The organism is Mesorhizobium sp. M0119 (genome assembly GCF_040322615.1).
Classification (GTDB): domain Bacteria; phylum Pseudomonadota; class Alphaproteobacteria; order Rhizobiales; family Rhizobiaceae; genus Mesorhizobium.
The window spans coordinates 1-47709 of the sequence record NZ_JAMYTU010000039.1 but is presented as its reverse complement, the minus strand read 5'-3'; the positions used below and the strand labels follow the sequence as shown (position 1 = coordinate 47709).

General features: G+C 61.0%; 44 protein-coding genes and 7 pseudogenes. 13 read left to right on the top strand and 38 right to left on the bottom strand.

Annotated elements, in window-relative coordinates:
- Window positions 1-153: pseudogene (locus NKJ40_RS25945) on the top strand (integrase); the annotation flags it as partial.
- Between the two features lie 241 nt (window positions 154-394).
- On the opposite strand, the gene NKJ40_RS25940 reads toward NKJ40_RS25945, so the two are convergent.
- On the bottom strand, window positions 395-2002 hold the full coding sequence (locus NKJ40_RS25940) for a tannase/feruloyl esterase family alpha/beta hydrolase (protein WP_352468514.1): 1608 nt from the start codon (window positions 2000-2002) through the stop codon (window positions 395-397).
- Between the two features lie 245 nt (window positions 2003-2247).
- Here NKJ40_RS25940 and NKJ40_RS25935 point away from each other — a divergent pair.
- Window positions 2248-2566 (top strand): annotated as a pseudogene (locus NKJ40_RS25935) (integrase); the annotation flags it as partial.
- Between the two features lie 2 nt (window positions 2567-2568).
- On the opposite strand, the gene NKJ40_RS25930 reads toward NKJ40_RS25935, so the two are convergent.
- From NKJ40_RS25930 to nadE, 4 genes and pseudogenes are all read right to left on the bottom strand, one after another.
- Complete coding sequence (locus tag NKJ40_RS25930; RefSeq protein ID WP_352453904.1) at window positions 2569-2826, bottom strand: aminopeptidase; 258 nt, start codon at window positions 2824-2826, stop codon at window positions 2569-2571.
- A gap of 56 nt (window positions 2827-2882) precedes the next feature.
- The gene (locus tag NKJ40_RS25925) at window positions 2883-3035 is read right to left on the bottom strand and encodes an aminopeptidase (protein ID WP_352453905.1); all 153 of its coding nucleotides are present in this window, start codon (window positions 3033-3035) and stop codon (window positions 2883-2885) included.
- 452 nt (window positions 3036-3487) lie between these two features.
- Complete coding sequence (locus NKJ40_RS25920; RefSeq protein WP_352468512.1) at window positions 3488-4570, bottom strand: sensor histidine kinase; 1083 nt, start codon at window positions 4568-4570, stop codon at window positions 3488-3490.
- A 404-nt stretch (window positions 4571-4974) separates the two neighbouring features.
- A pseudogene (gene nadE / locus NKJ40_RS25915) lies at window positions 4975-5306 on the bottom strand (NAD(+) synthase); the annotation flags it as partial.
- 1013 nt (window positions 5307-6319) lie between these two features.
- On the opposite strand from nadE, the gene NKJ40_RS25910 reads away from it, so the two are divergent.
- Window positions 6320-8386, top strand: coding sequence for a carbamoyltransferase family protein (locus NKJ40_RS25910; RefSeq protein WP_352468511.1), 2067 nt, complete (start codon window positions 6320-6322; stop codon window positions 8384-8386).
- 85 nt (window positions 8387-8471) lie between these two features.
- Here NKJ40_RS25910 and NKJ40_RS25905 read toward each other — a convergent pair whose 3' ends face one another.
- The gene (locus NKJ40_RS25905) at window positions 8472-8648 is read right to left on the bottom strand and encodes a hypothetical protein (RefSeq protein WP_352457364.1); all 177 of its coding nucleotides are present in this window, start codon (window positions 8646-8648) and stop codon (window positions 8472-8474) included.
- A 320-nt stretch (window positions 8649-8968) separates the two neighbouring features.
- On the opposite strand from NKJ40_RS25905, the gene NKJ40_RS25900 reads away from it, so the two are divergent.
- The 4 genes from NKJ40_RS25900 (at window position 8969) to NKJ40_RS25885 (ending at window position 12112) form a co-directional block, all read left to right on the top strand.
- Window positions 8969-10153: a glycosyltransferase family 9 protein gene (locus NKJ40_RS25900; protein ID WP_352453586.1), complete on the top strand. Its 1185-nt coding sequence runs from the start codon at window positions 8969-8971 to the stop codon at window positions 10151-10153.
- 539 nt (window positions 10154-10692) lie between these two features.
- On the top strand, window positions 10693-10977 hold the full coding sequence (locus tag NKJ40_RS25895) for a type II toxin-antitoxin system TacA family antitoxin (protein ID WP_352468510.1): 285 nt from the start codon (window positions 10693-10695) through the stop codon (window positions 10975-10977).
- Window positions 10978-11487 (top strand): GNAT family N-acetyltransferase, encoded by a 510-nt coding sequence (locus NKJ40_RS25890; RefSeq protein ID WP_352453588.1) that lies wholly within the window; start codon window positions 10978-10980, stop codon window positions 11485-11487.
- A gap of 190 nt (window positions 11488-11677) precedes the next feature.
- On the top strand, window positions 11678-12112 hold the full coding sequence (locus NKJ40_RS25885) for a hypothetical protein (protein ID WP_352468509.1): 435 nt from the start codon (window positions 11678-11680) through the stop codon (window positions 12110-12112).
- Window positions 12113-12762: 650 nt separating this feature from the next.
- On the opposite strand, the gene NKJ40_RS25880 is transcribed toward NKJ40_RS25885, so the two are convergent.
- From NKJ40_RS25880 to NKJ40_RS25870, 3 genes and pseudogenes are all read right to left on the bottom strand, one after another.
- Window positions 12763-13005 carry an FMN-binding negative transcriptional regulator gene (locus NKJ40_RS25880; RefSeq protein WP_352468508.1) on the bottom strand — a complete coding sequence of 81 codons (243 nt, stop codon included), beginning with the start codon at window positions 13003-13005 and terminating at the stop codon, window positions 12763-12765.
- Entirely contained in the window at window positions 12933-13106 is a 174-nt protein-coding gene (locus NKJ40_RS25875; RefSeq protein WP_352468507.1) for an FMN-binding negative transcriptional regulator, read from the bottom strand. The genes NKJ40_RS25880 and NKJ40_RS25875 overlap by 73 nt, the downstream gene beginning before the upstream one ends.
- Before the next feature lie 89 nt (window positions 13107-13195).
- A pseudogene (locus NKJ40_RS25870) lies at window positions 13196-14079 on the bottom strand (class I tRNA ligase family protein); the annotation flags it as partial.
- Window positions 14080-14555: 476 nt separating this feature from the next.
- Here NKJ40_RS25870 and NKJ40_RS25865 point away from each other — a divergent pair.
- Both NKJ40_RS25865 and NKJ40_RS25860 read left to right on the top strand, forming a co-directional pair.
- Window positions 14556-16202 carry an MFS transporter gene (locus tag NKJ40_RS25865; protein WP_352468506.1) on the top strand — a complete coding sequence of 549 codons (1647 nt, stop codon included), beginning with the start codon at window positions 14556-14558 and terminating at the stop codon, window positions 16200-16202.
- A 701-nt stretch (window positions 16203-16903) separates the two neighbouring features.
- Window positions 16904-17146, top strand: a pseudogene (locus NKJ40_RS25860) (hypothetical protein); the annotation flags it as partial.
- Window positions 17147-17344: 198 nt separating this feature from the next.
- Here the strand turns inward: NKJ40_RS25860 and NKJ40_RS25855 are convergent.
- From NKJ40_RS25855 to NKJ40_RS25790, 14 genes and pseudogenes are all read right to left on the bottom strand, one after another.
- On the bottom strand, window positions 17345-17524 hold the full coding sequence (locus tag NKJ40_RS25855; RefSeq protein ID WP_352468505.1) for a hypothetical protein: 180 nt from the start codon (window positions 17522-17524) through the stop codon (window positions 17345-17347).
- Between the two features lie 387 nt (window positions 17525-17911).
- Window positions 17912-18025: pseudogene (locus NKJ40_RS25850) on the bottom strand (SMC-Scp complex subunit ScpB); the annotation flags it as partial.
- A 982-nt stretch (window positions 18026-19007) separates the two neighbouring features.
- Window positions 19008-20978 (bottom strand): relaxase/mobilization nuclease RlxS, encoded by a 1971-nt coding sequence (gene rlxS, locus NKJ40_RS25845; protein WP_352468504.1) that lies wholly within the window; start codon window positions 20976-20978, stop codon window positions 19008-19010.
- A 193-nt stretch (window positions 20979-21171) separates the two neighbouring features.
- Window positions 21172-21858: a lytic transglycosylase domain-containing protein gene (locus tag NKJ40_RS25840; RefSeq protein ID WP_352468503.1), complete on the bottom strand. Its 687-nt coding sequence runs from the start codon at window positions 21856-21858 to the stop codon at window positions 21172-21174.
- Complete coding sequence (gene lepB, locus NKJ40_RS25835; RefSeq protein WP_352468502.1) at window positions 21846-22394, bottom strand: signal peptidase I; 549 nt, start codon at window positions 22392-22394, stop codon at window positions 21846-21848. Before lepB ends, NKJ40_RS25840 begins: the two co-directional genes overlap by 13 nt.
- Entirely contained in the window at window positions 22391-22660 is a 270-nt protein-coding gene (locus tag NKJ40_RS25830; protein ID WP_352468501.1) for a helix-turn-helix transcriptional regulator, read from the bottom strand. Before NKJ40_RS25830 ends, lepB begins: the two co-directional genes overlap by 4 nt.
- Window positions 22661-22811: 151 nt before the next feature.
- Window positions 22812-23135 (bottom strand): DUF736 domain-containing protein, encoded by a 324-nt coding sequence (locus NKJ40_RS25825; protein WP_023672372.1) that lies wholly within the window; start codon window positions 23133-23135, stop codon window positions 22812-22814.
- Window positions 23136-23681: 546 nt separating this feature from the next.
- The gene (locus NKJ40_RS25820; protein ID WP_352468500.1) at window positions 23682-25394 is read right to left on the bottom strand and encodes a ParB/RepB/Spo0J family partition protein; all 1713 of its coding nucleotides are present in this window, start codon (window positions 25392-25394) and stop codon (window positions 23682-23684) included.
- Between the two features lie 89 nt (window positions 25395-25483).
- A pseudogene (locus NKJ40_RS25815) lies at window positions 25484-25891 on the bottom strand (DUF2958 domain-containing protein); the annotation flags it as partial.
- Window positions 25892-25905: 14 nt separating this feature from the next.
- Window positions 25906-26109: a hypothetical protein gene (locus tag NKJ40_RS25810; protein WP_352468499.1), complete on the bottom strand. Its 204-nt coding sequence runs from the start codon at window positions 26107-26109 to the stop codon at window positions 25906-25908.
- The gene (locus NKJ40_RS25805; RefSeq protein ID WP_352468498.1) at window positions 26106-27068 is read right to left on the bottom strand and encodes an ArdC family protein; all 963 of its coding nucleotides are present in this window, start codon (window positions 27066-27068) and stop codon (window positions 26106-26108) included. The genes NKJ40_RS25810 and NKJ40_RS25805 overlap by 4 nt, the downstream gene beginning before the upstream one ends.
- Window positions 27069-27555: 487 nt before the next feature.
- Window positions 27556-27876: a sunset domain-containing protein gene (locus NKJ40_RS25800; protein WP_352468497.1), complete on the bottom strand. Its 321-nt coding sequence runs from the start codon at window positions 27874-27876 to the stop codon at window positions 27556-27558.
- A 58-nt stretch (window positions 27877-27934) separates the two neighbouring features.
- Entirely contained in the window at window positions 27935-28162 is a 228-nt protein-coding gene (locus NKJ40_RS25795; RefSeq protein ID WP_352453620.1) for a hypothetical protein, read from the bottom strand.
- Between the two features lie 135 nt (window positions 28163-28297).
- Window positions 28298-28549 carry a helix-turn-helix domain-containing protein gene (locus NKJ40_RS25790; RefSeq protein WP_023722035.1) on the bottom strand — a complete coding sequence of 84 codons (252 nt, stop codon included), beginning with the start codon at window positions 28547-28549 and terminating at the stop codon, window positions 28298-28300.
- A gap of 117 nt (window positions 28550-28666) precedes the next feature.
- Here NKJ40_RS25790 and NKJ40_RS25785 point away from each other — a divergent pair, with 117 nt between their 5' ends.
- Window positions 28667-28936, top strand: a complete 270-nt coding sequence (locus NKJ40_RS25785; RefSeq protein ID WP_023722036.1) for a DNA -binding domain-containing protein — start codon at window positions 28667-28669, stop codon at window positions 28934-28936.
- A gap of 95 nt (window positions 28937-29031) precedes the next feature.
- On the opposite strand, the gene NKJ40_RS25780 is transcribed toward NKJ40_RS25785, so the two are convergent.
- The 12 genes from NKJ40_RS25780 to NKJ40_RS25725 form a co-directional block, all read right to left on the bottom strand.
- Window positions 29032-30939 (bottom strand): putative bifunctional diguanylate cyclase/phosphodiesterase, encoded by a 1908-nt coding sequence (locus tag NKJ40_RS25780; protein ID WP_352468496.1) that lies wholly within the window; start codon window positions 30937-30939, stop codon window positions 29032-29034.
- A gap of 261 nt (window positions 30940-31200) precedes the next feature.
- Window positions 31201-32382, bottom strand: a complete 1182-nt coding sequence (gene ubiM / locus NKJ40_RS25775) for a 5-demethoxyubiquinol-8 5-hydroxylase UbiM (protein WP_352468515.1) — start codon at window positions 32380-32382, stop codon at window positions 31201-31203.
- A 423-nt stretch (window positions 32383-32805) separates the two neighbouring features.
- The gene (gene ccoS, locus NKJ40_RS25770) at window positions 32806-32958 is read right to left on the bottom strand and encodes a cbb3-type cytochrome oxidase assembly protein CcoS (RefSeq protein WP_023679633.1); all 153 of its coding nucleotides are present in this window, start codon (window positions 32956-32958) and stop codon (window positions 32806-32808) included.
- Window positions 32955-35243, bottom strand: coding sequence for a cation-translocating P-type ATPase (locus NKJ40_RS25765; protein ID WP_352468495.1), 2289 nt, complete (start codon window positions 35241-35243; stop codon window positions 32955-32957). The genes ccoS and NKJ40_RS25765 overlap by 4 nt, the downstream gene beginning before the upstream one ends.
- Window positions 35240-35737: a FixH family protein gene (locus tag NKJ40_RS25760; RefSeq protein ID WP_352468494.1), complete on the bottom strand. Its 498-nt coding sequence runs from the start codon at window positions 35735-35737 to the stop codon at window positions 35240-35242. Before NKJ40_RS25760 ends, NKJ40_RS25765 begins: the two co-directional genes overlap by 4 nt.
- Entirely contained in the window at window positions 35734-37293 is a 1560-nt protein-coding gene (gene ccoG, locus NKJ40_RS25755; protein WP_352468493.1) for a cytochrome c oxidase accessory protein CcoG, read from the bottom strand. Before ccoG ends, NKJ40_RS25760 begins: the two co-directional genes overlap by 4 nt.
- Window positions 37294-37425: 132 nt before the next feature.
- Window positions 37426-38289 carry a cytochrome-c oxidase, cbb3-type subunit III gene (ccoP, locus tag NKJ40_RS25750; RefSeq protein WP_352468492.1) on the bottom strand — a complete coding sequence of 288 codons (864 nt, stop codon included), beginning with the start codon at window positions 38287-38289 and terminating at the stop codon, window positions 37426-37428.
- Window positions 38290-38291: 2 nt separating this feature from the next.
- Entirely contained in the window at window positions 38292-38441 is a 150-nt protein-coding gene (locus NKJ40_RS25745) for a cbb3-type cytochrome c oxidase subunit 3 (protein ID WP_352457387.1), read from the bottom strand.
- Window positions 38442-38452: 11 nt separating this feature from the next.
- A complete protein-coding gene (ccoO, locus tag NKJ40_RS25740) occupies window positions 38453-39184 on the bottom strand; it encodes a cytochrome-c oxidase, cbb3-type subunit II (RefSeq protein WP_352468491.1) in 732 nt (243 codons plus the stop codon).
- Window positions 39175-40806 carry a cytochrome-c oxidase, cbb3-type subunit I gene (ccoN, locus tag NKJ40_RS25735; RefSeq protein ID WP_352468490.1) on the bottom strand — a complete coding sequence of 544 codons (1632 nt, stop codon included), beginning with the start codon at window positions 40804-40806 and terminating at the stop codon, window positions 39175-39177. The genes ccoO and ccoN overlap by 10 nt, the downstream gene beginning before the upstream one ends.
- A gap of 45 nt (window positions 40807-40851) precedes the next feature.
- A complete protein-coding gene (locus NKJ40_RS25730; RefSeq protein ID WP_352468489.1) occupies window positions 40852-41154 on the bottom strand; it encodes a hypothetical protein in 303 nt (100 codons plus the stop codon).
- Window positions 41155-41410: 256 nt separating this feature from the next.
- Complete coding sequence (locus tag NKJ40_RS25725; protein WP_352468488.1) at window positions 41411-42157, bottom strand: Crp/Fnr family transcriptional regulator; 747 nt, start codon at window positions 42155-42157, stop codon at window positions 41411-41413.
- 154 nt (window positions 42158-42311) lie between these two features.
- Between NKJ40_RS25725 and hemN the strand changes: the two genes are divergently transcribed.
- Window positions 42312-43661: an oxygen-independent coproporphyrinogen III oxidase gene (gene hemN / locus NKJ40_RS25720; protein WP_352468487.1), complete on the top strand. Its 1350-nt coding sequence runs from the start codon at window positions 42312-42314 to the stop codon at window positions 43659-43661.
- A gap of 559 nt (window positions 43662-44220) precedes the next feature.
- On the opposite strand, the gene queE is transcribed toward hemN, so the two are convergent.
- The 3 genes from queE to queC are packed head-to-tail and all read right to left on the bottom strand — an operon-like array spanning window position 44221 to window position 46006.
- Complete coding sequence (gene queE / locus NKJ40_RS25715) at window positions 44221-44955, bottom strand: 7-carboxy-7-deazaguanine synthase QueE (protein ID WP_352468486.1); 735 nt, start codon at window positions 44953-44955, stop codon at window positions 44221-44223.
- Entirely contained in the window at window positions 44952-45308 is a 357-nt protein-coding gene (gene queD / locus NKJ40_RS25710; protein WP_023679623.1) for a 6-carboxytetrahydropterin synthase QueD, read from the bottom strand. Before queD ends, queE begins: the two co-directional genes overlap by 4 nt.
- Window positions 45308-46006 (bottom strand): 7-cyano-7-deazaguanine synthase QueC, encoded by a 699-nt coding sequence (gene queC, locus NKJ40_RS25705; RefSeq protein WP_352468485.1) that lies wholly within the window; start codon window positions 46004-46006, stop codon window positions 45308-45310. Before queC ends, queD begins: the two co-directional genes overlap by 1 nt.
- Before the next feature lie 611 nt (window positions 46007-46617).
- Between queC and NKJ40_RS25700 the strand changes: the two genes are divergently transcribed.
- Window positions 46618-47007 (top strand): hypothetical protein, encoded by a 390-nt coding sequence (locus tag NKJ40_RS25700; RefSeq protein WP_023722055.1) that lies wholly within the window; start codon window positions 46618-46620, stop codon window positions 47005-47007.
- Window positions 47008-47039: 32 nt separating this feature from the next.
- Window positions 47040-47168: a hypothetical protein gene (locus NKJ40_RS25695; RefSeq protein ID WP_023722056.1), complete on the top strand. Its 129-nt coding sequence runs from the start codon at window positions 47040-47042 to the stop codon at window positions 47166-47168.
- Window positions 47169-47709: the final 541 nt, after the last annotated feature.

Below are 47709 nucleotides of genomic sequence, written 5' to 3'. Positions count from 1 at the left end.
CACTCACTGCGCGCCGGCCTCGCCTCGTCGGCCGAGGTCGACGAACGCTATGTGCAAAAACAGCTCGGCCATGCCTCCGCGGAGATGACGCGAAATTATCAGCGCCGGCGCGATCGTTTCCGCGTAAATCTCACCAAGGCGTCCGGGCTCTGATGCCCCCGTTTTGTCCGCTGGGATGAGGCGGTCAGATCCCAGGCGATAACAATACCTCATCGAGCACAGCGAGCGCTGTATCCAGACTATCGGCGGCCGACGCTTCGTAGTCAGGCATGATCATCAACTGCGTTATGGCACGGCCCACAAATTCCGGGTTTAGCTTTTCCAACCGATCCTTGGTCCGGGAGACCTGTTCCGGGAATGCGCGCAGATTGAAGCGAACAAATGACGAGGTCTCTTATCCCCGACACGAATAGCTCGCGATCTCATCGGGATTTCCTTTACCGCCATAGGCAGCTTGAGTGGGATAAGCGCAGATCGGCTGGTGCTTGCCGGGGAATGCCTTGCTGCCAGCCGCGAGAGAATCCGGAGCCTTGTCTTGGTTTATCCAGCCCTCGATGGCGGCCAAAGGATCAAAGTCGTCGAAGGCTTGGCCATCGCCGCAGTGGGTCATCCCCGGGATTATGAACATGCGCACGAAACGGCGAGTCGCTTCCAAATCGCCGCCGCTTGTGACCTCGACGACTTGCTTGTACCAGCGCACCAGATCGTTGGGTGAGAAGACCGGATCGGAAAGTCCCTGAAACAAGAGCAGCTTTCCACCGTGGGCACCGAAGCTGGCGAGATACGTGCCGGTCGCATCATTGAGCTTGGCCGTATCCGCAACGCGTGCCGGATCCTTGTCGAAGTCGAACTTCAGGGGGTCAAAATTCGGCGCCGGGGGCGTCATGAAGTAGTATTGAAGCGAGCGGGCTCCCAGAACGATGTTATTTGCATCCGACTGGGAAGTGGGGGAATTGCCCAGCTTCCACATTCTCCAGTCCGCGCCCGCAACGCCCGTATCATATGGCCAATCGCTGTAAAGCTTTTCGCCATCGGAGCTTTCCGGACCCGCGAACGCGCGGCTCATGGCCTGCACTTGACCAGCCGTGAGGCAGCTGTCCGTCTTATCGCCTTGGCAGGACAGGACCTTTGGGTCGAACCGGCACTGCTGCCAGGCGTTGATGACGCCATCCTCAATGCCATCGCGAGCATCACAGGCAGCGAGAACCGCCTTGGCGACGATGTTCAGATCCTGCTGGGAGAAGGCGCGGGATAGAATGGGATGGCCGGCCTCATCCTTGGGAGCGATGCTCATGTACTGGCGAGTATCCCAGGCTTCGGCAATGTTGGCGGCACTGAGACGAAAACCCGGGCTACCTGCAACAATGCCGTCGAACTCGAGCGGATATCGCTGAGCCGCTATCAACGCCTCACGACCGCCATTCGAGCATCCCATGAACACCGACTTTTTCGGAGCCGCCCCATAGAACTTTGCAATCACCTGCTTCGAGACCGAAGTGACTTTGCCAATGGAGGCGTACGCAAAATCAATGCGTGCGGCTTGATCGACCCCGAAAGCCGGATCGGGGCTTGGGTGCCCGCCATCCATGCTTACAACAGCGTAGCCGCGCAAGAGCCCGGGAGCCGCGGTCGAGTTCCGGCAAGGAATGGTCCCGACGGCCGGCGCCAGGAAGCCGTCAACTGCGCCGCCGCCCTGGAAAAGGAACATGTCGTTCCAGGTCGTCGGAAGACGCACCTCAAACCGGGTGCCATATGATTGACCATCGACCCCCTGGCGTTTCCCGATAACACCTCGGACAAGGCAGTGCCCGCCCACTTTTACCGCCTGAGGCGAGGCGCCGGTGAATGCAGTGAAGGGATCTGCGGGGATCTCCTGCGGCTTTTGAAGGCTAGCCTCGGTAAAGATCACGCTTGGAATTTTGAGCTTGGCGATGGACCGGCACGCCTGATCCGACGCGTTTGCCGCCAGTGCAGGCGCACATACAAATATGATCGCCAACATCAGTGCCAGCGTGCACCCGCGGTCCCGCAGCTTGAGCCCGTTAGCCAAGAACATACCCATCCTCCCTGGATGCGCCCGATAGCCCGAAAGCTGATCGCATTGGTAGCTAGTTGTGAGCTTTCAGTAGCTTGTCCATCCGGTCCGAACCGGGAAAGCTGAGATTGTCGAAGCTTCAGTGACTCCAGGGGGACCGGATGAACATCCATAAGAATACCGGTCTGACGCCGCTCGGTCGAGAGCGGATTTTTTGCGCCTGGGCGCGCCGGCAGCACCTCGGAGGTGTTGCCGCCTGATCCGCAGACCGTCGGCCTCTACATCACGGCCTGTGCATCCAGAAAGGTTACAGGAGACAAGAAACCAAACTCTGTGGCGACGATCGAGCGCCGTCTCTCCTCCCTGGCGTGGAATTATACGCAGCGTGGCGAGCCGCTCGATCGAAAGGACCGCCATATCGCCACCGTGCCCGCCGGCATCCGTAACAGCCACGCAAAACCGTCTGTGCAGAATGAGGCCATACTTCCCGAAGACCTGATCGCCATGCTGGAGACGGTGCTCCGCAAGACCCATCAGGTCGCCCCAGGCCAGAGCAACCGGCTCGTCCCCGGGGAGGACGAAACGGTCGACCACTCCGCTTGTTCGACTTGTGTTCGGGCGACTATCCCGGCTTCTATGCATCGCGCTTCGGCGCGGCGAGCTTTGTCCAACGCGCCAAGCCTTTGAACCGAATCGCTGTAGACGGAAGTCGCGGCGAGCTTCGCGTTGTTGATCGGAGCATCGAACCAGGCGTCGTATCCGCGGTATCCACCCCATCGTCTGTCGCGCAATCTGTTGGCGAGCGCGTCCTCAGCCGTTCGATCGCGGCCGTCTTTGCCGCAAACTATTATATGGCGGCCGCCGATGCCATTCGGGCGCGCAATATCTCAGGGGTTGAAGGATCGTCGATCAGTTTTCCGATGTCTTGGCGGGCCGCGATGATCTGCACATGACCCTGCAAAGATTGCGCGTAGTAGGAAATACTGGTGCAACTGGTCACCCCAGGCGTCAGGATAATCGTAGAACCAATCGAACGAATGCACGCATCGCGGTTTGCCTATAGCACTGCTCTCCTGTCCCGATAGCGCAAATTCGCGGTTACCTCCGGCCACGAACAGTCGGACCAATTTTATTTGTAGGTTAGACCTTCGTCCTCGGCAAGATTGGCCAAGCGATGACTCGCTGCTGAATTGCCGGCCCGCGCGTGATGAGCGCGAAGGCGTCAGGTGCCCCCGCCGTCAAGACTCAAGCCGCAACGTAATCAGGCGGGAGTGCCTTCCGCTAGGTGGGGATGGACTGGCCGCCGAAGTCAGAAGCAGCAAGCCTGGAGCATAATGGAAGACCTCGACCATGTGAAGCAGGCCGTGAAGGGCGACCTAGCCTATTTGCAGCCACCTGCTCAAAGCCGCGACATGAAGCCAGCCGCCAGCCTGCTAGTTCGACAGCAACCGTTCAGCTTGCTGCCGCCGACCGCTTGAAAACGATGGTCACCTTCGTCCCTTTGTTGGCGCTGGACTCGACGGCTAGCTGCGCCTTGGCGTTCTCGGTCAGCGATCGCGCGATCAGCGCTCCGAGCTTGCCTGGTTTGGGCCACACCTCGCCTTCCGGCAGGCCGATTCCGTCGTCCGCCACTATAACCCGGCAGCCGTCGCCATCGACGACGCTGTGCAGTGTTATCGTGCCGCCATCGCGGCCCCGGAACGCATGCTTTAGTGAATTGGTCAGCAATTCGTTTACGACCAGCCCGGCCGGCATGGCGACGTTTATTGACACGGGATATGTATCCACCTTCATATCCAGCCGGATCCCCTCGACTGCATGCGAGCTCATCACCGCGGACGCGATCTGGCTGAGATAGACGCCAAGATCGACCTCCTCCTTCGGCTCGTCGGCCGTTAGCGTCTGGTAGAGGATCGCCAGAGCGTCGACGCGACCGGCGAGCCGCTCAAACCGTCTCCGGTCGGCCTCGGTCGCGTTGCGGCTTTCCAGCCGGATCAGCGCGGTGATCATCTGCAGGTTGTTCTTCACCCGGTGCTGCAGTTCGCGCAGCAGCGTGTCTTTCTCGCTGACACGCTCCTCGGCCGAGCGCTGATCTCCCGCCTCGCCGTGAGCCGATACGTCGACCAGGGCCACCAGTCGGAAGCAAACCTTGCCGTTGTCGTCTTCGATCACGTTGGAATAAACGTCGACGATCGCGGGTTTGTCCTCGCGGCGCTCCAGCCTGAAGGTGCCGACCAAATCGGTTCCCTCGACCACCGCCTCGGCTAGCGGCCTGTCCTTTTGCTGATGGAGGCCCGTGCCTAAAAGGGCCGCCCAGTTTTCTTGGGTGAGCCTGGCGGCCATCAGGCCTGAGAGTTTCTCGAATTCCGGATTGGCGTAGACCACGCGCTCTTCACCGGCAAGGTCCGAAACGGCTATGGCGATCGGCACCTGGTCGAGGAATTTCTTGAACTGTTCGCTTTCCAGTGCGGTTGCAAGGTCAGGTGTATCAAGTAACTGCTCGACCGCCTCAGCCTTCTCTGAATCCGATGTCATTTGCGCGCCTGTTCTGTGCGGATGATATCAACAATGCGGCGAGCCCGCCATCGCCAAAACTGGAGCTGCATCTCACGTTTCGCATCACGCATCTGACAACCAGCTCTGCATCGCGTAACGGCCGCACGTCCAGCATTGCGACCGGCCGAAGGAGAGCGGCAAGGATCGGCTAGAATCCAGGTGCCTGGAATGTCGAAGCGACCGGTCAAGTGGGTACGCTGCGGAAGATCGATAGAGCAGGCATTCAGGGAGAATGAGTTCGCGTGCCGGCCTCGGCGATACGTGCCGACACTGTCAACCTCATGACCGCATGCGGGCTGAAAGAGCAGCGCTTCGCTCCAGCGGTAATTCAGGCCGCTAGCTGCCTAACTGCGGCAAGCCCATCGATCGTGTATGTTGAGACGCTATTGCCGATGCCTAAATATCGAACCCGTCATGGCAATCGTTGTGACGGGAAGCGCTCGCTTATGGGCTGTGCCGGAATGCGCATGAAGTATACGCCTGTGCGCCGCTTCGTTGATCTCTTCGCCTTCGAGGAAGTCGTCAATCTCATCGTATGTGAGACCGGGACGAGGTTCTCCAGGTCGGCGGTCGGGATCTTTTCAACAAGATCAGACGGAGCGCCCAGATACACTGCCAAGGCGCGAACTCTGCGCTTGTTCAGCCCGGAAAGAGGAAGAATGTCTGCGGCACCATCGCCGAACTTGGTCAAGAAGCCCATCAAGGCCTCGGCTGCTTCGAAGCGACTTCTGAAAAAGAAGTGTGGGTTTGCTCTCATACCCTTTGCTGAAAAATGTTGTCATAGAGCGCATGGAATGCCACGCGCTTCGAATCGGAGTAGCCATCCGGGAAGCCTGAAGCCCCTTTGAAGCGCATGTCCGGCAGCTATTCATAGCGTGGATGACTTTGATCGAAACAAACGATTTCATAACTCTTCGGAAATCTTGCATGGACAAAAGCACGTCCGCACCGGTCACCCATCCAAAGGAGAAAATCTTCCATGCGCCCTGACGTGCAGTGGAGGTCGTGCCGAGAAGTGAGTTGCAACTGGCCGATCATGTCGGCGGTTCGACGCTAGTCGTCCCCAATGTTCCTGAGCTGCGAAGTCTTGCAGGCGAGCCAGCTGCCCAGCGCGATTCTGCTTGTGGCGGGCTTTTTGCCGCAGGCAGTCCGCTCGTTTGGGCAGCGGATTGGAGACCCGGCCGGCAGCGCTACCATACAACATCAGCGCACTTTACATCTACGCGGTATTGCCGGGCTTCCAGTCGGTGCCATGTTTGGCCGACGAATGACGCGATGCGGCCTCCTGCACAAGCGAAGGCGTTATCGGATGTGCGACCGGGAAGCAGGCGGACAGTGCAGCACATGTCAGTCGCCTATGCGACGGTCTTTCGGGGAATGAAATCGGGCCAGTTCACGGCGCGGCATTATTCGTCAACAGCCGCCCCTTCGCAAGGATATAGGCAGCCCGCGTCACAAGTTCGTGCTGCAGATGAAAACGGCATCGCCGGCATGCAAGTCAGCAGCCGCTCAAGATTCGATGATCCAGCCAAGCTCTCGGCGTCATGGAATGGCAGGCGCCACGATCGAAGCATCTCATGTTGATTCAGGCGGACCCTTATGAGGCGTTCTTTGATGCCGGTGATGCCTGACAGGCGGTTGCAGCTGCAAGCGACAACGCGGCCTATTTAGTTGGAAACGGTCTGAGGCAGGCCAATTTGGCTTGCCCGTCACTATGTGGAGAAAGAAATGCTGTGTCTAGGAATTAGCGGCGGACTTGACCAAGTCCATGAAAACCGATTCGAGCTTCGGAACGCCTTTATGCACGATGGCGCCGCGGTGCTCGTCCGAGACGGACGGGTGATAGCAGCCGTCGAAGAGGAACGCCTCAATCGGATGAAACACTCCAACAAGCTCCCAATTCGTTCGATTCAATACTGTCTGTCAGCGGCGGGGGTTCAGCTCAACGACATTGATCGTGTCGCGCTCTACGCCAGCGAGCCCTATGCCAACGCCATGCTTGAAGGTATGTCCGCATCCCACCCGGACATTCTCTCCATTCCGTTGGATGCTAAAACGTTGGTGCAGGATCTGTTAACGCGTGAGTTCGGCACTAAGTTGGACAGTTCGCGTATTTCATTCGTAAGTCATCATCAGGCGCACGCCGTGAGCGCCTTTGCAATGTCGGGCTTCGAACAAAGTCTCATTCTAGCGATTGATGGCTCTGGTGATTTCCTATCGGGCCTCTTGGCGGTAGGGTCTGGCACAGAAATTACGCAACTCGAGGCTTTCCCCGAGAACAATTCTCTTGGGCTGTTTTATCTCGAGACGATCCGCTATCTCGGCTACGGCTTGTTCGACGAGTATAAGGTAATGGGACTCGCGCCCTACGGCGACCCCGCTCCCTATCGCGAGCTCTTCGAGCAGTTCTACGAGCTCTCCGCCAACGGCGGTGGCTACCGTGTTCACCTCGACCGCATCGGTCCGGCGTTGCTCCGCAATATCGAGGTCAGGCGAAAGGGAATGCCCTTCACCCAGCAGCATCGAGATGTGAGTGCGTCACTGCAGGAAGCGCTTGAGCGGATCGTGTTCCACATTCTCCGGCATCACCGTGAGGCCACCGGCATGAAGCGGTTGTGCCTGGCGGGGGGGGTGGCCCACAACTGCACGATGAACGGTAAGCTGCTGTATTCAGGGCTTTTCGAAGACATTTTCGTGCAACCCGCGTCTCACGACGCTGGCTGCGCATTGGGAGCTGCGCTGATAGTCTCTAACGAGATGGGCCGCCCCGCGCCGTGTGAGCGACTGCAGGGGGTCTATTGGGGTCCTGATCTCGGGAGCGAGCGCGCCGTGCAACAGGAACTGAATGCATGGGCCGGACATCTCGAGGTTGAACGCTCTGATGACGTGGCAAGCAGTGCAGCCGACTGGATCGCCAACGGCGCCGTGATCGGCTGGGTGCAGGGTCGTTCGGAGTTTGGGCCACGTGCGCTGGGCAACCGCAGCATTCTTGCCGACCCTCGGCCCGCCGCAAACAAGGACCGGATCAATGCGATGGTCAAGAAGCGCGAAGGCTATCGGCCCTTCGCGCCATCTGTGCTGGAGGAGGATGCGAGCGAATTTTTCGACCTCCCGGACGGTAGGCACGAATTTCCATTCATGAATTTCGTCGTTCGCGTGCGTGACTCAAAGCGCGCCTTGCTCGGTGCCATCACGCACGTCGACGGTACCGCTCGCCTGCAAACAGTATCGCGCAACGCCAATCCCGCGTACTGGGAGGTCATCAATGCGTTCAAGAAGCGCACAGGCACTCCAATTCTGCTCAATACGTCCTTTAACAACAATGCCGAACCGATCGTGGATTCGGTTGCAGACGCGATTGCCACCTTTCTGACGACAGAGCTGGATGGACTTGTGGTCGGGCCCTTCCTGGTAAAAAAGCGGGCTGCAACAATGCAGGATTGGACTACGCTTGCGGTTTCGTTGCCGCCCTATGTGTCCCTCCATCAAACCCGCGCTTACAAAGCGCCAGATCGTCGGGAGACTCACTGCGAGATCAGCACGACCCACTTCAGCAGTGACAGTGTACGAATTTCACACGACTTGTTTAATCTGCTGATGCGGATTGAGGGCGAAGCCGTGTTGGGAGATCTCCTCAATACAATTGCGCCGGATCAGGCTAAGCGTGAAGCTCTGATGGAGGGCCTGCGACGGCTGTGGGAGCAGCGCCTCGTTCGATTGCATCCCTCACAAGCTGCTCGCATGGATCAAGACTGCGATCAAACGCTGGACCAGCATAACAGGCTCTCAGCGTGATAGAGGTGCCGCTATCCAAGCTCGGCGAATAATGGTGTTCATCGATGCCGCCTGCCACCTCACCGCTGGCAGGCAGTCGACTTCATCACAGGGTTGATTCGTCCACTTCACCTTGGACGACCGGACGCGCAGAAAAAAGCGGCTGCGGCGGGTCCTTGCTAGCGACCGTGATGCGGGACCACAGCGACAGGGCGTGCCCGAGACGGTCAATGCGGCCGGCGGTGTCGTCGCCGGCGGCGACGGTCGCATTCAGGATCAGCATCGACCAAAGAGCGAGGCCACTGCCGTTATGCTCCGAGATCTGGGGACGGCGGCTTGGCGATCACCGTCTACTCGGCGTTGCCGAACTCACTGCATGCGAGACCGTGACGAAGCCCTTCACATTGCGGGTCGGGACATAGCTGGCTTTCTTGGCGCGCTACCATCGCTAGAGATGCAGACTTCGCCCAACAGCTCCTGCTGGAGCGCGGCTTGGATCTGATGGCAGAATTCTTGCGGAGACGCGGACAAAGTGGGGAGCACTCCAACCTACACACGCGTCACTGGGCTATCAGTGTTGACCGTATAATTTTCGGAATGGCAATGGCATATTTTACAAAGCACGACGGCAATCAAATTATATACCGCAGCTGGGAAGAGCCGGAACAGTCAAGCGCAAGGATGAGAATTTTGGTCCTCAAGCTTGATCATGTCGGCGACTTTTGGATGTCTCTAGGGCCTCTAAAGGACCTTCGTCAGCGTTTTGCGCATGCCCACATTACGCTGGTGGTGGGAAGCTGGAACATCGCTACTGCAAAACAGTTCGACCTCGCCGACGATCACGTTGCTTTTGACTTTTTTCCTCGCAACCCAAAAGTCAAAACGCGCAAAGAAGCCGCGGACATAAGGCCGCTGCTGACCGGCGAGTTTGATCTTGCCATTGATATGCGTGTTCCGGAAGAAACAAGGCCGATCTTGCTTGAAGTTCCCGCCAGGCACCGTGCGGCGATAGTTGATCCGTACAGCATGCATCAGATCGATATTGCGATAGCGCCATTCAATCTGAAACTGCGCAGAACCATTTTCTACAAGCTGGTCCAAAAAATAGGGCTTGCTAACAAAATCCCCCGTAGATGGCTTGATTGGTTCATTGACCGTAAGCAGGTGCGTCTCCAGCATGTGTCAGAAATCCTCCTCTTTCTGGTCGCAAAGGCAGCTGCCTATTTCGAAAGCGGAGCGGGTCACCCACAGAATTCGACTACAGGCAATGCCCCGATTGTCGTGGCTCCGTTCTCCAATTCCAGCCTGCGAGATTGGCCGATTGAAAGTTTTGGCAAAGTTGTCGCTGCTCTTTCGACCCGTGGTGAGGTGGTCCTCGTTGGCCGTGGCGAATGCCTGGAAGCGCTTGAGGAGGTTGCGAAGATAGCTAGGGAACGTGGGGCCGCGAACATTCGGACGGCTGTCGACTTGTCAGAATTGGAATTCAATTGTCTCGTGAATTCGGCCGCGCTCGTCGTTTCGAACAATTCAGGCACCGGCCATGTCGCTGCCCAGCTTGGCCGCCCTACTATCGGCATTTTCACGGCGTCACATCTACCGGAGATTTGGGGGTTTCGAGGTCCCTTGGTCAGCATGCTTATGAGTGTTATTGAATGTCGCGGATGTGGTCTGGACCAAGTGCGGCATTGTCCGGTCAAAGTCCGATGCAAGTTCGACATCACGCCGGATCTCGTGATTGCCGAGGTAAACGCCTTGATGAATCATTGTAAGGGTACGGCACAAGCTTAGTGGCTCGCGGTCACCACAACCGCGATTGCCCAGCCCTTGTCGCTGATTCAATCGCTACAATCATCTAAAGGCCGAAATTCAGAATCGAATCGACTTGTTCGAAGGACCGCAGTGGCGATGTCACATTGGCCGACAGGTGGCATAGAGCGGCGCCTGAGAATGAAAGTGCCGCCGCCCAGCCTTCATAGCCGTTCCTCCTTTGTGGCGTGACGGCCCGAAAGTCGCCATCGCGTCAGATGTTCATCAGGTTCGGGATAGCCGGGGCTCGTCCGGCGACAGTCATGGCAGCGACTTCGCTTCTGGACCCGCTCATCCGGCCGCCAAAAACAAATGCACTTCCTAAAGCCGTAATTGATCCGCCGGAGCTGACCAAAGCCACCTTGCTCTGGATTGCGGCAATGGCGACTGGGGCGAGAAGCCGAGAAGAACCGATCCGGCGAGAAATCCTAAGACCATCCGCCACGAAACGTCGCCAGGGAACGTAGTATTGCGTTCCGCGTTACACTAACGTATATACGTTCGCAGCACAGGAGCGCGCCATGGCCACCACACCCACCAGGAAGGAAGCACCCGTCTCGATGCGGTTTCGCGACGATGATCTCACCATCATCGACCGCGGCGCGGAGCTGCTCGGCCTGTCGCGCACGGAGTTCATGCGGCGCGCCGCGCTGCACGAGGCGCAGGCGGCCATCCTCAACGAAACCGTCATCCGCGTGTCCCCGGAAGCCTATGACGCCTTCATGCAGGCGATCTCAGCCCCGGCCGCTGCGCCCCCGACGAAGGCGGCCGAGCGGCTGCGTCGGTCCCCGCCCTGGGACAGCTAGGTGGCGCTTTCAGGCATCGAACTCCTCGACCACGCACACCGCCTCGACAGCTTCGATTGCGGCAAGCCGGCGCTCAATGCTTGGCTGGCCGGCTTCGCGCGAACGAACCAGGCCCGCGGGTTTACCCGCGTCCTGGTCGTTCACGACGAGGGAACAGTCGTCGGGTATTACGGCCTCGCGCCGGGCGTGATCCAGCCAAATAGCGCACCGCGCGCCATCCGCACCGGACGCCCGCCCGATCCGATCCCCTGCCTGCTGATCGGACAACTCGCCGTCGACCACCGCTATGCCGGACAAGGCGTCGGTAGCGGCTTGGTCAAGGACGCGCTGTATCGCTGCGTCGCCGGCGCCGACATCGTCGGCGGCCGCGCGGTGGTGGTGCGGGCGATCGACGCCGAGGCAGAGCGCTACTGGCAGAGCTGGGGCTTCATTCCCGCGCGGGACAATCCGTCGGTGCTCATGCGCTCGATCCAGGACGTGAGCCTCTGGCTGGCCGACAAAGGCCACTAGCTCCGCGCGCGTAGCGCCTCCGGAAGCGGCAGGTCTGCGCGCCGGCCTGCCGCCGACCGGGCTCTAGTTGCGGCGTCCCGCCGCTCCCCGAGCCGGCTTCGCCGTCTCGGCGTTCGGGTGACCCCTCACGCAGGGCCAGAGGGAGACGGCGGTCAGAGCGAGGGAGCCCTGGAGAGAAGGGAAAGTCATGATGTCGATGATATTCATAGGGGGTTCACGCGAGATATTTGAGCTGCCGGAACCTGCCATCGCTCGGATCCGCCCAATCGTTGTTGCCGTGCACGGCGTGCTGATTGGCGACGCGTCTGGAGCCGATGCCGAGGCGCAGGGCCTGCTCGCGGGCTACGGCTACAAACATGTCGGGGTCTTCCATGCGGCCAAGGAACCCCGCAATGATCTGGGCGACTGGGCTGCCTACCGGGTCCCGTCTCCTGAAGGCGCTAGAGGATACTGGATCTACGCCGCCAAAGACCGGGAGATGGCGCGCGCCGATTTTGGGATGATAGTCTGGGACGGCGCATCACCCGGCACGGCCGTCAACGTGCTTCGGCTCGCCATGGAGAACAAGCCGAGGTCATCTACGATCTGGCCAGGGGCAGCATGGCGACTACGCACCATGTCGTAGACTGGTGCGCCATTGCTCCGCGATGCCGGTCCAGACATTCGGCGCGCCAAGCCGAAGCCCGCATGACGCCAGGCGAGCGCCTGGCGTTGCCGGGATGATGTACGCGCGGTCCCGGCGGGTCCAACGCGATAGGCTTGATCCGGCCCCGCGCCCCCAACTCCACTTGTATGAACGGCCGGGGCCGGCCCTTTTCGAAACCGGCTCACCGCCGCGTGGCGTTGTGCAGGATGATTGTCTTGACCCGTCTCGCATCTGAAGCGGGTGCAAGCCTGCCGCACATGCCGCTGCTTGGTCATCCAACCTGGCTGCGAGGCATCGCTACCGTGGGGCGTGGCGTTCGCTGCCAGTCGGCTCCGATCTCCAAACCGCTGTGCCGCCATACCGAACACGCAAGGCGGTTTAACCGCCAGGCTGCTGTTCAAGGTATTAACGACGCAGGCGGCATGACCGGAGAGGCTGGCGGGGTAAGCAGCTTCCATCGATCCGGCGGCATTGCGGATGTGGCTGGCGATGGCGGCCTGAGTTCTTGTCCATCTGCCGCATAGCGGGTGGTCAGATGCTGGTCGCGTTTCCGGCGAGCCGAAGCATTTGTCTCTCAAGGTCACCCGTTGGAAATCCAGCACCAGCGGCTTGTCGGGACAAGATAGTTGCTATTGGGATTTGGCCGCCGCAGCCGCGAGCATCGCTTCTCCCATCCCATTGACGCCTCGGGCATTCAGCATTTCACCAGCGTTCTGAATGTCGCGCACCTCTTTGTTCTGGCTGAGTTTTGATTTACCAATCGGGGTGGTGATCTCGATTTCCAGGGCGACGATCGCCTTCACCATCGTGTCAATGAAGTCCTTCGGCGCGTCGCCCATCTTCCACGGGGCAGGCTGCGAGGCTTCATGCATGTGAGTGAGCTTCGCCACGTTACGGCGCACACATAGCGCTCATCATCCCGGACAGTGATGCGTCCGTGGGCGTGGACGACGAGATAGTTCCACGTCGGCACCTGGTTATGGAATTCATGCTTGCTTGGATACCAGTTCGGCGAGATGTAAGCGTCAGACCGTCGAGCTCGTCCCGGACCGCATGGCGCTACGGCGTCACCTCCAGCCCGGCGAGAAAGTCGTCATTGTCCGTGAGGGTGACCGCCGCCTCTATGGTGAGAATATTGATCGCCGGCAACTTATGGCGCCTGCCGACCTCAAATTCGTTGAAGTCGTGCGCCGGCGTGATCTTGACCGCGCCGCTGCCTTTCTCCGGATCAGAATACTCGTCCGCCACCACCGCGATCCTGCGGCCGACGATCGGCAGAGGATGAGGTTCTTGCCGACAAGATGCCGGAAACGCTCGTCGTCGGGATGCACCGCCGACCGCCATATCGCCCAGCATCGTCTCCGGGCGGGTCGTCGCCACGGTGATGAAGGGTTTTAGGATTTTCCGGATCCAAAACCTCGCCCTCGACGGGGTAGCGGAAATGCCAGAGATTACCGTTGACCTCCTGCTGTTCGACCTCAAGGTCGGAAATCGCAGTCAAGAGCTTCCGTCCCAGTTCACAAGGCGCTTGTCCTTGTAGATCAGGCCTTCCTTGTAGAGGGTGACAAACACTTCGAGCACCGCCCTGGACAGGCCCTCGTCCATGGTGAAACGCTCCCGGCTCCAGTCGGCGGAGGCGCCCAGCCGCTTCAACTGGTTGAGGATCGCGCCGCCGGTCTCGATGAGCTCATCGCGCGTCAGGTCGCGGCGGTGGATCTGCTTCTCCATCAACTGGCGCTCGACCACCATCTGTGTGGCGATCCCGGCATGATCCATGCCCGGCTGCCAAAGGACATTCTTGCCCGCATGCGCTCGAAGCGCACCAGAATGTCCTGCAGCGTGTTGTTGAGCCCATGGCCCATATGCAGCGAGCCGGTGACGTTCGGTGGCGGGATGACGATGGTGAAGGCTTCCGCGCCCTCCTCGGCGCCTGCGCCGGCACGAAACGTCTTTTACAAGCGTATTATGTTTTTTTGCGCATAGACCAACGAGTTGAACGGCGGCCCCATGAATCGCCGATGTGTAGGTCGGGCAAAGGCGCCCACCAGCTCGTACTTGTCAAGACGACGCCACCCTTGATCTTGCACCCGCCTCCGATACCAGCGATGCACTGCGTCGTATGCTCATGCCTGTCAGGATGGGATGGGCGCTGCTAGCACTGTGGCAGTTTGACAACCCGCCCATCGGGGCGGTAGCACCGTCCAAGGCCAAGAGTCGCAGGGCAGACCGCACCCCATCGGGCTGCGCGACCCAGACCAGCTGACGCCCAACTGGCACACTCATCGCGCATCAGCACCGTGGATGCGACATCTACTTTGTTGCGAGCGCGATATCGGAACTTGGTTGTGACGCAGCTGTGCGTAAGCGCACCGCTGTCAGCAAGTGAGTGAGTGAAAGAACTACGTGGTGGAGGTGAGAAGTCATGCGGCGTCAAGATTCCCCGCCCTTTGCGGCAACCACACTGATCCCTCTTCAGAATCCGGTCTTTCGTTCGATCTGGACAGCCACGCAGATATCCAGCCTTGGCTGGCTGGTGCAGAGCGTGGCTATAAGCTGGCTTATGGCAACGATTTCAGCCTCCGATCTGATGGTTGCGCTCGTGCAGGCTGCATCGACACTGCCCGCCTTCTTCTTGTCGATCCTTGCTGGAGCGATTGCAGACAGCTTCAGCCGCCGCGGCGTGATGCTTGCCGGACATTGCCTGATCGCACTGGCATCCACGGCGCTGGCTCTCTCTGTTGGACTGGGCTTTGTCAGTCCATGGCTGATCTTGGGACTGAGTTTCTTGGCGGGATGCGGCTTTGCCTTGAATGATCCAGCCTGGCACGCCTCGGTCGGCGACATCCTGGAAAAGCGCGACATACCCGCTGCAGTGACGCTGATGTCGGTGGGGTACAACGTGGTTCGGAGTATAGGACCGGCGCTGGGCGGTGTAATTTTGGCTTTGCTGGGCCCCCTTACGGCTTTCGCCTTCGCTGCGCTGACCGACCTGGTCCCGTTGAGCGCTGTGCTGCGCTCCAAGTGGCAAGTTCGCTCTTCGCCTCTTCCGCGCGAGCGGATGACGACGGCCATTCATGATGGCATGCGCTTCACGGCAATCTCATCGGAGATCAGAGTGGCGATCGTGCGCGCAACCCTGTTCGGGCTGTCAAGCATCTCGATCCTTGCTCTGCTCCCCCTCGTGGTTCGCGACCAACTGGCGGGGGGGCCAATTGTTTACGGCGTCCTGTTAGCCGGCTTCGGCACAGGCGCCTTCATCGCCGGCATTGGCAATAGCTACTTGCGACGCATCACGTCCCAAAATCGATTGATCACGCTCGCATCCGTTGCTTGCGCAACGTGTTGCCTTTTACTGGCTCTCACATCATCGGTGGCTGTAGCAGCGATCGCGCTTGCAATCGCTGGCGCAGGCTGGGTTGTCACCTGGACCGGAACCGACGTGTGTGTGCAGTTGGCAAGCCCAAGGTGGGTCGTTGGTCGCACCCTGTCGATCTATTACGCCCTGACCTACGGCGGCATGGCAGCGGGCAGCTGGATCTGGGGTGCTGTCGCGCAGTACTATTCCCTGACGTGGGCTTTGGAAGGTGCTGCAGCGGCGCTGTTGCTGGTTGCAGCCGTGGGAAAGCTATTGCCGGTACGGCTATGGGAGGAATCGGATCAAGGGGCCTTCGACTTCAGGCCACCAGAACTGGCCCTCGATTTGAAGCCTAGGAGCGGCCCGATCGTGATCAAGGTGGAGTACTCGATACCCGAGGAGAATATCGAGGAATTTCTGAGCTGCATGCGCGAAAGGCGGCGCGTTCAGAGCCGTGCCGGTGCGCGGGACTGGACTCTCCAGCGCGATCTTCAGAACTCGACTCTTTGGACCGAGACATTCCGCACGCCGACATGGACGGACTATCTTCGTCTAAACCATCGGCTAACGGTGACTGACAGGGAGGTAGGCGAGCGCCTTGCCGCTCTGCAGGTCGGTGATTCTCCTCCTCGTCTCTCACTTTCGATCGAGCGGTCGACAAGCCCCGCCCCCGGCAGCCAAGTCCAGCCTGTGCCCTTTGTATCGCGCCCGTAAGGAAACCAGTAACTTTTCTGGGTTCGGACACGGGAATGGCCGAGACCTACTCCATCTTTCGTCGGGACTTCCCGGATTGCCATACGTTGCGGCCGGTTAGGCGAGCATGAGGATTTGTGTGGCACGTACTCCCACCACGGGCAATGTCCAGCCCCACCGCCTCTGCCATCAGATCGGCTTGGGCACGGGTTCAGGTCGCCTGTCCCCCTGCATCGTGGCGAGCAGCGGCGAGCAAGGGGGCGGAGGGATCTCCCCGGTCTGCACGGAGCGAAGCGGGCAGACGGAGGAATCCGCCATCGGCGGCTTGCAGGGAGAGGGCCGCGCGCCTCTTTCCCTCCCTCACAAAACGTGCCGCCAAGCACGTTCACGTCGGCGCAGCCGTGCCGCAGAGCCGGCCGCAACAAAGAAGGCCTACAAGGCGGAAGCATCGAAATGTCCGCCAGCGGGACCAATTCAGTTCGGTGCTGGAGAAAGCGGTTCAACAGGGCGGCCGTAGGAGCACCAGCATAGCGCCGCCGTCAGGCGCGACGCGGACCGACAGCCCCGAGAAGGGCGCTGATTGATCGATCGAAATTGAATCGGCTCATTTTTATCAGCTGAAATATTCCATGAGTTTTTCACGATGCTTCAGCGCGCGCGTGGATTTGATGCAGCCATCCAGGACTGCTGCATTGCCATAGCAATGGTCACAACCTGCTAGCGGGCTTCTGGAGATGGACGCGACGATCGGTCAGACGCGCTTCTATTGGCTGCCGTCGGCGCCAGACGGTCGCGGAGCTTCAAATCTGATCGGGCTCCCGAGCGAATTGCCGTCCTACGAGCATTCGGGACCGATCCCGGCCTACAGGCACGCCTTACTTCGGGCGGCGGATCAAGTGATCCGTGAGGGGAATGCCACGCCGGCATGGCTCGCCAATGACTTCAATGCCAACTGTCGGCAGTCACATCATAAATTAAGCATAGCTCCGCGACACATATCCAAGGTGGCGCACAATCCTGCGAATTGTCATCGCTGTGACAGCAATCGCCAAACCAAGCAAAGTGGCGAACTCGATTCTGCTCGCGAGACCTGCTGCGGCCCTCATCCTCTCCATTACCGGCGGAGCCTGATCTAAAGCGTCACCCACCCGACGGACAACATCTCACGACGCGCCGAGCAGCTTGGCCAAGAATCCGCACTGGCCGATCTCGCGCTGCGTGCGATCGCCTCCTCGATAGCATTGGAGCAACACCTTCTTGAAATCGGCCTGTGCGGCAATTTTGTCGTAAAGCTCATGGTGGCGACTCCCGCACGCGCGCAGGACAGCCGGCAGATCGCGCATCTTGGCGATCCACCCTGCCATTCGGCCCGTCGTTCTTCTTTATTCCAATGGAGATCGTAATCAGGTCCGGACGGTCACGCAGTGAAGTGTTCTCCCTTCGAGCAGCCACGTCGGCGCCGCTCAGAATCTTCGACGAGCGCGCCAGGACAGCATCGATCTCCGCAAATTCTTGCCAGCAGATCGTCCTCACATCATCATGCCCTTGGCTTCAACCGGGCTGGTGCCCTCCCCTTCCCGGCTTTTTGTCCCGACGCTCGGGTCGCGCCGCCCGGCCCGGTCAAGGCCAAAAAAATCGTCGCGGGTGAGCGCCCACTCCGGCTTCTGCCAAATATTCGCCGGCGGGTTCGCAGCACCGCGGGCGCACGGGTGAGCTCGTGGGTAGGAGTGCGGATGGAAGTAGGCGATGCACATCGTCACCAGCACCTCAGATTGTGTGAGGTCCACGGCTCGCTCGTTTCCGCCGACGGCGGCGCGGATGGCGTCGGTATACGCAGGGCGGGTCCGTCGCCTTGGCCTCAGTTTCGGGGCAATGGCAAGCCCCGGTCCGCGCGGCGCCGAGTTGGGCGGAAAGATCGACGGCGCGCAACGCGGGGCTCCTACGCGACGAGCAGTTTTTCCCCCGGTCTGACCCGGCCTCGACTCCAGATGCCGCAATGACCGTCGCGGCCCGGCGCGATTGATCGGGTCTCATGCCCAAAGCTGCCTCGGTGCCCAGTAGCGGCACCGCATTGCCCCTCCCAGGCGCTGCGCCAGTAAAGCGTCGGCGAGCCAGCATCCGACGGTGCGTTCGAAGCGATCTCATTCGGCGGCCATGATCGCGCCGGTCACCATGCCGCAGCGGAAAGCTGCCGAGCTCGTCTGGCCAGGTCGCTGACCGCCTCGTCGTCGCGGGCGACGACCGAAATCTTCCCCACCGCAGCGAGGTTTCTCCCGTTAGAAGATCCTCAGCGGGATGGGCTGCCAGTTCACGCCCGGTCAACAGCATCCGGCCCGCGGGGTCGACCTTGTCTCCCGGTCGTGTGAGCAGAAGAACATCGCGAAGTGCGGCTTCATCCTCGACGCCGCGAGCCTGCTTCGCCGTACCACGGCCGCCGAAAGCCCTAGGCGCTGTCACCAGGCGCCAGCCCACCTCTCTAGCTGGCGGACCATCTCATCGAGCGCGCCGATGGCCGCACCGTCAGTGATTGCAATGTCCTCAATGCGCCGCAACTGTTTGGGTCGGGGGCAGCCCTGCGCAACCAGGCCGGCACCGCCGCGTCGGCGCGGCTTCCGTGGCACCGGGAAGAGTGTGGCGCAGGAGGGTTTTGGCTCAGAATCATGGAACACGATGAATCATCGCGGCGCTTTTTGTAGAGCGAACGATAAGTCTTGCACGACCAGCCATTTATCCCTCGCGAGATCAATGCCGCGGGCAATTAGCAGGCGAACTCCGTCCGGACTGAGTACCTGTTTCAACGCGGGCAAAAGAAGTTGTGTAGCCATGTCACGAAATGCTTGGTCCGCTTCTCTGCCGGCCGATGGTCCATGAAATCCCCTCTGCACGCACGACGCCGGAAACCTCCTTGCCGATATGATGCTCAAGCACCGGCCGCCATGGCACCAGCGTGAACTCGCGCGATTTCTCGATGACAGCGTATTTTCCGCCGGCGAGCTCGACGGAGCGGCGGAGCGTGCCTTCTATTCGATCTCCACTCTGGGCTTCAGAATAGGGCAGACCGAGTTCGTTCGACAACTGGCCGGCCACGCGGTTCAACTCGCGTTGGCGCAGCATCGAAAGCATGTTCGCGCGATAGATGACCCGATCCTGGGCTTCATGCGCGAGACCTTGCGCGATCAGCCACTGCTGTCGACGGGCCTGGACCTGACGTACTTCGCGACCGAAGCCAGAGTCGCGCAAGGGCTCAGGATGAGCTGATACGAGCTCCTGGTCGATCCAGGTGGCGCCGTCGAAGCTGACTTGGCTCTCCAGCAGCATTGATGAGAGCTTGTCGACGACAACAGGCTCGGCCCTCGCTCGCTGACGCTCGTAGCCCGCGACGCGGTCGAGATGGTCCGGCGCGATAGTCCATGTGCCGTCCGGCTCGCGCTCGACACCACCGGTCGCCCGGCGGATCGCCTCCAGTCGCCGCACGTGCGTTTCGGCAAAGCGTTCGGTGGCCGACGGGTCATGCTTGAGATGGATATCGATGCTGTAGCGCCCGTCATGGGCTGTGGCGATCTCGGCAATTGTGCGGTCGATTTGCCTTGGCCCGGTGTCTCTCGGCGTGACCCGCACTATGCAGCCCTCTGGCGTTGGTTCGGTGGCCTCGCCTTTGCCGATATCAACATAGTGGCTTTTGCCGTCCACGCCGTCGACGACGAGGTAATGGCGGTCAGTGATTTCGTCGGTCAGGCCGCGCGCAACGATGCGGCCGACGACAGGCGGCATCTGCTCTGCAGATCGATCATGGACAACATAGTCGGCGGCACTGCGGGCGAGCCCCTTGCCGGTCAGTTCCCGGTGCATTGTCTTGATGATGTCGCCCCGCTCGCCGATGCGGCGCAGCGTCGCTTCAAGCTCGCCATCAAGGCGCCAGCGGCCCGAGCCGACTTCCTCAGCCAGACCCATCCGCTCGAGCTTGCGCAGGCGCCCCTGGTGCAGCGTCTGGCGAAACGTGTCTCGGCTGGCCGGTGAGACATGCCCCTCATGGTCGCGTATGCGGAGCAGCTGCCGATCGATGCTGGTGAAGCGTTCCCGCTCCATTTCCTGGCGCAGGCGTTGCTCGATCTCCCGGTCCGTTCTCGGGCCAAGGTCGAGGCTGACCAGCTCGGCCGCCCGTTCACGGATTCCAGACGAGATGTAGTCTCGCGCGATGACAAGATTTTCGCCGCGGTCGTCCCTGCCGCGGACGATAATATGGGTATGCTGATGACCAGTGTTGAAATGATCGACGGCCACCCAGTCGAGCTTGGTGCCGAGGTCTTCTTCCATCTGCGCCATGAGGCGCCGCGTGAGCGGCTTCAGGTCATCATACTCGATGCCGTCTTCAGGGGCGACGATGAAGCGAAACTGATGCCGGTCGCCATCGGCACGATCGATGAAGGCCTTGCCATCGACGCGGTCGCTGTCGGCGCTATAGAGCTCGCCAGGCTGGCCTTCGCGGGTCACGCCGTCGCGCTGGAGGTAGCGAAGGTGTGCACGTGCCCCGTCAACACCCTTGCCGGCCAGCTTGACGATACGGGCCTTGACGACGGCGCGCCGCTGCCGAAACGCCGCGTGGGGGTCGCGCGCTCTGAGAACGGCGGCAGCAGCCCCGCCGCGCCCCGCCCGGCTTCCGATGAAGCGGCCACGGCGACCGCTGCCGCCGCCGGCTCGGTTGATCGCGGCGCGGATCTGGCCGGCGAAACGCTTGCCTGCCTTCGAGCCGCGCGATCCGATTTTGCCCAGGCTCGGCTTGAACTCTTCATCCTGCATTGAGCCTCCTAGTAATCTTAAGCAATATCATATGGTTGTCGGCAGCAGCTCTCCTGACGCTGAAGGCAGCCTCCGTGGAAAACGATGTGCAGACAAAGACTTCGCCGCCTCCAGGAGGCGATGCCTTTATCTTGCCTTCCGCGGACCTGCCTCCCTGCATCCCTGCCCCGCCCGACCCACGGTACCCCTGCCCTCACCTGCGATCCGGCCGGCCTGACCTTGCTCGCTCCGATCCGAGCGGCACCACAATTTGGCCATTCGGATCGGTCGCGGAAACACCGTTTCGCAGGAAAAACAGCGACTGCCCGGACGGGATTTCCGGCGCTTTTCCGGAACGGGATTTGCCGGTGAACGCGTCCATGTCGGCGGCCGAGATCCCCGCAGCCTTGACCTCTTCCAGATACGAAACCGTCTCGCTGGGCAGCGGTCGCCCACGCTGCAAATGCTGTTCGTAGCGGTCCGGCCCAGCGTTATAGGCGGCAAACAGGCCGGGAAAGCCGAAGCGGTCATACATGGCGCGCAGATAGGCAGTGCCTGCCAGAATGTTGTCGCGAGGGTCGTGCGGATCGGCCCCCAGGCCAAGCTCTGCGCGCATCTCCTCATAGGTGCCGGGCATCACCTGCATGAGGCCAATGGCGCCGGCGTGTGACGCGATCGGCCGTCCGTCCAGCATTGTCTGCCCCCGGCTTTCGGCATCCATGACGGCATAAATCCAGGGCTGTGGAATGCTGAAACGCCGGCTTGCTTCGGCTACCAAGGGCTGCCATCTTGCCAGCTGCGGACCACGGGAGATGGCGGCCGGCTGAGCGTCGGTCGCGGCGGAACAGGCGCATGGCGCTATCGCGACCATGCCGAGCATCAGGAGGGTTACTCGGTCCATAGCGGCACGAGCCTCCCGGCAATATTTTCGGCCGGCACCGGCCCGAAATAGCGGCTGTCGAAGGAGTGATTTCTATCGTTGCCGAGCAGGAAAAACTCGTCGGCGGCGAGCTTGCGGCAGGCATTCCACCAAGGCAGCGGACGGTGCTGCGTGTCGGTTGCCAGCCGGCGCGCGACGATCTCGCCGCCGATGATGATGGCGTCGCCGAAGGCGCAGACATGCTCGCCAGGCAGCGCGGCAAGGCGCTTGACCAGCGGCACATTGCTGGGCAGATAGAAGCGTTCGGCGGCGAGATCGGCGACCGGTTTTGGCGGGCGGACGAGCACCAGATCGCCACGAGCCGGTGATCCGGACGCGACGCGATAGAGGCCGACCGGCGCACTGGCCGAGGCGTTCCAGACCAGCCAGGGCGATGGGTTGTCGAAAGCGGCGAAGCCGATCAGGCCGAGGCCTATTGTGGCCACGGCGATCGTCTTGCGCGCCCGAATGCGCCGCAGATGGCTGCCGATCAGACGGATAGTGGGACGCCGGCTCATGAGCGGCCTCCCGCACCGGCCGAGCCGGAATCGTGGCCGCCATCCTCGGGCCTGGTCTCCTGCGCGCGCCCTTTCGACCAGTCGTCGAGCTCGTCGATGTGATACCGAACATAGCGGCCGTGCTTGCGGAATTGCGGGCCACCGCCTTTGAGCCGCATCTTCTCCAGCGTGCGCTGGGACAGCCCGATATAGAAGGCGGCCTGCGCGGTGTTGAGAAACGGACTGCCCTTCTTGGCACGGGCCGCGCGTTCGTTTTCGTCGTCCATGATGATCCTCGTTTCGCTACGGACAAGCGAAGGCGAGGATCGGCGAGCGAGATCGTTTTGGGGACGGGCGAAGAGTGGGGGGCGAGTTTTCGCCGCCCCTTCTTGAGAAGAGCCCCGCGCCGGTTTCGGCGCGGGGCGCGAGGCTGGCGGTTCAGTCGACGGGGTTCCAGATGATGGCGTATGTGTCGTCGTCATCCTGGCCGGCGGCGCGGCCGAGATTGGCGTAGAGCTTGCGCGGACCGAACTCCGGGGCGGCAATCGACAGGCTCACATAGTCCTTGCCGGAGGTCTCGCCGGTGCGGATCCAGCCGGCCCCTACTTCGACCCCTTGCGTCAGCACCCGGAAGTCGGGATGGGTGTCGGCGCTCTTTGCCTGATTGGGCACGATGTCGATGTCGGCGCGCACGCTGAGCGTCTTGAGCTGGCCCTTGTAGCCGCCGTTTTCCTGTTTGGTGACGTATCCGATCGCGGTCATTTTTAGTCTCCTTTTGGTGCTCGCCGGGGACCATTCCCCTGCGATGGCGGACCGTGATGGTCGCGTCCGGACCGCCGGAACCGGGACGGCCGCAGCGATAGCGGAGGACCCGAGCGGACAGCTTTTTTGAAGCGAAGCGGCGCGAGGAAGCCGCCGCAGGCGGCGGGGAAAAAAGCTGCTGGCGAGGGTTTCGGGCGGGCCGGATCCGCCCATAGGTCGTCAAGCCAGCCGCAGGGGAATGGTCCTGAGACACCATGGAGACAGGTGGCGCGATCGGCGGCACAACGAGCAGGCGGCATTACAGGGCGCCGGCTGCGCGGGCTCTGTCGGCAACCCGATCGGACAATTGGCCCCATGCGCCTGGGCGCCTCGGCAAGCAACCCGGCGCGGTGCAGGGCTGCCCAAATGGGGGCGAGTTGGCGTCGGGATTTCTCGCGCGCGGCACTGGCTCGACAAGACGACCAATCGGCAGCCGGCGCGGCCCGGAGCGGCGCGCGCGACCTGAGCAGCGGTACTCGAGAGAACCGCCGCTCGGGCCCTGATCGACTATTCGCGCGCGAACAGCGGCTGCACTTGTGCCCACTGATCGGCGGTGCGGAAACCGCCGCGACTGGTGTAGCTTTCGGCGGGGAATTTCATCCAGCGCGGCAGCCAGGTCTCGACCTTCTGGCGGCCATTCTCGCCCGCCAGGAAGTCGCGGATGATCTTCTTTTGCGTCTTGACCTTCTCGGCGACATTGCCATCCGCGACCAGCTTGCCGCCGACGTCGGCCAGCATCGAATTGGCGATTTCCTTGTCGCGCAAGAGGTCGAAGAAGGCATCGTCCGGTTGCCACCATGTGCCCATATCGACGTTCAGATGGTTGCCGAGCGCCTCGATGACGGCGCTGCCGGCTGCAAGCGTCTCGGCCATGACAAGGGTGAGAACGCGCATGACATGGTCGTCGCAGAGCGCCAAGAGGCGCGCGAACACGCCGGCGATAGCAAAGGCGTCGCCATTGCTGCCGGCGACCACGCCATCCTCATCCGGTGATCCGAGCAGGGCCAACACTTCGCGCCGTTTTTTGCCGAATGCAGCTTCGGCCTTGCAGCCGGCAAGGCTGGCAGTCACCGTCTCGTTGGCCGCGCGCTGTGGCTCACGGCGCACCAGCCACAAGCCGGAACCGGTGATGGCGTGCGCCACCACGAGTCGCAGCGCCACGGCGGGATGGTCGAGCATGGCCGCGCGCACGGCCGCATGGCGATGCAGATCGACATAGTTCTGCATCGGGCCGGTGAGTTCGGGGCGCGGCGGCTTGGCGGCTGTTTCTTCTTGCTCGCCGCCCTCGCGGGCGCGGCGCGCTTCCTTGCGTGACAGCCAGCCCTCGTGACACTCGACCTCGCCGCGATGCGAGACAGTGATGACGACCTTGCCGCCCTTCTTCTTCGGGGTCTTCTCGTGGTCCCATGCGTGGAAATACTGGCCCGGCTCCAGCAGCACCACCTCGCTCCAGCCGTCGTTGAGATAGGTGTCGCGTCTGGCGGCAATCGCTTCGTTCTGCTTTTGCCAGAACAGGTCGGCATCGGCGAAATAGCTGTCCTCGCCGAACAGGTCCGAGGTGATCAGGCCGGGATATTCGTCGATGGCAAACAGCGCCACCTTGGTGGAAATCGACTGGCCGCCGAACAGCCATTGCTTCAATTGAAAGCCACGCGGCGCGTATTGATCGGGATCGGCACAGAGTGCCAGCCAGTCCTTCTGCTGCGCCTTGGACGCCATGGTGAGATGGCGCACCGTCTCGGCGTCGATCTCCTCGCGGCGATAGGCTTCGCGGATTTTGGGCAAGAGGTCGCCAAGCGCCAGAATGCGTTTGACCTTCAGGTCAGTGATGCCGAAGGTCGCAGCGATGTCTGGAACGGTGCGGCCTTGCCTGACGAGCCGCGAAAACGTCTCCCATTGCGAGACTTCGTCAGGATCGAGGCGGGCGAGGTTTTCGATCAGCGAGGCTTCCAGCGCATCGGCGTCGTCACCGTCCTCCATGATGGCGCAGGGCAAGGGATCGCCTTCGCCGCGCTCGTCGGCAAGCGATTTCGCGGCGAAATAGCGCCGCCTGCCGGCAACGATCTCGAAGGTTTCCGGCTGGCCGTTGGGCCGCACAAGGAGAGGCACCAGCACGCCGCGCGCACGCACTGACGGCAGGATGTCGGATATGTCGGGCGCGCGTTTTCCATGGCGCATGTTGAGCGCGGAAGTATTGAGCTGATCGTGGGCAAGCTGCATGGTTACTCTCTTTCGCTTTGGTTGAGGTTGTCCCGCCGCCCAGGCCGAAGGCCCGCGCGGCGGGCCCGTTTTTTCGCCAATCGGCGCTGCTGTTCCGCCGTGTCGGGCGGAAGCTCGGAATGGGGCTTTGAAAGGGCGTCTGCTGCCTGCCGCAGAAGTCGCTCGGCCTCGGTGATGTGGCCGCACATGCGGGCGGCTTCGGCATAGACGGAGAGCGTAAAGCGCGCCTGGAAATGCAGGTCGCGCTCTATGCCGAGGCCAAGCGGACCTTTTACGGATGCAAGCTCGGCCAGACTGACGCTGCCGAGTTCGGGGAAGCCGAAGCCGAGATCGCAAAGGCCGAACAGCGTGTCGCCATCGGCGTCGAGTTCGCTCAAAAGCCACGTCGCGGCACCTGTCGGATTAAACAGTTTCACAACGGGAAAATGGTCAATGTCGGCGTCGGCGGCGCCATTGGCGAGCAGTCGTGCGCGCAGTGGATCGGTGATCAGGATCATGGAAAGACTCCTTGTCAGAACAGGTCGAGTTGATTTCTGCTGGCTTCATCGAAGAGGCCGATATCGAGCGGCTTTTGCGCCGCGCGCGGACACATCGGCGCGTCCATCAGGAGGGTGATCCGATCGCGCGTGGTGATCGGCCGGACGCCGGGAATGAGCATCTGCTCGCCTTGCGGCGTCGGCTCGGTCGCGGTCAGTTGCGGATCGAGCATCGTCATGCCGCAATCCCTTCCTGCGCCTCGCCTTCGGCATCGGCCTGAAGGCCAAGCAGGAAATCGGCGGCCTTGGAGGCAAGACTGGCGGCACGGAAGATGGCGCGGTTGTCCTCGCGCAGCACCTTCAGCCATGAGCCGATGTAATCGGCATGACGCACGGTCGGCTCGATACCGAGATTGCTGCAGACGAAGGCGGCAGTGATTTCGGCGACCAATTCTTCACGCGCGTAAGCCTTGGAGCCGAACGAGCCGGAGAGGTCGCGAGCAAGCCGCGTCGGGTGGCCGGTCCAGTGGCCAAGCTCGTGAAAGCAGGTCCGGTAATAGTCGATCTGGTGATGGAACGCCGGCTGCGGCGGCACCTGAATGTGGTCGCTGCCCGGCATGTAGAAAGCGCGATCGCCGCCGACCCTGAAATCCGCACCGCTGGCGCGAATGAGCGTCTCGGCCTGCGGCACGATCTCGCACTGAGGCAGCGGCTCGGCGGCGGCATAGAGGTCTTCCGGAAGATTATCGCACTGCGCGACATTGAAGACGGTGAAGCGCTTCAAAAAAGGCACGGCCTGTGGTTCATCGCCCTCGTGGCGTGCGCGCTCCTTCTCGTCCTTGGGGACAAAGCGGTCGGCATGCACGATGGTCGTGCCGCGCTCGCCCTTCCTGACGTTGCCGCCAAGGACGAGCGCCTGCCGGAAGGTGAGCCAGTTCTGGCTGGGATAGCTGCGCTCGATCACCGCGCCCCACAGGATAAGGATATTGATGCCGGAATAGGTGCGGCCAGAGGATGCATTCCTCGGCAGGCCAAGGCCTGCCCTTGCGCTGCCCCATGGCTTGACCCACGGCACGGTGCCGCGCTCCAGCTCGGCAATGATGCGGTCGGTGATCTCCTGATAAAGGCTGGCGCCGGGGCGCCCGCCCTTGCCTGCGCCAGCCTCTGTGCTGGCACAACGCTTGCTGTTTGCATGCATCGTCTCATCCTTCGCTCGCCAATCGCCGCGCCTTTCCCCGGAAGCGGGATGGGCGGCGAGTCGCGACCGGAAAGGCCCGCCGTGGTAGGCGGACCGCATCCGAAGGACCGGAACGAAGAGGAGGACCCTGAGCGGCACGCGAAGGGTTGCGGGCTGCCGCGGCGGGCCTAGAAGGGAGTGCCGCCCACCCCGCGCCACCGGGAAAGGCCAACAGACAAACCGCGCCGCCCGCAAGGGCGGCGGCCGTCACAGCCCGAAGGGCTGCCCACGCCAAGGGGCGAAGCCGAATGGCCGAGACCGCCTGAGCTTGCCGAAGAAAAGCGGGCTCGGTTCACGAGCACCTGGTGCGCGTCGTCAGGCGCGCGGGCGCCCGCCAGGACGGCAGGCTGGACAGATTTTTCGAACGGATCGCGATAAATACTTCAAATGAATGCTGCACCGAAAACATGTGCAATGCAGCATTTTCGCAAGCATTTACCACGGACGCTCAGACCCGAGACTTCCGCCACCCAGCCTTGCGCGCGGCTTCCTCCGAACAAAACCAGCGCTCGCCTTTCAACAGGTTGATGCGCGTCTCCCAGTAATATTCCTGTCCGGGAACATGATAGATGCGCTCGCCCGTGTTGTAGCTGATATTGGCTTTGATGTTGCAGCCGAGAGCGGCAGGGCCGATTTCGAAGGCAAGAAAGCCAGCCAGGATTGTTCCACCAGCAACGATCTTTGCCCACAACGGAACGTCCTTCGAACGATGGCGCTCGCCATACCTGCGACGGTTGTACCGATTGTCTTGATAGCGATGGTTGCCCACGCCCCTTCTCCCCGAAGAGAGAATGCGACGTTTGCAGCCTGGAGTCTATAAGTCTGGTCTAATTCACCGGTCCTGTTCCGAACCATTGAATGAACGGCGCATCCTTACCGGTGATATCCTTCACCGTCTTCAACAGCGCTTCATGGGTGCGTTGGAGAGCCCGGTAATGGTTGCTGGTAGGTGATAGAAGCGGCTGGACGATGCTCTGGTGCAGCCGTTCCGCCTCCGCGAGAAAGCGCTCGATTTCAGCCTGTGAAAGCTGCTTGGAAAGTTTGGTCCTAGCCATTGCGATCTCCGTTGAGGAATCGCCCCACCTAGGATTATCATCCTATATCGGCATGGCTTGGTAAAGACCCACCCGCAGCGGAATGGCAGCTTGCCGAAGAAAAGCACGCTCGGTTCACGGTACCGGCGCGAGCCGTTAGACGCGCAGGCGCCCGTTAGCCCGCAGGCTGGACAGAATCTCGCACGGATCAGCGTCAAGCGCCGCAGTTAAGTCGAGAAACTCGATGACGTCGAGACGCCGCTCTCCACCTTCGTACTTGGCCACGAAGGATTGGGGACGATCAAGCTTCTCGGCCACCTGCGCCTGAGTCAGGCCTTTGGCCTTGCGCAGGGAAACCAGCTGGGCCAGAAACCGCTGGTGGCGGGGCGAGCGAAGAGATTTGGGCATGTAGGCGAACCGGTCGGGTAAAGACCGGATCAGCGACTAATCCCGGTTTCGGATTATCCCATTTTGGGATATGCTGCGGGCGCTCAACAGCCGAGGTTCGCAGGCATGAATCGATCAATGGGAACAGATGAGACTCGAAACTCAACTCTGTGCGACGAAGTCCCCTGGTCGGAGAACCTCACGAGCTACGACAGGGAGCATTTCACGATCTACCTGCGGATCCTGGATGCCTGCGCCGACAATGCCAGCGAAGAGGAGATGGCTGATCTCATTCTCGGCATCGACCCGGCCCTTGAACCGGTCCGCGCCCGCAAGGCTCTTCGCAGCCATATCGACCGGGCGAACTGGATGGTGACGACTGGCTACAAGGAACTGTTCGCCGGCTGACGCACAGCACGGACTGTCATGCTCTTCAAACAAGGAAGTTCAGATACCCGCCATTCATGAGCGCACGGCCGCGAGAGACAGCGCGGCTGGAGCGGTCACAACTGGTTCGCGTGCTGTTTGACTGCCATTTCCAGTGCTTGGCTCAGAGGCACAGCCTTGGAGAACAGGAAGCCTTGAGCGGTTCGGCAGCCAAGCTTGTGCAGGGTTTGCCGATCCGCCTCTGTTTCGACGCCCTCGGCCATGACCTCGATCCCGAGCATGTTACCGAGATCGATGACCGATTTGACAAGCAGTCGGTCGTCTCGGGATTTGGCCAAGCCGCGAATGAAGCCCTGGTCTATTTTCACCTTGCGTATCCGACTGTCCTTGAGCGATGCCAACGTGGAAAAGCCGGTGCCGAAGTCATCGAGCGCGATGGAAATGCCGGCATGTGAAAGCCGTCCGAGCTTTTCATCCACTCTGTCCGGGTCCACCGGGGATTCTTCGGTAATCTCGATCTCGAACATTGTTGCAGGCAGACCTCTTGCCGCCAGACCATCCAGAACCATGTCGTCGATATCGCCGGCTTCCAGTTCGCGCGGTGAAACATTCATCGCCACACGGAGATCACGACAGTCAGCTTTCACCAAGCCGTCGATAAAAGCACAACAGTCGGCGAATACGGTTTGCGTCAGCAGCTGAAGCATACCGGTTTCGCGTGCAGCTGTGATGATTTCGGGTGGAGAGATGGCACCATGAGTCGGATGGGACCACCTCAGCAAGGCTTCAAAACCGACCACGGCCTCGGTGTCGAGTTTCACGATCGGCTGGAACCAAGGTTGCAAGCTTCTCGTCTTTATCGCCGAATGAAGGTCCCGTTCGACGGACTGGCGGCGTTGCAGTTCCCTGTCGAGTTCGGCATCGAACAGGCAAAATTCGTTCCTGCCACGACGCTTGGCCGTATAAAGGGCGATATCCGCCCGCAACAACATTTCGGTCAGGCCCGGCGTCTGCGCCAAGTATATTCCTATCGATGCCCCGACACGGACGGACGCGACCTCGATATAGGGGCGGGCAATTTTGGCTATGATATTGGAGGCGAGATCACTGGCAGAAAGCGAAACCCTCGTTGAGGGAAAAAACAGCACGAATTCATCGCCGCCGATACGAGCGAGCGTTGAGCCTTCCGGTGCTTCCTCCTCTATGCGGCGGGCGATCCTGACAAGCAGTTCATCACCGGTCCTGTGACCGTAGGTATCGTTGACGGATTTGAACCCGTCCAGATCAATCAGCATTGCCACGAAGGGGCCATCCGCGGTCTCGAACCGTCCGATAGCGTGTTCGAGGCCACGCCTGTTGAGAAGGGCCGTCAGGTGGTCCTGCCTGGAACTGGCCTTCATCTCCGCCGCAAGCCGCTCGGCCTCATGCCTCAGGCGGCTCGCTTCGCGGAACCGTGCTTGCCCAACAAACGAAGCTCGAACCAAGCCGCCCATGAAGAGCAGAACGGTAAAAGCCAGAATGTAGTCTTCAAAATTGCCTTTCGCCAAAAGGCAACCCACCGTGATGAGGAGCGGAGGTGTGATGAAGTTGGTCGCCGCCGCGGCATACGAACTGCCGTATGTAACCGCACCAGCGGAAATGCCCGCCAGAATGACCAGATGCAGCGGTGCTTGAGGTGTCGTGTATCCAACAGTCAGGACGGCCAGGAAGGACCAGGCAAACCCTGCCAGAAGAGCAAGGATGCCAAACCAGCGAAGCCGCGGCAAAACCCCCACTAAACCGTCATGGCGCCCCGTTTCCTTTAGCTGATAACGCGCGAGTGCAAGGCGGGCGGCATTTATCGCATTGACGACCAGGAACCAGATTGCAGCGGCAAAGCCGCTGCCAGAAAGGGCGTGCACCGCCCAAATCAGGCCTGACAGGATACCGCTTATCGGCATCGACACGAAGAGGCCGGTCCTCAGGTCAGCAAGCTGATCCTGACGGATTTTGGCCTCCAGCGTATCTACTTTCTTCGGGGCCATGGACGGACCAGCTTGCTCCCATCGTTGTTCGCGAGGACAAGCTTACGCAGGCCCACTGAAGGACGGGTTAACTATCCAGCGGGGGTAACCAGTGCGCTCACCATGGCTTCGGGTCGCAGGTCTGCTCTGAGGATTGCCGGCTGATCATCAAGGTCTCGTCCGCGCGCGTTCTTGATCCGAATCATGCCAGGATCGGCAACGTCAGAGACAAAAGGAAGCCGGGCCGAGATAGCGTTCCAGAGCGGCAGCGCTGCCTGCGATTCACCGCCTGAGCATGGCCGAAATGCCATGGCGGATAAAGGGAAGATATTGGGCAAAGCGAAGCCCCGCATGTCTTGCAAGCCGTGCCGTCGGGTGCTCGCCTGAGTAGAGAGCGACAAGTACATTCGTAGCATGATAGAGCGGTGCCGCCGACAGACGCAGCCGGCTTTCGTATCTGCCGAGCATGTCAGGATCAGCAATGTCGCGGCGCTCACGACATGCCGCCAGGATTCCATCGGCGAGTTGCTTCTGGCCGCTGAGGCCGATGTTGAAGCCATGCGCGGTCACCGGGTGCATGCCGAGGGCAGCATCGCCGATCAGTGCCGCACTCGGAGCCCAGAACTTGTGCGCCCAGGTCGCGACCAGCGGATAGGCATGGCGGGTGCTTGCCAAGGTCATCTCTCCGAGGCGTCCTCGACAACGGTTCGTCAATTCCATCAGGAACAAATCGTCGTCGAGAGCAAGCAGTCTGTCGGCCTCGTTTGAGCGCAACGTGAGAAGCAGCGACGACACGCCTTCCATGAGCGGCAACATCGCTATCGTCTGATAGTGATCGAACCATTCGACCGCGATCTGGTGATGGGCGCGCTCGTGCCTCACCCGGCAAATCAGCATGGAGTTGCCAAGCCGATTGATGTCGGCCCCAATGCCGAGCAGGTCGCGCGTCGCGGACAGACGCGAATCCGCTGCAACGAGCAGCCGAGCGGCCAATTGCCTGCCATCACAGAGCCTTATGACTGCTTCTTTGTGGCTGGTTGTTGCATTGACGACCGAGCGGCCGCACAGCAGCTGGGCATGATCCTGGAAGTGGACAAGCTTGAACAGGGCGTCGCGGATCCGAAAATTTGGGACCAGAATTCCGAGTGGTTCCCCAGATCCGCTGGGAGAATCGAAGCTCAGGGCGAAAGGGCTCGATCCGTTGAGCACGCGCGCGCCTTGAAGTGGTGATTTGTCCGAAGCGGGGATGGCATCCCAGGCGCCGAGCTCGCGAAGGATTCCAACCGATGCGTGGGTCAGCGCGATCTCGCGACCGTCGAAAGCCGGATTCGCCAGGCTTTCGAGCGACTGCCGTTCAACCACTGCCACCTTGAGTCGGCTCTGGGCAAGCGACGCGGCGAAGGAAAGTCCGACCGGCCCGGCTCCGACCACAATAACGTCGAATCTATCGACAGAGCCGGCCATCAGCGTGCCGCCATTGCATCGGCTATCTGCGACGAAGGGCACTGGAACGCATCGCAATCGATCCACGGTTTGCGGCTCATCTCCCCAAGCGTCTCCACGCGACCTAACCGTCCGTTAGACATCCGTTCTCCGTTCAAAAATGCTCAATGAAACCATGCCTATGAAGAGATAACCCTGATGTGGATCAACCAGGCTCGATAAACGCGGCAACGGCGGGTTCACGGTCGACTGGTCGACCGCCACACCATGGTCTGGTCAGGTCATCATGGAATGGCCGGCTTCCCGTTCGGTGCGGCCCTTTCCTGGCCGAAAGTTCGGCAACGTATTCTGGCTGATCCGTTCGCACCCGTCGCGCGCCGAAATCGGCATGACGCGAAGCAACCGCGGAAAATATTCGAGCGAGTCCCCGCAGGGCAGGCTGGGTCAACTGCGTGGCTCGTCGCGGTCGATCAGGATCCGCTCGGCGGCGCCATCGAGATCTTCATATTGGCCGCTCCTCAAGGCCCACAGGAACCCCGCCAGCCCAAGCGCTCCGAGGAACAGGGCCACAGGTATGAGGTAGGCGAGCGTCGTCATGAGGATTGTGCCAGTGCGCCAATGTCCGAGCGCCTGTCATGTCGGGCATCTTGCACCGATGCATTTGACACGAAACCTTGCAGACGTAGCGCATTGCCGATGACCAGGAGGGACGAGGCGGACATCGCGACCGCCGCGATCAGTGGCGTAACGTGCCCCAGGAGGGCGACCGGCACGGCGATGCCATTGTAAACGATCGCGAGGGCGATGTTCTGCCGGATCAGCCGTCCGGCCTTCCGCGAAATGTCTAAAGCAAGTGGGACCGCCAGAAGACTTTTACGCAGGAACACGAAATCCGCGGCGTTGCGACCGATATCCGCCGCCGTGGCGGGAGCTATCGAAACGTGTGCGGCGCCCAATGCAGGCGTGTCGTTGAGCCCATCGCCGACCATCAGCACCTTGTGGCCAGTTCGCGTCAATGCTTCGACGTGTTCGACCTTCCCGGAGGGAAGCAACGAGGGAACGAAGCGCTCGACGCCCAGTGCTTCCGCGACTTCGCCGCAGGCAGCTTCTGTGTCGCCCGACAGCATCTCCACCGACACGCCGGCGCCGTTCAGTTGCTCGATGGCCGCCTTGGCATCGGCACGCAGCTCATCCTCGAAATCGAAAGTCGCGACAATGACCCCGTCCTTCGTCAGAACGGTTCCGCCATAGCCTTGTTTGCCTTCGCCGCCGGTCCGAGCTTTCCACTCACGCCATCCGCGGCGACCCAGCCGCCAGGTACTGCCCTCGGCGATGGCTTCGATGCCGAAGCCCGGATGCTCGCTGACGGACGCGAGTTTCGGCTGGCCGGCAAAGGCTGCATTGCCAGCGATTGCCTTCGAAAAGGGATGGCGGGAATGCGCTGCCATCTCGGCCGCCATGGCGAGCATCGTCGGATCGATGGACGGCGCATTGATCAGCCTGGGCAGTCCGAGCGTAAGCGTGCCGGTTTTGTCGAACAATGCCGTGTCGATCCCGGCCAGGCGCTCCATGGCGGAGCCGTCCCTGACCATGACGCCGCTTTCAAACAGCCGCCGCGCAGCGACCACCTGCACGATCGGCACGGCGAGACCGAGCGCGCACGGGCATGTGATGATCAAAACGGCGATCGCGATTGTTATTGCCCGGTGCCAGTCGCCGGTCGCCGCCATCCAGCCGAGGAACGTCACAAAGGCGGTGAGGTGGACCACGGGGGCGTAGAGCGCGGAGACGCGATCGGCGATCCTGCGATGGCGGGCGCGGCCGCCCTCTGCCGCTTCCATCAGCCGAACCATTTCGGCCAGGAAGGAATCCTTCGCGGCGGCCGTCGCCTCGATGGTCAGCGGACCGGTGAGATTGAGTGTACCGGCCTGGACCTGCGCCCCCGGGCCCACCGTTCTGGGCGTGCTTTCCCCGGAAACCAGGGAACAGTCGAGATCCGATGCCCCGCCAATGATCCTGCCGTCGATGGGCACCCTCTCGCCAGCCGCAATCAAGAGCTCCATTCCTGGTTCGATCTCGCCAACCGGCAAGTAGTCGCGCGAACCATCCTCGCGCAGCACCATGGCGCCGCGCGCCGCCAGCCGAGCCAGTCCGTTCACGGCCGTCCGCGCCCGTTCCCGCATCACGTGATCCAGCGTGCGGCCGATCAGCAGAAAGAACAGCAGCGACACCGACGCGTCGAAATAAGCATGGTCGCCATGGTTGATCGTCTCGTAGAGGCTCATGGCGTAAGCGAGCGATACCCCGACCGCGATCGGCACGTCCATGTTCATGCGGCTGTGGCGCAGCGCATTCCAGGCCGAGCGAAAATAGATGCCGCCGGCGAAAGCGAGCGCAGGAATGGCAATCAAGGCCGAGACCCAATGGAACAGGTCGCGGGTCGCGCCTTGCGCGCCGGACCAGACGGAGACTGATAGCAGCATGATGTTGCCCGCCGCAAAGCCGGCGACCGCGACGGCGCGGATCAGTTCCGAGAGCGTCCTGTCCTTCCCGTCAGCCTCGGGATCGAACAGGTGCGCGCCATAGCCCAGCCGTCCAAGTGTGGCGACGAATGGCGGAACCTCGTCGCCGCGCCACCGGACCGAAACACGTTTCGTTGAAAGATTGACACGAGCGCCTTCGACGCGATCCAGCTTCCCGATCGCCGTCTCGATCGTCTGGATGCAGGCGGCACAATGCACAGCCGGCACCGAAAGGTCGGTCTGGCGAAGATTTTCGCCAATCGAGCGGCTCGCCAGTCTGATTTCCTGGCCAGAAGGCAGGACCAGTGTGACCTTTTCCAGGTCCAATGCCATTTCGGCGCCTGGCGCGCAGCAGCTCATTGCAGCGCCCCGCGGGAAATCACGATCCGGCGAACGTCGCGATAGGGTTCCGCAAGGCTCGCATCGGCGTCGATTTCGACGATCCAGACGCCATCCTTGGGGATGTGGTGCGCGGCGAATATCTGACCGGAGGCAGCGGCAAGAGTGACGGATTTGTCCTCGGCCTCGTAGGCGGGATGACGAAACAGCACCTTGACGCCATGCACGGCAACCGTCTTGCCGCCAGCATCGGTGAGGCTGTAGCGGACCTCACCGCCTGCGATGGTGAGTTTGCCAGTCCAGCCGAGGGCTGCCTGAGCTCGCCCTTGTTGGGCCTTTTTGTTGAATTGCTGGCTCGCCACATAGGTGTTTTCAACGACAAGACCGGTCCAGCTCGTGCTGGCCAGCGTCGCCATGGTCACATTCACGCCAACAACCACGCCGAAAAAGCTGAGAATGGTAAGCAGCATATGCCTTCCGGTAAATTCGCGGGGTCTTCGCATATTGACGCTCATCTAACGGTCTCCGGAGCGTTGAACGTGGCCGTGTATTCGTCGACTTCGAAACTTGCCTTGTCTTCGACCCGGAACTTGAATGTTTGCGCTTGGCCCTTGAGCTGTTCAGCCGGCTGGCGGACGAAAACCTTCAGCATCTTCAGCCGGTCGGGTTCGACCGGGATGGCAAAGGAGCGATCCGCCGGCAGGTTGATGCCGACAACGCTCATTTCGGCTCCATGCAGGCCCTGCATCGTGACGATGATCGTTCTTGGTTCGGGGATCATGTTGAGCAACTTGACGGTGTAGCCGTTGCGGATCGAACCGTCCGACAGCGTCACGGACTGCGGGTTGCGATCATGCAGGACATTCAATTCGAGCCGTTCGCGGGTCAGCAGCGAATAGAGCAGCGCGAGACCGACCGCCGACCAGGCGCTCATGTAGATGAAGGTGCGCGGGCGAAAGATCTTGCGGATATGGAAACGGGCCACCTTGTCGGAGAACAGGCCGTCAGCGCTCCTGACCACTGACGGGTTGACTGAACCGGAGCCGCCCGGGGTCGCCAGCATCATGTTGGCGTTGTAGTCGGCCAGCGTCGCATAGGAAATCAGTCCGCGCTCCCTGCCGAGCTTGTCCATGATACCATCACAGGTATCGATGCAGAGCGCGCAGGTGATGCATTCAAGCTGCTGGCCATCACGAATGTCGATCCCCATCGGGCACACCGCGACACAGGCATTGCAGTCGACGCAGTCACCGACGGGCTGCCCGGCGGCAAGGACCCTCTTGGCGTGGCGCGAGCGCGGTTCGCCGCGCCAGTCATTATAGGTGACGGTGAGCGACCTTTCGTCGAGCATGGCCGCCTGGATGCGCGGCCACGGGCACATATAGGTGCAGACCTGCTCGCGCATCAGCCCGCCGAACGTATAGGTCGTCGCTGTGAGCACAGCGACGGTGATGTAGGCGACAGGCGCTGCCGTGCCGGTGAAGAGTTCGATGAGCAAGGTCGGCGCATCGGCGAAATAGAAGATCCAGGCGCCGCCGGTCAGCACCCCTATGACCAGCCAAATGGCGTGTTTCGATGTTCGCAGCACGAGTTTGCGCGCAGTCCAGGGACCGGCATCGAGCTTGATGCGCGCGTTGCGGTCGCCCTCGATGGCTCGCTCGACGACCAGAAACAGATCGACCCACACGGTCTGCGGGCACGTATAGCCGCACCAGGCCCGACCGACGGTGGATGTGATCAGGAAAAGGCCGATACCGGCCATGACCAGAAGGCCGGCGACGTAGTAGAATTCCTGCGGCCATATCTCGATGAAGAAGAAGTAGAAACGCCGGTTGGCGACATCGAGCAGCACGGCCTGATCAGGGGCAAACGGGCCACGGTCCCACCGCAGCCAAGGTGTCAGGTAGTAGATCCCCAGCGTGATTGCCATCACCGACCACTTGAAGCGGCGGAAACTGCCAGAGGCCCGGTTCGGGAAGATCTTCTTGCGTGCGGCATAGAGCGGCTGACGGGTCTTGGCGGAGTTGACCGCATCGGCTTCGAGCCGTTCTATTTGCGTGTTATCGAGCACGAGAAGCTCCAGTCACCAGCGACGATTTCGCCGGAAGCCCGACCCATCGGTTTCTGGATGATGCCGAGGCCCGGCTCGCGCCGGGCCTCGTCGCTTGGCGGTTGGGGGGAGGACGAGAATAGGCTTGCGTTCCTATTCTCCGCCGCCAAGCGAATGGACATAGACCGCGAGTTCCTTGACCTTGATCTCGCCGAGACGCCCGATCCAGGCCGGCATGACGCCATGCCTCGGGGCGCGGACCTGCGCGGCGATGGCTGTTTCGCCAGACCCGTAAAGCCAGATCGCGTCGGTCAGGTCGGGTGCGCCGAGCTCCCTGTTGCCCTTTGCATTCTCACCATGACAGGCCGCACAATTCTCGGCGAAAACATTGGCGCCGAGTTCGATCAGGCTTGTGTCCTGAACAGGATCGGAGAGGCTTGCGACATAGGCGCCGACCTGCTTGATCTGATCCGTCGTGATGATGTCGCCAAAAGCAGGCATTTCCGACAGGCGCGTATCCGGGTCTGATGCGAAGCGGATGCCGTGCGCAATCGTCTGCTGGATCTGTTCGGCGTTGCCACCCCACAGCCAATCGTCGTCGTTTAGGTTGGGAAAACCCTTGGACCCTTGAGCGCCCGAGCCATGGCACTGCACGCAATTGACCTTGAACGCGGCGCCACCTGCGGCGATGGCGAATTCGCGTAGCGTATTGTCGGCTGTAATCTCGGAGACGGTCTTCGCCTGAATGGCAGCGACAAATTTACCCTTGGCCACTTCGGCCGCCGCCAGTTCATTCTTGACGTCTCTGCGGCTCGAATACCCCAGCACACCCCTGGTCGCGGAAGTCAGCATCGGCCATGCCGGATAGACGACGGTGTAGCCGATCGCCCAGGCAATGGTGATGTAGAAGGTTATGACCCACCAGCGCGGAAGCGGGTTGTTGAGTTCCTTGATGCCGTCCCACTCATGGCCGGTCGTCGAGATGCCCGAAACCTCGTCGATATGCTCGCTGCCCATGATCAGTCGTCCTTGAGAGGAATGTGAGCGGCTCTCTCGGCTTGCCTGCGGCTGCCGGGACGAAATGCAAAGGCAACGCATCCGAGGAAGAAAAGTGCCATGGCAAGCAGGCCCCAGCTGTCGGCAAACTCCCGCATGAAATTGTAGGTCATCGCCATTCTCCTCAGCGGTAACCGGCGGCTTCGTCATAGGTCCTGAAATCGACCAGCGTGCCGAGCATCTGGAGATAGGCGACCAGCGCATCCATTTCGGTGACCTGCTGCGGATCGCCGTCGAAGTCCCCAAGCTTGGCTTTCGGATAGCGTCTCTCCAGGCCCGATGTGTCGGCATTCGCATCGGCCTGCGTCATGAGATCGGCATTGGCATGAGCGATCATGTCGTCTGAATAGGGCACACCGACACGGCTGTTGGCGATCAGATGCGTCGAGAAATCCTTCACCTCGATTGGCATGTGCTTCAGAAACGCGTAGCTCGGCATGATCGATTCCGGCACCACGGAGCGTGGTTCGGTGAGATGCTGGACATGCCATGCGTTGGAGTAGCGGTCGCCGACCCGGGCGAGATCCGGCCCCGTGCGCTTCGAGCCCCACTGGAACGGGTGGTCGTACATCGACTCGGCCGCCAGGCTATAGTGGCCGTAGCGCTCGACTTCGTCGCGGAATGGCCTGATCATCTGGCTGTGGCAGAGGTAGCAGCCCTCGCGCACATAGATGTTGCGCCCCACCAGTTCGAGTGGCGAGTAAGGGCGCATGCCTTCAACCTTCTCGATCGTGTTGTCGAGATAGAAGAGCGGCGCGATCTCGACGATACCGCCGATTGTTACGACCAGCAGGGACCCGAGGAGAAGCAGTGTGGCGTTCTTCTCGATGACCGCGTGTCTGTCCATCAAGCCCATTTTCTGGCTCCTGATCGCACAGGCTGGAGGGCGGGGATGGAGCGCGGCATCGGATCCTCCTCGCGCCGGTAGCCGAGGATGGTCATGGCGATGTTCCAGGCCATGATGAGGGCGCCCGACAGATACATCGCGCCGCCGATGGCACGCATGATGTAGTAGGGATGCATGGCGGCGACGGTTTCGGCGAAGGAGTAGACCAGGAAGCCCTGCTCGTTGTATTCGCGCCACATCAGGCCCTGCATGACGCCGGAGACCCACATCACCGCGGCGTAAACGACGATCCCAAGCGTCGCCAGCCAGAAGTGCCAGTTGACGAGCCGCAGCGAATAAAGCCGGTCGCGGTTCCATAACTTCGGGACCATGAAATAAATCGCGCCGAACGAGATCATGCCAACCCATCCGAGCGCGCCCGAATGGACGTGACCGATGGTCCAGTCGGTGTAGTGCGAGAGCGAGTTGACGGCCTTGATCGACATCATCGGGCCTTCGAAGGTGGACATCCCGTAGAAGGCGATGGCCATCACCATCATACGGATGATCGGGTCGGTGCGCAGCTTGTCCCAGGCGCCCGAGAGCGTCATCAGGCCGTTTATCATGCCGCCCCACGAGGGCATCCAGAGCATGATCGAGAACACCATGCCGAGCGTCTGGGCCCAGTCCGGCAGGGCGGTGTAGTGGAGGTGGTGCGGACCGGCCCAGATGTAGAGAAAGATCAAAGCCCAGAAGTGGATGATCGACAGCCGGTAGGAATAGACAGGTCGGTTGGCTTGCTTGGGCACGAAATAATACATCATGCCGAGGAAGCCGGCGGTGAGGAAGAAGCCGACGGCATTGTGGCCGTACCACCATTGCGTCAGGGCGTCCTGTACGCCGGAGAAGGCTGAATAGCTCTTGGAGCCCAGGAAGGAGACCGGCATCGACAGGTTGTTGATCACATGCAGCATTGCGATGGTCACGATGAAGGCAAGGTAGAACCAGTTGGCGACATAGATGTGCGGTTCCTTGCGCTTTAGGATCGTGCCGAGGAACAGGATGAGATAGGCGACCCAGACAATGGTCAGCCACAGGTCCACATACCATTCGGGCTCGGCGTATTCGCGGCTCTCGGTTATGCCGAGCAGGTAGCCGGTCGCCGCCATGACGATGAAGAGCTGGTAGCCCCAGAACACGAACCAGCCGAGATCGCCGCCGAACAGCCGAGCGCGGCAGGTGCGCTGGACGACATACAGCGACGTGCAGAGCAGCGCATTGCCGCCGAAGGCGAAGACGACGCCCGACGTATGCAATGGCCGTAAACGGCCGAAATTGAACCAGGGCTGGATGTTGAGATCGGGGTAGGCGAGCTGCAGGGCGATGACCACGCCGACCAGCATGCCGACGACGCCCCAGAATACGGTGGCGATGGCACCGTAGCGGATCGGCCCATCCATGTAAGCGGCGGGGTCGATCGGAACTGCCGGCTTGAACTCCGTGTTGCGCAACAGAATCGCCGTGAAGCCAGCCACGGCGAAGAACAAAACCCACATATGCCGCCGAAAAGGTTCATCTACGCCGAAGCCGGCAGCCACCAGGGCCGCAAACGCAAACAGGCTTAGAAGGACGATCTCTGTGCCGAATTTCATCGCAAGCCCCGATTTCCAATTCCGGCGGGCGCCAACCGCAGTGCCTTATTGCGCAGCCGTGGCCTGCTCGCCCTGATCCATGTCAGAGCCGCACGATTTTGCTTCGAGCAGCATCGAGTTCGGTGCGATCAGACTGTGGCGATCGAATGTGGAAGCGCAGCACCGGCCGCCACGCTTATGGACAGGCCCCGCGTCCCCGGTCGGGCCGGGTATGGAGGCGATCGCGGGCGTGTGGGGAAGCGCGCCTTCTGTGACGCTGGAAAGTAGGCCGATGCCTTGCCGAACGTCGATCGTTTCAATGCCTTGGGACAGCCAGCGCCAGCGTTGCGCTGCCTTCGTGACATTCATGGTTCGGGGAGACGGCGATTTTCCCCTGCGTATGAGGCGTATTGACTTCGGCCGAGTGCGATCCTGCCTGGAACAGCCGGTTGCACGTCGAGCACCTCGAGGATGGATGCTTCGCCGACGAGTTGGCCGAAACGCACCTGGCTCATGCGATCGGATGGAGAGCGGGCTGTCGCTATGCGACTTCTTCTAAGGCCAACGCGAGCATGCCCTGCCCCGAACGAAGTAAGTGACGTAGGCCATGCAGCTTCGGTGTCATTCAAACGGTGGTTGCGCCTCGGCCGCCGCAGCGCCGTTCCAGCCGGCTCATGCTGTCCACGGTGACACGGCGGTTGTTCTCGATCCGAATCACGCCGTCCATTCTCAGGCTGGTCAGCTGACGGCTCACGGTCTCGTTTGTAATTCCAAGGAAATCAGAGATGTCGGCACGCGTCATCGGCAGCTCGAAGCACGCCGACCTAGCCGCCGGGTCAACACTGGAACCGATATTCCGGGCGATCATGAGGAGAAAGCTCGCCACCTTCTCCGGTGCGGTCTTGCGCCCCAGAGTCACCATCCATTCGCGTGCCTCGTCGAGTTCGTTCAGCGCCTGCTTGAGCAGGCGATGCACAAATTCCGGTGATTCCTTCATCATCCGTTCGATGGCCGCTCTCGGAAACGAGCATAGCGAGACAGCTGTTGCCGCTTCCGCATTGATCGCGCTTTTCATCTTGAAGGGCCGTCCCAGAAAATCCGGCGCGAACTGAAGGCCGACGATCTGCTGGCGGCCGTCCGAAAGGCTCTTCGTCAGCTTCACCACGCCTGAAAGCACGTTTGAATAACAGTCGACCGTCTCGGCGTCGCCGATCAGTTCGACCCCCGGCTCGATATTGTGCCGCGACGACGTCTTGGCGAGCTGAGCCAAATGGTCTGGTTCGAGCGCACCACAGACACCGCGGTGCCGTGCCTCGCAAGACAGGCAAAGAACGGGAATGCCGGAACTGTGAATGTCCTGCCGTAATGTCATTCGATCGCTCTACCGGTCCAGTGCGGGCAGGATAGCAATCGACGGTAGAAAAATCCTTGCGGCAGTTTGTCCGTGCTGAAGGTTGATCGAAATCAGGGCTTAGGCTCATCCAAGCATCCACAGTTCCGGCGACGCAAACACGGTGGACCACGACATGCGACTGGAGCTAGCTGCCAGACTTGGCGAGAACGTCCCGCGCTATACCAGCTATCCGACCGCGCCGCATTTCCATGCGGGGGTCGATGCCGTCGTTTACCGAGGCTGGTTGGAGGCGCTCCAAGGTGGTGACGAGATATCGCTTTACCTCCATATTCCCTATTGCGACAAGCTTTGCTGGTTCTGCGCTTGCCACACCAAGCAGACACGCCACTACGAACCAGTGACCACATATCTGCGCTCACTGGATGCCGAGATCGCTACCGTCTCCAGTCTTGTCGCAGGCAAGGGCCGCGTGCGTGCCGTCCATTTCGGCGGCGGTTCGCCGACGATGCTCAAACCGGAAGATATCGTGGCGCTGGGAACCGTCCTGCGCAACAGCTTCACGTTTCTCCCCGGTGCAAAGATCAGCGTTGAGATCGAACCCAACGATATGGACGATGCCCGCCTCGATGCACTTGCCGAAATCGGCATGACAAGGGCGAGCCTCGGCGTCCAGGATTTCGACCCGAAGGTGCAGAAAGCGATCAACCGCGAGCAGAGCTTTCTGCAGACCAAGACAGTTGTTGATGGCGTTCGTTCGCGCGGCGTCGAATCCGTCAATCTCGATCTGCTCTACGGCCTGCCGCATCAGACCAGGGAGAGCGTCGCCTCCACGGTTGCACAGGCCCTGACCCTGGAACCGGATCGGATCGCGCTTTTTGGCTACGCCCATGTGCCGTGGTTCAAGAAACATCAGACGATGATCGACAAGGCCTGGTTGCCGGGTCCGGCGGAGCGGTTTGCCCAATCGCAATTGGCAGCGCGGGCGATCATGGACCAGGGATACGAAGCAATCGGGCTCGATCATTTCGCCAAGCCGGGCGATGCGCTGGCGCTTGCGGCACGCGCCGGGACTTTGCACCGGAACTTCCAAGGCTACACCGAGGACTGCTACGAGACATTGATCGGCCTCGGCCCATCGTCCATCAGCCAGTTTCGCCAGGGCTATGCACAGAATATGCCTTCGACCGCCGAGTATGGACGCATGGTTGCTGATGGCGGGCTGGCCGCTGTTCGGGGTATCGCGCTTTCCGACGACGACCGTGTTCGCGGCTGGATCATCGAGCGATTGATGTGTGACTTCGCCTTCTCGGCGATTGAGCTGGTGGAGCGCTTTGGCGAAGCCGGCCAAAGACTTCTCCTCAAGGCGAGTTCCACGGCCCTCCAAGATCCTGCGCGGTTGCTTGAACTTGATGGTGACCGCTTCGTCGTGCCTGCGGAAAGCCGGCCCTTTGTCAGGAGCATCGCGGCAAAGTTCGACAAATATTTCGAAAGTGGAACGGCCAGGCACTCAGCGGCAGTCTGAGCACCGCAGAGGAACGGTCATGGTTCTCAGTCGATCGTGAACCGATTGCGCTACATTTTTCACTGTTGATCGGCGACCGTCGTGTCGAGACAGGATTCGGAGCGGACCAGACGCGTCTTGGTATAGCGACGATATCGTCCGGTCGTGCCTTCCGGCGCCGTATTCCATTTCGCAGTCCCTGAAGCGCCACGTCGAGTCCGGCCTCTTTTCTGTATCGGAAGCAGTCGACAATCGTCCTGGCCAGATCATGGTTGTCGGCCGACAGCTCCCTTCGGCCTTGCAACAAGGGTCCGCAAGGACCGTGCCAGCTGCAGCAGGCGCCGCCGCATCGCACCACCACACTATCCACCCGTGGCTCGCGCTAACCTTTGATTGGTTCGCGCTAGGCCGACGCCCGTCGAAACCGAGCCTCGGCAACATTCCGAGTCGTAAGCGGCTGGCCACGCTCTTGGTGCCGGTGGCAGAAAGTCCGCAAGCACCCCGGCAGCGCCGTCAAGCGTGGGACAACCCGTCCACCCGAATATCCGCCGGCGCAGTTTCAGTGAAAAGCGGGCCTAGGCTAGACGGCTCTCTTGTTACCCCAGAGCATAACGTGCAGCTGCGGCAGCACACGGGCTTCGAACCACCTGTCGCGGGTCACGGCATCAACCAGCCACTCCATGCGCTTCAATATTCCGTCAAGGTCGACAGGAGCGTCTTCATTTGCGGGGCGTGGCGGCGTGTGATTGCCGGGTTGCAGATAGATCGGAAGTCGCGGAAATCTCGCAGCGGCGTCTTTCGCGTAGGCGTAGTCCCTTTCGTCGAAAACAATGAGCTTGAGCACGACTTGCGGCCTGCCTTGTGCCGCCTGGAGGCACGCCTCGAAAGCGGCCCAATCGGTCGTCATTTGGCTTGACGGCGGCTTTGGGCTGAGGACTAGCACGTCAAGGTCGGCAAACCAGTCCCTGGCCACCGAACCTTGGGTTTCCAGCGCAAAACGGTAACCTTCACCATGGCCTCGCTCGATGAGCGCGCCGAGCGGCTGGATGGCCGGATTGCCGCCTGACAGCGATACCATCAGCGGGCGGCCACCGGAAAGCGCAAGCACGTTTTGCCACACCGCGGCAATGGACATCATCTCCCATTCATGGCGGAATTGATTGTCCACCGCATGCAGGCTGTCGCACCAGGAACAGCGATAGTCACACCCGCCGGTTCTGACGAAGACCGTCGGCAAACCGATGAGCACGCCCTCGCCCTGGATCGTCGGCCCGAAAATCTCACTCACGCGGATTGCGGGATGCGTATCGGTCATGGCCGGTATTCCGCCCAGGTTTTCGGCGTTTCGCTCACCCGCACGGCCGAGGTTTCGGGCAGGCGTGCCTTGCACCATTCATAAAAATGTCTGGCCAGATATTCCGCCGTGACTTGCTCATGTCCCAGCACGTCGTTGAGATGTCGGTGGTCGAAGCTCTCGTCGATGTAGCGTTTGAATGGCGCCAAATCGTGATAGTCGCGCACGAAGCCGTTCTCGTTCAGTCCATTCGCTGAAAGCTCCACTTCAACGATGTAGTTATGCCCGTGCAGGCGCGCGCATTGGTGATCGGGTGGCAACGAGGTGAGCTGATGCGAGGCTGAGAAGTGGAATTCCTTGGTGATGCGGAACATTACGCGGTCCTCCTTCGCAGCGCATCGAGCCAGAAGTCGGAGTCCTCGTAGTCGGTGGGGTCCGGCTGCCCAGAGAGATGAAACGCCTCGCGCCGCTCGACACAGGTCCCGCACCTCCCGCAGTGACGCTCGGCGCCCTTGTAGCAGGACCAGGTCTGCGCAAATGGCGTGCCGTATGCTGCTCCATTCCTAACAATGTCCGCCTTCGTGAGATTCACATAGGGTGCATAAATGCGAATCTTCGCGCAGCCGTCGAGCGCGTGGTCCTGCATCATCTGGAAAGCGTCGATGAAGGCCGGACGGCAGTCGGGATAAATGAAATGATCCCCACCATGCACGGCCGTCGCCACCGCGTCAGCGTCGTGCGCTGCGGCGAAGCCGAAGGCAATGGCCAACATGATGGCGTTCCGGTTCGGCACCACCGTGACCTTCATCGTGTCTTCGGCGTAGTGCCCGTCGGGCACGTCCACATTATCGGTCAGCGCGGAGCCGGAAAGGCCGCCGCCGATCTCGTGGATGTCGATGATGCGGTGCGGGACGCTCAGTCGCTCCGCACAAAGGGCGGCGAAGCCCAATTCCTTCCTATGCCGTTGGCCGTAATCGAAAGATAAGAGGCCGGCGAGTTCGTGCTCCGCTGCCACCTTGTGAGCAAGGGTGACGGAGTCCAATCCGCCGGAGCAGACGACGAGAGTCTTCATTGTTGGGTCCTTGTTTTAACCGGGTAGGCTGCGACCGGAGATTTCTCTGCGCTCCCAGTACTTCAGGAAATCCATTTTGTGAAGTGAACGGGGGACGAGTTTCATGCGCTGACGTGCCGCTGTGTGCAAGGCGCCCTCGCGGTGAGCCTGCAAGGAACACGGACTAGCGAAACGTCACGCTTCAGCGGAATGCTCAAAGGCGAGCGCACCGGAATATGCTCTGCAGGAGGTCCGGACCTTCGTAAACAAAGTTCTCGACGATCAAGCGCCCGGCGGTCCCGAGCTTCGAGGGACGCCACCGCGAGGGTTTCAGGTACAAGACGGCCCGAGGATGGGCTTGCCGCAAGAGAACGGACTTACCAGTGGGATGTTCAGCGACGCCGATGCAGATGTCTGGAATGATCACGACATCAATTGTCGCGGCAACTTTGGCTGGCCTGCTCTCGGGTTCCGTAGATCCAGCGCATTCCGCTTCAGGATCGGTTCGAACCGGAGCACTCCCTCGGTCAATGGACGTCCGGCAACAACCTGAATGATCGGTCGTGAGCCGACATCTGTGAACAAGCGGTGTGGTCGATTGCTATCACCCATGTGTTGCGCGCAGGTACCTTATGGCAGTGGATGAACTGGATTTGATGGTTTTACAGCTGGCGGTCGAAAGCGTCCGCTCGCTCTCCTTAAGCTTCGCTGAAAAGGCCGCCGAGGTAGCCACCAGGAGCCGCGGCATCCTGCTTTTCGACGTGCGGGTCGACGGTGATGCGGGGGTCCAGCGGGTCGCAGCCATCCGATATCAGGGCGACCAGATCGGCGTGCTGGCGTTGGACAGACAGGGCCTTGTTACCCACCATTGCATCGTCAACGGTACGTTCTCACATTTCATTGCGCCCTTGGAGAACTGGCACAGCATGCCCCTGTCGATGCAGGCCAAGATCGATGCCAACGGCCATGCCAGTCTCTTCCTAGGGGCCTTGCGAAATGCCGGACATTTGCTGGGCAGCTAGCATTTGGCCAGAATGCATCTGTGAATTTTTGCATGCGCATCGCTGCCGACAGCGCCGGCATGATTGTCGTGCTCGAAAACGGCTGCGGCGATCGCGGCAAAGCGATCGCCGCGATGATGGCGATCTACGCGTGGGCGTTGCATCGATGCGCGATCGTTTAGACAGAGGTCTCCGCCTGGCATCGAGCAACATGCACGGAGGTACGCAAAGCGCAAATGCATCAAGTATTTGAAGGGACGAGCCCCTCGCGCAAATGGAGCTTGCGCTGCCGTTGTCGTCCCATCGTGCCGCCGAACTCGGGGGCGTGACGATCGACCACGATGGCCTATTTTTTTGCAAAGCCGAATGTCCCGATTCCGAAGCCAAGGAAAAAACTCCGACCACAGCGAAGAATAGTAACAACACGGGCGACGCAAGCCGCCTTGCCTCCAGCAGGGGAGGTGCTTGCGGTGCTCTCACCGACACAAGATCGCAAATGGCACGTGGGTGAGCACCAGAACTGGCGACACGCATGGTGATCGGCTTGACTCGCTGGAGGAAGCACAAGGCCTCAGTGGGCGGAGGCGCCAGCGACGATAGAATACTGGCTGGCTGCTCGGGATCTGATCGTTGAAATGACGTAGGATTTGGTTGCTTAAGCCGATCCGAACCATTTCCCGGAGACCACACCCACCATGAACGATCTTGCGCTGCCGCTGAGCG

Bases quoted from the DNA above. Each gene is read 5' to 3' on its own strand.
- queE (WP_352468486.1), bottom strand. From the start codon at position 44,955: ATGACCGATACGCATCCCGCAATCCGCGTGAGTGAGATTTTCGGGCCG.
- NKJ40_RS25895 (WP_352468510.1), top strand. From the start codon at position 10,693: ATGGCCACCACACCCACCAGGAAGGAAGCACCCGTCTCGATGCGGTTT.
- hemN (WP_352468487.1), top strand. From the start codon at position 42,312: ATGCGACTGGAGCTAGCTGCCAGACTTGGCGAGAACGTCCCGCGCTAT.
- ccoN (WP_352468490.1), bottom strand. From the start codon at position 40,806: ATGAAATTCGGCACAGAGATCGTCCTTCTAAGCCTGTTTGCGTTTGCG.
- NKJ40_RS25780 (WP_352468496.1), bottom strand. From the start codon at position 30,939: ATGGCCCCGAAGAAAGTAGATACGCTGGAGGCCAAAATCCGTCAGGAT.
- NKJ40_RS25745 (WP_352457387.1), bottom strand. From the start codon at position 38,441: ATGACCTACAATTTCATGCGGGAGTTTGCCGACAGCTGGGGCCTGCTT.
- NKJ40_RS25790 (WP_023722035.1), bottom strand. From the start codon at position 28,549: ATGCCCAAATCTCTTCGCTCGCCCCGCCACCAGCGGTTTCTGGCCCAG.
- NKJ40_RS25910 (WP_352468511.1), top strand. From the start codon at position 6,320: ATGCTGTGTCTAGGAATTAGCGGCGGACTTGACCAAGTCCATGAAAAC.
- rlxS (WP_352468504.1), bottom strand. From the start codon at position 20,978: ATGCAGGATGAAGAGTTCAAGCCGAGCCTGGGCAAAATCGGATCGCGC.
- NKJ40_RS25905 (WP_352457364.1), bottom strand. From the start codon at position 8,648: ATGCTGATCCTGAATGCGACCGTCGCCGCCGGCGACGACACCGCCGGC.
- NKJ40_RS25940 (WP_352468514.1), bottom strand. From the start codon at position 2,002: ATGTTGGCGATCATATTTGTATGTGCGCCTGCACTGGCGGCAAACGCG.
- NKJ40_RS25920 (WP_352468512.1), bottom strand. From the start codon at position 4,570: ATGACATCGGATTCAGAGAAGGCTGAGGCGGTCGAGCAGTTACTTGAT.
- NKJ40_RS25805 (WP_352468498.1), bottom strand. From the start codon at position 27,068: ATGCATGCAAACAGCAAGCGTTGTGCCAGCACAGAGGCTGGCGCAGGC.
- NKJ40_RS25885 (WP_352468509.1), top strand. From the start codon at position 11,678: ATGTCGATGATATTCATAGGGGGTTCACGCGAGATATTTGAGCTGCCG.
- NKJ40_RS25725 (WP_352468488.1), bottom strand. From the start codon at position 42,157: ATGACATTACGGCAGGACATTCACAGTTCCGGCATTCCCGTTCTTTGC.
- ccoS (WP_023679633.1), bottom strand. From the start codon at position 32,958: ATGACGACGCTCGCCTACCTCATACCTGTGGCCCTGTTCCTCGGAGCG.
- NKJ40_RS25825 (WP_023672372.1), bottom strand. From the start codon at position 23,135: ATGACCGCGATCGGATACGTCACCAAACAGGAAAACGGCGGCTACAAG.
- NKJ40_RS25765 (WP_352468495.1), bottom strand. From the start codon at position 35,243: ATGAGCTGCTGCGCGCCAGGCGCCGAAATGGCATTGGACCTGGAAAAG.
- ubiM (WP_352468515.1), bottom strand. From the start codon at position 32,382: ATGGCCGGCTCTGTCGATAGATTCGACGTTATTGTGGTCGGAGCCGGG.
- NKJ40_RS25880 (WP_352468508.1), bottom strand. From the start codon at position 13,005: ATGCATGAAGCCTCGCAGCCTGCCCCGTGGAAGATGGGCGACGCGCCG.
- NKJ40_RS25785 (WP_023722036.1), top strand. From the start codon at position 28,667: ATGGGAACAGATGAGACTCGAAACTCAACTCTGTGCGACGAAGTCCCC.
- NKJ40_RS25840 (WP_352468503.1), bottom strand. From the start codon at position 21,858: ATGGACCGAGTAACCCTCCTGATGCTCGGCATGGTCGCGATAGCGCCA.
- NKJ40_RS25810 (WP_352468499.1), bottom strand. From the start codon at position 26,109: ATGACGATGCTCGATCCGCAACTGACCGCGACCGAGCCGACGCCGCAA.
- ccoP (WP_352468492.1), bottom strand. From the start codon at position 38,289: ATGGGCAGCGAGCATATCGACGAGGTTTCGGGCATCTCGACGACCGGC.
- NKJ40_RS25730 (WP_352468489.1), bottom strand. From the start codon at position 41,154: ATGAATGTCACGAAGGCAGCGCAACGCTGGCGCTGGCTGTCCCAAGGC.
- NKJ40_RS25700 (WP_023722055.1), top strand. From the start codon at position 46,618: ATGGCAGTGGATGAACTGGATTTGATGGTTTTACAGCTGGCGGTCGAA.
- ccoO (WP_352468491.1), bottom strand. From the start codon at position 39,184: ATGGGCTTGATGGACAGACACGCGGTCATCGAGAAGAACGCCACACTG.
- NKJ40_RS25795 (WP_352453620.1), bottom strand. From the start codon at position 28,162: ATGGCTAGGACCAAACTTTCCAAGCAGCTTTCACAGGCTGAAATCGAG.
- queD (WP_023679623.1), bottom strand. From the start codon at position 45,308: ATGTTCCGCATCACCAAGGAATTCCACTTCTCAGCCTCGCATCAGCTC.
- NKJ40_RS25760 (WP_352468494.1), bottom strand. From the start codon at position 35,737: ATGAGCGTCAATATGCGAAGACCCCGCGAATTTACCGGAAGGCATATG.
- NKJ40_RS25830 (WP_352468501.1), bottom strand. From the start codon at position 22,660: ATGGACGACGAAAACGAACGCGCGGCCCGTGCCAAGAAGGGCAGTCCG.
- NKJ40_RS25900 (WP_352453586.1), top strand. From the start codon at position 8,969: ATGGCATATTTTACAAAGCACGACGGCAATCAAATTATATACCGCAGC.
- NKJ40_RS25695 (WP_023722056.1), top strand. From the start codon at position 47,040: ATGCGCATCGCTGCCGACAGCGCCGGCATGATTGTCGTGCTCGAAAAC.
- NKJ40_RS25865 (WP_352468506.1), top strand. From the start codon at position 14,556: ATGCGGCGTCAAGATTCCCCGCCCTTTGCGGCAACCACACTGATCCCT.
- queC (WP_352468485.1), bottom strand. From the start codon at position 46,006: ATGAAGACTCTCGTCGTCTGCTCCGGCGGATTGGACTCCGTCACCCTT.
- NKJ40_RS25820 (WP_352468500.1), bottom strand. From the start codon at position 25,394: ATGCAGCTTGCCCACGATCAGCTCAATACTTCCGCGCTCAACATGCGC.
- lepB (WP_352468502.1), bottom strand. From the start codon at position 22,394: ATGAGCCGGCGTCCCACTATCCGTCTGATCGGCAGCCATCTGCGGCGC.
- NKJ40_RS25855 (WP_352468505.1), bottom strand. From the start codon at position 17,524: ATGCGCGATCTGCCGGCTGTCCTGCGCGCGTGCGGGAGTCGCCACCAT.